At 36.8% G+C, this 57,103-nt stretch carries 60 protein-coding genes, 2 rRNA genes and 1 riboswitch (1 of these 63 cut by a window edge); of the genes, 38 read left to right on the top strand and 24 right to left on the bottom strand.

What is annotated here, in order from left to right; genetic code table 11:
- The 4 genes in view from B5440_RS08470 to B5440_RS08455 are tightly spaced (at most 22 nt apart) and all read right to left on the bottom strand, a layout consistent with a single transcriptional unit that may run on beyond the window.
- Positions 1-325: the 5' portion of a DUF4252 domain-containing protein gene (locus tag B5440_RS08470; RefSeq protein WP_070053099.1), read on the bottom strand. 221 nt of this gene lie to the left of the window's left edge; only the first 325 of its 546 coding nucleotides appear in the window; its start codon is at positions 323-325; its stop codon lies off the left edge, out of view.
- A 22-nt stretch (positions 326-347) separates the two neighbouring features.
- Positions 348-875 carry a DUF4252 domain-containing protein gene (locus B5440_RS08465; RefSeq protein ID WP_070053101.1) on the bottom strand — a complete coding sequence of 176 codons (528 nt, stop codon included), beginning with the start codon at positions 873-875 and terminating at the stop codon, positions 348-350.
- A gap of 3 nt (positions 876-878) precedes the next feature.
- A complete protein-coding gene (locus B5440_RS08460; protein WP_070053102.1) occupies positions 879-1,331 on the bottom strand; it encodes a hypothetical protein in 453 nt (150 codons plus the stop codon).
- Entirely contained in the window at positions 1,312-1,827 is a 516-nt protein-coding gene (locus tag B5440_RS08455; protein WP_070053104.1) for an RNA polymerase sigma factor, read from the bottom strand. The genes B5440_RS08460 and B5440_RS08455 overlap by 20 nt, the downstream gene beginning before the upstream one ends.
- Before the next feature lie 121 nt (positions 1,828-1,948).
- Between B5440_RS08455 and B5440_RS08450 the strand changes: the two genes are divergently transcribed.
- Positions 1,949-3,433 (top strand): S41 family peptidase, encoded by a 1,485-nt coding sequence (locus B5440_RS08450; RefSeq protein ID WP_070053105.1) that lies wholly within the window; start codon positions 1,949-1,951, stop codon positions 3,431-3,433.
- Between the two features lie 88 nt (positions 3,434-3,521).
- Here the strand turns inward: B5440_RS08450 and B5440_RS08445 are convergent, their stop codons facing one another.
- Both B5440_RS08445 and B5440_RS08440 read right to left on the bottom strand, forming a co-directional pair.
- Positions 3,522-4,586, bottom strand: a complete 1,065-nt coding sequence (locus B5440_RS08445) for a YncE family protein (protein WP_070053107.1) — start codon at positions 4,584-4,586, stop codon at positions 3,522-3,524.
- A gap of 72 nt (positions 4,587-4,658) precedes the next feature.
- Positions 4,659-6,500 carry a TonB-dependent receptor plug domain-containing protein gene (locus B5440_RS08440; RefSeq protein WP_070053185.1) on the bottom strand — a complete coding sequence of 614 codons (1,842 nt, stop codon included), beginning with the start codon at positions 6,498-6,500 and terminating at the stop codon, positions 4,659-4,661.
- Positions 6,501-6,533: 33 nt separating this feature from the next.
- A riboswitch (cobalamin riboswitch) is annotated at positions 6,534-6,822 on the bottom strand.
- A 163-nt stretch (positions 6,823-6,985) separates the two neighbouring features.
- On the opposite strand from B5440_RS08440, the gene B5440_RS08435 reads away from it, so the two are divergent.
- The 5 genes from B5440_RS08435 to B5440_RS08415 all read left to right on the top strand — a co-directional run bounded on the left by B5440_RS08435 (position 6,986) and on the right by B5440_RS08415 (position 10,658).
- Entirely contained in the window at positions 6,986-8,152 is a 1,167-nt protein-coding gene (locus B5440_RS08435) for an ABC transporter substrate-binding protein (RefSeq protein WP_070053108.1), read from the top strand.
- A 27-nt stretch (positions 8,153-8,179) separates the two neighbouring features.
- Positions 8,180-8,416 (top strand): hypothetical protein, encoded by a 237-nt coding sequence (locus tag B5440_RS08430; protein ID WP_394330407.1) that lies wholly within the window; start codon positions 8,180-8,182, stop codon positions 8,414-8,416.
- Positions 8,406-8,753: a type II toxin-antitoxin system PemK/MazF family toxin gene (locus tag B5440_RS08425; RefSeq protein WP_070053112.1), complete on the top strand. Its 348-nt coding sequence runs from the start codon at positions 8,406-8,408 to the stop codon at positions 8,751-8,753. Before B5440_RS08430 ends, B5440_RS08425 begins: the two co-directional genes overlap by 11 nt.
- 76 nt (positions 8,754-8,829) lie before the next feature.
- Positions 8,830-9,861, top strand: coding sequence for an iron ABC transporter permease (locus tag B5440_RS08420; RefSeq protein ID WP_070053114.1), 1,032 nt, complete (start codon positions 8,830-8,832; stop codon positions 9,859-9,861).
- A gap of 2 nt (positions 9,862-9,863) precedes the next feature.
- Complete coding sequence (locus B5440_RS08415; RefSeq protein ID WP_070053116.1) at positions 9,864-10,658, top strand: ABC transporter ATP-binding protein; 795 nt, start codon at positions 9,864-9,866, stop codon at positions 10,656-10,658.
- On the opposite strand, the gene B5440_RS08410 is transcribed toward B5440_RS08415, so the two are convergent.
- A complete protein-coding gene (locus B5440_RS08410; protein WP_070053118.1) occupies positions 10,655-12,010 on the bottom strand; it encodes a hypothetical protein in 1,356 nt (451 codons plus the stop codon). The two genes, B5440_RS08415 and B5440_RS08410, sit on opposite strands and share 4 nt — an antisense overlap.
- Positions 12,011-12,122: 112 nt before the next feature.
- Here B5440_RS08410 and B5440_RS08405 point away from each other — a divergent pair, with 112 nt between their 5' ends.
- The 6 genes from B5440_RS08405 (at position 12,123) to B5440_RS08380 (ending at position 17,642) form a co-directional block, all read left to right on the top strand.
- Positions 12,123-13,094: an endo alpha-1,4 polygalactosaminidase gene (locus B5440_RS08405; protein ID WP_070053120.1), complete on the top strand. Its 972-nt coding sequence runs from the start codon at positions 12,123-12,125 to the stop codon at positions 13,092-13,094.
- Positions 13,095-13,187: 93 nt separating this feature from the next.
- Positions 13,188-14,594, top strand: a complete 1,407-nt coding sequence (rmuC, locus tag B5440_RS08400) for a DNA recombination protein RmuC (RefSeq protein WP_070053122.1) — start codon at positions 13,188-13,190, stop codon at positions 14,592-14,594.
- A 1-nt stretch (position 14,595) separates the two neighbouring features.
- A complete protein-coding gene (locus tag B5440_RS08395) occupies positions 14,596-15,738 on the top strand; it encodes a serine hydrolase domain-containing protein (protein WP_070053187.1) in 1,143 nt (380 codons plus the stop codon).
- Between the two features lie 6 nt (positions 15,739-15,744).
- Positions 15,745-16,113: a 6-phosphogluconate dehydrogenase gene (locus tag B5440_RS08390; RefSeq protein ID WP_070053124.1), complete on the top strand. Its 369-nt coding sequence runs from the start codon at positions 15,745-15,747 to the stop codon at positions 16,111-16,113.
- A gap of 3 nt (positions 16,114-16,116) precedes the next feature.
- On the top strand, positions 16,117-16,659 hold the full coding sequence (locus tag B5440_RS08385; protein ID WP_070053129.1) for an acyl-CoA thioesterase: 543 nt from the start codon (positions 16,117-16,119) through the stop codon (positions 16,657-16,659).
- An 8-nt stretch (positions 16,660-16,667) separates the two neighbouring features.
- Positions 16,668-17,642 (top strand): bile acid:sodium symporter family protein, encoded by a 975-nt coding sequence (locus tag B5440_RS08380; protein WP_070053131.1) that lies wholly within the window; start codon positions 16,668-16,670, stop codon positions 17,640-17,642.
- Positions 17,643-17,795: 153 nt separating this feature from the next.
- On the opposite strand, the gene B5440_RS08375 is transcribed toward B5440_RS08380, so the two are convergent.
- From B5440_RS08375 to rpmH, 3 genes are all read right to left on the bottom strand, one after another.
- Positions 17,796-18,188, bottom strand: coding sequence for a DUF423 domain-containing protein (locus B5440_RS08375; RefSeq protein WP_070053132.1), 393 nt, complete (start codon positions 18,186-18,188; stop codon positions 17,796-17,798).
- A 237-nt stretch (positions 18,189-18,425) separates the two neighbouring features.
- Entirely contained in the window at positions 18,426-21,278 is a 2,853-nt protein-coding gene (gene carB, locus B5440_RS08370) for a carbamoyl-phosphate synthase large subunit (RefSeq protein ID WP_070053133.1), read from the bottom strand.
- A 109-nt stretch (positions 21,279-21,387) separates the two neighbouring features.
- Positions 21,388-21,546: a 50S ribosomal protein L34 gene (rpmH, locus tag B5440_RS08365; RefSeq protein ID WP_075327124.1), complete on the bottom strand. Its 159-nt coding sequence runs from the start codon at positions 21,544-21,546 to the stop codon at positions 21,388-21,390.
- Positions 21,547-21,700: 154 nt separating this feature from the next.
- Between rpmH and B5440_RS08360 the strand changes: the two genes are divergently transcribed.
- Positions 21,701-22,216, top strand: coding sequence for a hypothetical protein (locus tag B5440_RS08360; protein WP_057481108.1), 516 nt, complete (start codon positions 21,701-21,703; stop codon positions 22,214-22,216).
- A gap of 139 nt (positions 22,217-22,355) precedes the next feature.
- Positions 22,356-23,069, top strand: coding sequence for a TlpA family protein disulfide reductase (locus B5440_RS08355; RefSeq protein ID WP_070053134.1), 714 nt, complete (start codon positions 22,356-22,358; stop codon positions 23,067-23,069).
- Between the two features lie 69 nt (positions 23,070-23,138).
- On the opposite strand, the gene cls is transcribed toward B5440_RS08355, so the two are convergent.
- From cls to B5440_RS08340, 3 genes are read right to left on the bottom strand one after another with little or no spacing between them, the layout of a single operon-like run.
- Entirely contained in the window at positions 23,139-24,602 is a 1,464-nt protein-coding gene (gene cls / locus B5440_RS08350; protein WP_070053135.1) for a cardiolipin synthase, read from the bottom strand.
- Positions 24,603-25,562 carry a lytic transglycosylase domain-containing protein gene (locus B5440_RS08345; RefSeq protein ID WP_070053136.1) on the bottom strand — a complete coding sequence of 320 codons (960 nt, stop codon included), beginning with the start codon at positions 25,560-25,562 and terminating at the stop codon, positions 24,603-24,605. It abuts the gene before it with no gap.
- A 10-nt stretch (positions 25,563-25,572) separates the two neighbouring features.
- Positions 25,573-26,268 (bottom strand): alpha/beta fold hydrolase, encoded by a 696-nt coding sequence (locus tag B5440_RS08340; protein ID WP_070053138.1) that lies wholly within the window; start codon positions 26,266-26,268, stop codon positions 25,573-25,575.
- A gap of 279 nt (positions 26,269-26,547) precedes the next feature.
- On the opposite strand from B5440_RS08340, the gene B5440_RS08335 reads away from it, so the two are divergent.
- Positions 26,548-26,850 carry an N-acetyltransferase gene (locus B5440_RS08335; protein ID WP_070053139.1) on the top strand — a complete coding sequence of 101 codons (303 nt, stop codon included), beginning with the start codon at positions 26,548-26,550 and terminating at the stop codon, positions 26,848-26,850.
- On the opposite strand, the gene mtaB is transcribed toward B5440_RS08335, so the two are convergent.
- The 3 genes from mtaB to B5440_RS08320 form a co-directional block, all read right to left on the bottom strand.
- Positions 26,847-28,178 (bottom strand): tRNA (N(6)-L-threonylcarbamoyladenosine(37)-C(2))-methylthiotransferase MtaB, encoded by a 1,332-nt coding sequence (gene mtaB / locus B5440_RS08330; protein WP_070053141.1) that lies wholly within the window; start codon positions 28,176-28,178, stop codon positions 26,847-26,849. The genes B5440_RS08335 and mtaB overlap by 4 nt on opposite strands.
- A 289-nt stretch (positions 28,179-28,467) precedes the next feature.
- Positions 28,468-28,794: an OsmC family protein gene (locus tag B5440_RS08325; protein WP_232755975.1), complete on the bottom strand. Its 327-nt coding sequence runs from the start codon at positions 28,792-28,794 to the stop codon at positions 28,468-28,470.
- 222 nt (positions 28,795-29,016) lie between these two features.
- Positions 29,017-30,165, bottom strand: a complete 1,149-nt coding sequence (locus tag B5440_RS08320; RefSeq protein ID WP_070053143.1) for a cysteine desulfurase family protein — start codon at positions 30,163-30,165, stop codon at positions 29,017-29,019.
- Positions 30,166-30,262: 97 nt separating this feature from the next.
- On the opposite strand from B5440_RS08320, the gene B5440_RS08315 reads away from it, so the two are divergent.
- A complete protein-coding gene (locus B5440_RS08315; protein WP_070053144.1) occupies positions 30,263-31,309 on the top strand; it encodes a hypothetical protein in 1,047 nt (348 codons plus the stop codon).
- Here the strand turns inward: B5440_RS08315 and B5440_RS08310 are convergent.
- The gene (locus B5440_RS08310; RefSeq protein ID WP_070053146.1) at positions 31,306-31,851 is read right to left on the bottom strand and encodes a Smr/MutS family protein; all 546 of its coding nucleotides are present in this window, start codon (positions 31,849-31,851) and stop codon (positions 31,306-31,308) included. The genes B5440_RS08315 and B5440_RS08310 overlap by 4 nt on opposite strands.
- A complete protein-coding gene (locus B5440_RS08305; protein ID WP_070053148.1) occupies positions 31,851-32,048 on the bottom strand; it encodes a hypothetical protein in 198 nt (65 codons plus the stop codon). The genes B5440_RS08310 and B5440_RS08305 overlap by 1 nt, the downstream gene beginning before the upstream one ends.
- 76 nt (positions 32,049-32,124) lie before the next feature.
- Between B5440_RS08305 and B5440_RS08300 the strand changes: the two genes are divergently transcribed.
- Genes B5440_RS08300 through B5440_RS08290 form a run of 3 tightly spaced genes read left to right on the top strand, consistent with a single transcriptional unit; the run spans position 32,125 to position 34,509 of the window.
- Positions 32,125-33,870 carry a T9SS type A sorting domain-containing protein gene (locus B5440_RS08300; protein WP_141728106.1) on the top strand — a complete coding sequence of 582 codons (1,746 nt, stop codon included), beginning with the start codon at positions 32,125-32,127 and terminating at the stop codon, positions 33,868-33,870.
- A 2-nt stretch (positions 33,871-33,872) separates the two neighbouring features.
- Positions 33,873-34,166, top strand: coding sequence for a DUF2752 domain-containing protein (locus B5440_RS08295; protein ID WP_070053151.1), 294 nt, complete (start codon positions 33,873-33,875; stop codon positions 34,164-34,166).
- 10 nt (positions 34,167-34,176) lie between these two features.
- Complete coding sequence (locus tag B5440_RS08290; RefSeq protein WP_070053152.1) at positions 34,177-34,509, top strand: CCC motif membrane protein; 333 nt, start codon at positions 34,177-34,179, stop codon at positions 34,507-34,509.
- A gap of 245 nt (positions 34,510-34,754) precedes the next feature.
- On the opposite strand, the gene rocD is transcribed toward B5440_RS08290, so the two are convergent.
- Positions 34,755-36,035 carry an ornithine--oxo-acid transaminase gene (gene rocD, locus B5440_RS08285; RefSeq protein WP_070053154.1) on the bottom strand — a complete coding sequence of 427 codons (1,281 nt, stop codon included), beginning with the start codon at positions 36,033-36,035 and terminating at the stop codon, positions 34,755-34,757.
- Between the two features lie 185 nt (positions 36,036-36,220).
- Between rocD and rlmD the strand changes: the two genes are divergently transcribed.
- The 5 genes from rlmD to B5440_RS08260 all read left to right on the top strand — a co-directional run bounded on the left by rlmD (position 36,221) and on the right by B5440_RS08260 (position 39,582).
- Positions 36,221-37,630 (top strand): 23S rRNA (uracil(1939)-C(5))-methyltransferase RlmD, encoded by a 1,410-nt coding sequence (rlmD, locus tag B5440_RS08280; protein WP_070053189.1) that lies wholly within the window; start codon positions 36,221-36,223, stop codon positions 37,628-37,630.
- Positions 37,631-38,167, top strand: a complete 537-nt coding sequence (locus B5440_RS08275; protein WP_070053155.1) for a DUF6452 family protein — start codon at positions 37,631-37,633, stop codon at positions 38,165-38,167. It abuts the gene before it with no gap.
- The gene (locus B5440_RS08270; RefSeq protein WP_070053157.1) at positions 38,133-38,837 is read left to right on the top strand and encodes a DUF6048 family protein; all 705 of its coding nucleotides are present in this window, start codon (positions 38,133-38,135) and stop codon (positions 38,835-38,837) included. Before B5440_RS08275 ends, B5440_RS08270 begins: the two co-directional genes overlap by 35 nt.
- A 74-nt stretch (positions 38,838-38,911) precedes the next feature.
- A complete protein-coding gene (locus tag B5440_RS08265) occupies positions 38,912-39,160 on the top strand; it encodes a DUF6364 family protein (protein ID WP_070053159.1) in 249 nt (82 codons plus the stop codon).
- A complete protein-coding gene (locus tag B5440_RS08260; protein ID WP_070053160.1) occupies positions 39,157-39,582 on the top strand; it encodes a type II toxin-antitoxin system VapC family toxin in 426 nt (141 codons plus the stop codon). The genes B5440_RS08265 and B5440_RS08260 overlap by 4 nt, the downstream gene beginning before the upstream one ends.
- 53 nt (positions 39,583-39,635) lie before the next feature.
- Here B5440_RS08260 and B5440_RS08255 read toward each other — a convergent pair whose 3' ends face one another.
- A complete protein-coding gene (locus B5440_RS08255; protein WP_070053162.1) occupies positions 39,636-40,793 on the bottom strand; it encodes a THUMP domain-containing class I SAM-dependent RNA methyltransferase in 1,158 nt (385 codons plus the stop codon).
- Positions 40,794-40,919: 126 nt separating this feature from the next.
- Here B5440_RS08255 and B5440_RS08250 point away from each other — a divergent pair, with 126 nt between their 5' ends.
- From B5440_RS08250 to B5440_RS08185, 14 genes are all read left to right on the top strand, one after another.
- Positions 40,920-41,588, top strand: coding sequence for a ZIP family metal transporter (locus tag B5440_RS08250; RefSeq protein WP_070053163.1), 669 nt, complete (start codon positions 40,920-40,922; stop codon positions 41,586-41,588).
- Position 41,589: 1 nt separating this feature from the next.
- Positions 41,590-42,015 carry a DUF4268 domain-containing protein gene (locus B5440_RS08245; protein ID WP_070053165.1) on the top strand — a complete coding sequence of 142 codons (426 nt, stop codon included), beginning with the start codon at positions 41,590-41,592 and terminating at the stop codon, positions 42,013-42,015.
- Between the two features lie 72 nt (positions 42,016-42,087).
- Complete coding sequence (locus B5440_RS15815) at positions 42,088-43,089, top strand: tyrosine-type recombinase/integrase (protein ID WP_070053166.1); 1,002 nt, start codon at positions 42,088-42,090, stop codon at positions 43,087-43,089.
- Between the two features lie 91 nt (positions 43,090-43,180).
- Positions 43,181-43,768, top strand: a complete 588-nt coding sequence (locus tag B5440_RS08235) for an OsmC family protein (RefSeq protein ID WP_079711105.1) — start codon at positions 43,181-43,183, stop codon at positions 43,766-43,768.
- Positions 43,769-43,876: 108 nt separating this feature from the next.
- Positions 43,877-45,009 (top strand): IS3 family transposase gene (locus B5440_RS08230; RefSeq protein ID WP_100970624.1). Its coding sequence is split into 2 segments (ribosomal slippage): positions 43,877-44,138 and positions 44,138-45,009, totalling 1,134 coding nucleotides; the frame shifts between segments, so codons are not numbered across the junction.
- Positions 45,010-45,334: 325 nt separating this feature from the next.
- The gene (locus B5440_RS08225; RefSeq protein WP_070053170.1) at positions 45,335-47,179 is read left to right on the top strand and encodes a PLP-dependent aminotransferase family protein; all 1,845 of its coding nucleotides are present in this window, start codon (positions 45,335-45,337) and stop codon (positions 47,177-47,179) included.
- Between the two features lie 224 nt (positions 47,180-47,403).
- The gene (locus tag B5440_RS08220) at positions 47,404-47,616 is read left to right on the top strand and encodes a YgaP family membrane protein (protein ID WP_070053171.1); all 213 of its coding nucleotides are present in this window, start codon (positions 47,404-47,406) and stop codon (positions 47,614-47,616) included.
- Positions 47,613-48,602, top strand: coding sequence for a 2-hydroxyacid dehydrogenase (locus tag B5440_RS08215; protein WP_070053173.1), 990 nt, complete (start codon positions 47,613-47,615; stop codon positions 48,600-48,602). Before B5440_RS08220 ends, B5440_RS08215 begins: the two co-directional genes overlap by 4 nt.
- A 278-nt stretch (positions 48,603-48,880) precedes the next feature.
- Positions 48,881-49,309, top strand: a complete 429-nt coding sequence (locus B5440_RS08210) for a DoxX family protein (RefSeq protein WP_070053174.1) — start codon at positions 48,881-48,883, stop codon at positions 49,307-49,309.
- Between the two features lies 1 nt (position 49,310).
- Positions 49,311-49,769 carry a MarR family winged helix-turn-helix transcriptional regulator gene (locus B5440_RS08205; protein ID WP_070053176.1) on the top strand — a complete coding sequence of 153 codons (459 nt, stop codon included), beginning with the start codon at positions 49,311-49,313 and terminating at the stop codon, positions 49,767-49,769.
- A gap of 47 nt (positions 49,770-49,816) precedes the next feature.
- Positions 49,817-50,800 (top strand): NADP-dependent oxidoreductase, encoded by a 984-nt coding sequence (locus B5440_RS08200; protein ID WP_070053177.1) that lies wholly within the window; start codon positions 49,817-49,819, stop codon positions 50,798-50,800.
- A 45-nt stretch (positions 50,801-50,845) separates the two neighbouring features.
- The gene (locus B5440_RS08195) at positions 50,846-51,475 is read left to right on the top strand and encodes an SDR family oxidoreductase (RefSeq protein WP_070053178.1); all 630 of its coding nucleotides are present in this window, start codon (positions 50,846-50,848) and stop codon (positions 51,473-51,475) included.
- 43 nt (positions 51,476-51,518) lie between these two features.
- The gene (locus tag B5440_RS08190) at positions 51,519-52,196 is read left to right on the top strand and encodes a type 1 glutamine amidotransferase domain-containing protein (protein ID WP_070053192.1); all 678 of its coding nucleotides are present in this window, start codon (positions 51,519-51,521) and stop codon (positions 52,194-52,196) included.
- A gap of 366 nt (positions 52,197-52,562) precedes the next feature.
- Entirely contained in the window at positions 52,563-53,009 is a 447-nt protein-coding gene (locus tag B5440_RS08185) for a hypothetical protein (protein WP_141728107.1), read from the top strand.
- A gap of 4 nt (positions 53,010-53,013) precedes the next feature.
- Here the strand turns inward: B5440_RS08185 and B5440_RS08180 are convergent, their stop codons facing one another.
- The 4 genes from B5440_RS08180 to B5440_RS08165 form a co-directional block, all read right to left on the bottom strand.
- On the bottom strand, positions 53,014-54,216 hold the full coding sequence (locus B5440_RS08180; RefSeq protein WP_070053182.1) for an acetate/propionate family kinase: 1,203 nt from the start codon (positions 54,214-54,216) through the stop codon (positions 53,014-53,016).
- Between the two features lie 6 nt (positions 54,217-54,222).
- Positions 54,223-56,316 carry a phosphate acetyltransferase gene (gene pta, locus B5440_RS08175; RefSeq protein WP_070053183.1) on the bottom strand — a complete coding sequence of 698 codons (2,094 nt, stop codon included), beginning with the start codon at positions 56,314-56,316 and terminating at the stop codon, positions 54,223-54,225.
- 427 nt (positions 56,317-56,743) lie between these two features.
- Positions 56,744-56,852, bottom strand: a 5S ribosomal RNA gene (rrf, locus tag B5440_RS08170).
- 162 nt (positions 56,853-57,014) lie between these two features.
- Positions 57,015-57,103, bottom strand: a 23S ribosomal RNA gene (locus B5440_RS08165); the annotation flags it as partial.

The raw sequence follows: 57,103 nt of genomic DNA, 5'->3' as shown, positions 1-57,103 counted from the left end.
GATTATTTGAACCGTATTTCATTAAAAGTTGGTACTTTTCATCTTTTAGAATATTGGCTAATTTGGTCTTTTCAGCTTCATACTCCTCTTTATTCTCTTTAACGGGTAGCGCCAAAAGGTTTATTTTCTTCACGCTTTTTAATGTGGCTCTTTGATTCTCATCCACCTCTTCAACATTGGTGAACATACTTGTTGGTACATCTACTGCAATGAATTTATTATCCTGTTGATTTTCTACATAGTACTCCTGTAAACTTGGTTCACTGGCGCAAGAAACAAACGCAGTAGCGGCCAATGCTAATCCTAATATTTTTATCGATTTCATGATTATTGATTCTAAAGTTATTCTAAGATTTATTTTCTACGTTTTTAAGCTCTTCAGCACCAGGAATTTTTAAGTCTGAAGTTAAACGGGATAGCTGGGAAAGATCTATTTCACCCGTAATACTTAAGATTACCGAAATGGGCTCTCCTTCTTTTTCGCCTTCCATAAACATAAAGAGCTCGCTTACGTAATTATCTCTTTTTCCACTCTTCGAATAAAAGCGAATATTTTTTCCATCTTCTTTTACCCGCATTAACTGGTCTAAATTATTAGAATTCAAATAAGATTCTACGTCCTTTTGCATCTCACTTCTTACTGATGCGGTAGTACTGGTAAACATTTTAATCTCATCAAGGTTTTCAATAAGCTTAAGGTACTCTCTTGCTTCTGGATTATCGTCACTTAGGTCTACCTTAGCAAGCATTTTAAACATCTTGCTGGTCATTACCATAGCATCAACATCTTTCATGTCTTCATACTTGGCAAAGGACTGGGCCTGGCTTATCATTGGCAACAAACCAATAAATACTATAATTGCTATCTTTCTCATGGGTTATTCGGTTTTTATAAATTTATTTTTGGTGTTATTAAATTCTTTTAAGTAAATAAGATCTTCTTTTCCCTCGTTCATTAATTCGGAAACCATTTTTAACGCTTCCATACTTTTTTGTAATGCTACTTCCTTATCCTGAATATTGCCAAGATCGCTATCACTCATTTCCAAGGGTTTATTTTGAAAAAAGAAAAGCCCAACTACTAAGATCACACTTGCTGCAATAGCAGTCCAGAGATATCTATTATCCTGCTTATTAGAAGGCAATAAAATTTCCTTTTCGTAGCTTTTCTTGCTCTCAATTTCAGAGAAACCAAAGATAATTTGATAAGGTTTTAGGCTATCAGGCACTTCATTTCTCTTAAAGTACTCCCGGAGCTTTTTTTCTTCAGCCAGGGATGTTTCCCCAGCTTCATATTTTTCCAGTAAATCTTTAATTTTTTGCAATTCCATAATTATGCTTTTTTGTTAAGCTCTCTCGTATTTTTTTTCTCGCTCTAGATAAGGCTACCCTTACCGCAGTACTTTTCATGTTGGTAATTTTCATAATTTCTTCAAATTCCAACTGCTCAATATCACGAAGCTGAAAAACGATTTTTTGCTGTTCTGGTAATTCAGATACAATTCCATTTATCCACTTCAGTTCATCTTTCAGCTCCAATCCTCTGTCAGGAGAAATCGAGTTATTTTCATAATTTTGATGAACAATTCTTAAATTACTATTCTTTTTCGCTTTTAATTCATCCAAACAGTAATTTTTTGTTACCGTCATTGCAAAAGCTTCGAGATTGGTATAATCCTTGAGCTTATGCTTCTGATTCCACAATTTTAGGATCACATCCTGGGTAGCATCTTCTGCCGCTTCTTTTGAAACAAGCAGTCGTAACGCAAGCCGGTACATTTTATCTTTTACCGGGTTTATTTTATCCAGGAAGCCCTGTTGTTTCATTTATGCTTGGTTTAATAGCCTTCTTACCTTTTAAACGATTAGCGGTAATATTTGTTACAAAAGGATTTTGAATTTAATTTATTGTGGGTATTTTTAGCAATCTAAAACAAACTTAACATTTATGAAGATTAATAAACTAGTTTTACTTTTATTCTTATTTACAGGGATTTTAAGCTCCTGTTCTAAAGACGATGACGACGAACGTTTCCCCGTAGTAGAAGGTGGAGACAAACCAGGGGAAACCCCTAATTTAGAAATTGAGAATTATTTATATGATGCTATGAGCATCTATTATGTATATGAAGCAGATGTTCCTGAACTAGGAGAAAACTATTTTGATTCTGAATCAGATAAAGATGAGTGGTTAGCTAGCTTCGACTCTCCCGAAGATCTTTTTAGAAACGGACTTAAAGTTCCTGCACCTAAAGATCGCTTTAGTTTTATTGTAGACGATTATACTGTTTTAGAAAATAGCCAAAGCGGAATTAGTACTACTACCGGAATGGATTATGGTTTGGTAAGATTCGGCGATAATGGTGTTCTAGCCTACGTACGCTATGTAATTCCCGGAAGCTCTGCCGACGAAGCAGGTGTAACACGCGGTGTACTTTTTACCGATATTGACGGAGAATCAATGACCCTGGATAATTACCAATCTCTTTTAGGAAGAGATGGCTATGAGATCACCGTAGCTGAAATTAATGATAATACCATTAGTAATACCGATGAAACTATTGCCTTAACAAGGGAACAACTTACCGAGAACCCAGTATTAGTGGCTAAAACCCTGGATGTTGATGGAATAAATGTAGGATACATTATGTACAACAGTTTTACTGCTGATTTTGATGATGAATTAAACGCTGCATTTGGAGAATTAAAAGCTGAAGGTGTAGACGAGTTAGTTCTAGACCTTAGGTATAACGGCGGTGGTTCTGTAGAAAGTGCGGTAGACCTTTCCAGTATGATTACCGGCCAGTTTAACGGTGAAATTTTCTCTAAACAAAGCTGGAACGATCTTTTACAAAGTCAGTTCTCAGAAGAAGAATTGGTTGACAGGTTTAATGATAAAATTAGAACCGAAGAGATGATTAATAGTCTTGGTCTTAGCAAAGTTTATATTATAGGTACAGGTTCTACGGCATCTGCCAGTGAATTGGTGATGAACGGTCTTGCGCCTTATATAGAGGTTGTGCACGTAGGTACTTCTACTGTTGGTAAATTCCAGGCGGCGGCACCTTTGTATGATTCGCCTAACTTTACAAGACAAAACCGTAATCCTAATCATAAATATGTAATTCAGCCATTGATCTACGAATCTAAAAATGCAGATGAAGACGCATATTACGAGGAAGGATTGATTCCTGATATTGAAGCTGAAGAAGATATTGTAAACTTAATAGAACTGGGCACACCTGAAGAAACCTTACTGGCTGCTGCTCTTGCTGATATTACCGGTAATAGAATGGCAATTCCTGCTATATCTTACGATTCAAGATTCACTAAAATTGGTGAGAGTGGTGATAATGATATTGATTACCAGAGAATGTATGTAGACGAAATTCCTGAACAAATCAAGCAAAAAGCTGCTGAATTGAAGAAATAGTTTCAGTAACTTAGAATACAAAAGCCCCGTTTCAAAAAAGAAACGGGGCTTTTTTTATGCAAATGCAATTTAACAGAAAAACAATCTTTTAGTCGTTAAAGTAGAATCCGTTTGGTGCCACACCTACTTCTATATTTTCCAGTAATTCGCCACTTAGGCTATAAATTTCAACAAAACTATTGGAAGAAAAATTTCCACCATCGGCAATATAAATTCTATCATCTTCAACTTCGAAACCATACATTATCCCAAAATCAGAGTTAGAAGTATATGAAAATAAAGCTTCTTCAGGAGCCGCTTCCGCATTTTCCCCCATCATAAACACTAAATTTCCTATTGTATAATAAATCAATCCGTCTTCAAGAACAAGATTAGCTGCGCTTCCTGCATCCGTATTGATTTCTATTTCATCCAACACGGCGCCAGAGTTCAGATCTATTTTTTCGAGTTTGGAAGCACTTAAAGCATAAAGGGCTCCGTTTTCAATTTCAATAGAATTCAGGGTTTCTTCGGTTTCAATAGTATTAACTATTTCATTAGAACCGGCATCAATCACTGAAACCGTATTTCCGGCACCAAATACAGCATTCTGTACATAAATATTTCCGTCTTCTTCTACAATATGCTCGGCAGGAGCATTTAATGCTATGGTTTCTTCAACCTGTAAAGTTTCTAAATCTATTACGGCAACATAATCATCAAATTCGGTAGCATCAGCATCTTCAAAACCGGCCAAATTTGTTACATAAGCTTTTCCGTTTTCAACTGTTCCATATCGGGGAACATTAAGACCGCTATCTACTTTACCAACCAGCTCAAAAGTGTACCTGTCAACCACCGTAATCAGGTTTGAGCCATTAGAAATAATATAGACTAGATCATCTTCAAAAAAGATAGATTGCATATACTGCCCCAAATCATCCCCGGCGTTAGCTGCCTTGTAAATTTCCTGTTCTACATTTTCAAGATCATTATTGATAAAAGTAACTGAGCCGCCACCTGAATTTCCTTCATTTAGAACAAAAAAGCCATCGGTGTATGTTCCTTCCGGTTGCTGTTCTGACGGTTCAACTACATCATCATCACTGCTACACGAATTCAAAAATAAGCCACCTAAAATGGCAATGGTTAATAGTTTACTGATTCTCTTCATTGGTTAGAATTTTAGCAAGGAGCGGAGCAAATTGTCTTATTTTATGAATATTTGCTTCCAGCATCATGCTGGTTAAAAATTAAGGTTTAGGTATATATTAAAATTTCTGCCGGGCATCCATCGGTCTTCCACACCTTGATATTCTTCATCAAAAATGTTTAAGATTCGGGTTCCCAGTTTGTAAGTATTATTTTTCCCGAAATCATAAGAGAGTCCAAGGTTTGAAACCAAATAGGAGTCTATATTATAGCGGGAATTATTATCAGACCTGGTAAAAACCTCGCCATTATATAAAAGCTGATAATCCAGGTTTAAGTTTTTAAATGAATAGGTAAATGCACCGGTTGTTTTATGAAAAGGCACATAGATAAGCTGGTAACCGGTATTCATATTTTCTGAAACCGTATAGGCGTAAGTACCCGAAGTGCTAATTTGATGATCCTTAGAAAGCTGCTTTTGCCAGCCGGCCAATATCTCTAACCCGTACGTTTCCACTCTTTCTTCGTTCCTGGGACGCCATACGTTACTCTCTGAAGGCAACCAGCGAATCATATCATCAATCTGAATATAATACCCGGTAAGACTAAAAGTGAGATTTTGATATTTAAAATGATTTCCCAGTTCTACCTGGTTAGAAGTTTCAGGGGTTAAATCAAGATTTCCAGCGCCTGCCCAATAAAGATCATTATAGGTAGGGATTCTGAAGTTTCGGGAAACATTCATTTTGAAGCTATAGAAATCTGTAAATTCATAATTCATTCCTGCAGAAAACAATAACGGACTTTCATAATTATTGGTTGCTTCTTTCCTGATGCCTAATTCATATTGAAATTTCTGAAACGGCTTGTGTTTCATTAAAAGAGCTGCGGAAAAAATGTTTCGGGTATTTTCTTCAATTCCAGACCCCTCACCATCGGTATAAGTGTTGGTTAAAACGGTATTAAATTCCAGTGTTTTGGAGACTGAATATTTTAGATCATATTTACCGATTAGCGTTTTTGCCTCGCCAAATGAATAATTTTCTGAAGCTATATTGTCATAATAACGATAGTTTTCATCTAAATGTGCAAGTCTTGCCACCGAGATAAAATCTCCAAATTCACTTACCCACTCCAGTAAATTCCGGGTATTTAAATCGCGGTACTTTGTACGGGTTTCTGAAGGTCTAATCAGGGAAAAATGCCTTTCCCCATCAAAAACCTCGCTGTAAAACTTCAGTGTGTTTTTACTATTTAAACGGTAAGCCAGCCCTATGTTAAGGTTGTTATTATAGAATTCTCCATTTTCATTAATTCTGCCTTCAACCGGCCATTCGTAATCATTGTCAGAAGAATTTCGCGCTAGCGCCACACTCAAACTCCATTTCTTTCCGGAAGTCTTTATTTTATAACGAGCATCCAGCGTATTGAAACTACCATATTGCAAAAAAATATTCTGCTTAGTTTTTCCGCTAAAATCAAGATTGGTGTTTAGATGCACCGTGCCACCAATAGCACCGGTTCCGTAAACTACACTTCCTCCTCCACCGCGCACACTAATATTATCATATCCGGCAGCGTTTAGCGTATTAAAATCGGTTTGGCCGTTAAATTGAGAGTTGATATTGATCCCATTCCATAAAACCGCAGTTTGTGACGCCGTGGTGCCACGAAAAGATGGAGAAGAAACCATCCCCAACCCGTTTTCCTTGAAATAGATATTGGTATTAAAATTTAGTGCTGAAGTAAGTAGCGCTCCGTTTTTCTTTAAAACCGAATCGTTTAAAACAGTAACCTGCTGGCCGGTAGAGAAATCTTTCAGTTTGGTATCGGTCAGGAATACTTCGTTCAAAACGTTTATCGTATCGTTTTGAGCAAGTGTTGGCAAGCCACAAAGCAGGCCAAGAAATAAAATATAAAACTGCGTTTTTTTCATCTGCCCCTGACTTTTATCCCGAAAGTCTAAGAATTTATTAGTTATATTTTGGCAGGTCTCCTGGCTCGCGTCTCGTTGTTTACCTTCCCGTTCAAAAAAGAACAGTGGTTTTTGAAGTGATAACAACAAGCGTCCTATTACAGACTAAGCTTACAGTTGCGGGAACAGCTCAGGCTTAACAAAAATTAGAAGGAAGAAGTTTGAAATAAGAATAAAATATTCTTGCTTCGTATTTTGTACTTCTAACCTCGTACTTTTTTCCTGATTCCCTTTTAATCGGCGTGATAAAATTCACATCCGAACCAAAAATTTCAATGCGAAATTAAACATTTATCTGAATTGCGACTATAAAATTCCAATTAATCTTACTTTTGAAAACTCCTGTATAGAAGATATTTTTAAAAATTTTATCAAGCTGAACTTGCTTCAGAGGTTGAAAAATAAGATGAAACTATATTAAGTAAATTTCATTTAAAATAATAAGAATGAAAATAAAGATTGTAAAATCCCTAAGTTTCTGCATCATTTTTCTATTGCTTAATTCTTGTAAAAACAATCAAAAGGAGCAAAATACAAGTCACGAACAATCTGGAAATTCAGTTGAATTAAGCTATGCTAATAACTTTAGCATTGAAGATTTTGGGGATTTCTACCTCTTAACAATCGAAACTCCCTGGCCTAATGCTGAGAAAGCCTTCACTTATCTTCTCGCGAAAGAAAATGCTGAAATTCCCGATGATTTGAAGTTCGATCAAAAAATACAAATCCCGGTGGAAAAAATGGTGGTGACTTCCACTACTCATATTCCGGCTCTGGAAGCTTTAAACGAAGAAAACAGCCTGATTGGATTCCCCGGACTCGATTATATTTCTTCGGAAAAAACCCGGAAATTGATCAATTCCGGAAAAATTAAAGAGCTTGGTAAAAATGAAAATATCAATACCGAAGTACTGATAGATTTGGAACCAGATGTTGTGGTTGGTTTTGCCATAAATGGCAATAACAAAACCTTTGAAACCATTCAAAAAACAGGAACTCCAGTAATGTATAACGGTGACTGGACAGAGAAAACTCCCCTAGGTAAAGCCGAATGGATCAAATTCTTCGGCGTTTTTTACGATAAATTAGAGGAAGCTGAAGCTATTTTCAATGAAATTGAAACCTCTTATAACGAAGCAAAAGAATTAGCAGAGTCTGCTGAAAAGACTCCAAAGGTTTTAAGCGGCGCGATGTATAAAGACCAATGGTATTTACCTTACGGAAATTCCTGGCAGGCACAATTTATAAAGGATGCAAATGCAAATTACGTTTATGCAGAAACTGAAGGTAACGGAAGTATGGCCCTTTCTTTTGAAAGTGTACTGGCAAAAGCACAGGACGCTGAATTTTGGATAAGTGCAGGACAATTCACTTCTTATACGCAACTTTTGGAAGAATCCAACCACTATCAAAAATTTGAAGCCGTACAGCATAAAAAGGTATATAGTGTAAGTTTAACCAAAGGCGAAACCGGTGGTGTTCTTTATTTCGAGTTAGGCCCACAACGCCCGGATTTGGTACTTAAGGATCTCATTTCCATTTTCCATCCTAACTTGCTTCCAGATTATGAAAAGAGGTTTTTTAAGGCTTTAGAAGAACAGAAAAGAGAATAAAATTATTTATCTTTAAAAGCTAAGGTATTGAAAATGAAAACTATTTCTATAAATATAAAAGAATCTGTGTTTGAAGAAACTGAAAAATTATCTTCAGAACTGAAGAAATCTACAGAAAATTATATAAACGAGGCTATCGAATATTATAATATTCATCAAAACAGAAAACTTTTAGCGCAAAAACTTAAGGATGAATCATATTTGGTTAAGAAGGAATCGATGAATGTATTGAAGGATTTCGAGGAGATAGATTATGAAAATTAATCAATTTGAAATTTGGATAGCAGATTTAAATCCACGGGTTGGCACCGAAGCTGGCAAAAAAAGACCCGTTATAATAATTCAAACCAATTTATTGAATTCTTCTAATCATCCCTCCACTTTAATTTGTCCGCTTACAACAAATGTTCAAAAAGATGTTGATATTCTTCGTGTTCACTTGCCAAAGGGCACAGCAAAACTCACTAAAGATTGTGATATTATGGTAGATCAGTTAAGAGCAATAGATAATAAAAGATTAGTCAAAAAAATTGGTAAGGTTTCGTCCCAGACTTCTGAAAAATTAAAAGAAAACCTTCTCATAATTATGGATATTAGCTAATATTCCATTATCATTCTTCTTTAATTTTATCTCCTCATTTTATTTCAGATATTTACACCGAAATAAATAATCGGCCTTGTTGCAGTCCCAGAAATACGTTGTCCCGCTTTTGCTCCTTTTTCTAGGAGTAATTGTTCTTGGGTTCTTAAATATAAGTTTGGGTTCGGTAAATATTCCATTTAAAGATGTTTTTGCTTCAATTTTCAACCTGGAAGTTTCTAAAGAAACCTGGCGGTATATAATTGTTGAATATCGATTACCAAAGGCAATCACCGCAATAATAACCGGCTCCGGACTTGCCATTAGCGGATTATTAATGCAAACCCTTTTTCGAAATCCGTTGGCAGGACCTTATGTTTTGGGCTTAAGCAGCGGTGCCAGTTTGGGCGTTGCCATTGTAATAATGGGAGCTTCTGTTTTTGGAGGTGCTTTTGCCGGAATTTTATTATCTAAATGGAGCCTCGTTGTCGCCTCCAGCCTGGGAAGCTTATTGGTGCTTCTTGCGGTAATGCTAGCTTCAATAAGACTTAGAGATACCATGGCTATTTTAATAATCGGACTGATGTTTGCCAGCTTAACTGCAGCAGTAGTCAGTGTTCTTTCCTACTTTAGTCCCGCAGCGCAATTACAACAATATATTTTCTGGTCTTTTGGGAGTTTAGGCGATCTTTCCTGGAATGAAGTTGGCATACTGGCAATGTTTTGGTTAGTGGGATTGGTCCTGGCTATTTCCTGCATAAAAAATCTTGACACCCTACTTCTTGGTGAACAATATGCCAAAAGCCTTGGCGTGAGCATACCAAGAAACCGACTTATAATTATTATTGCTACCAGCTTACTTGCCGGGAGTATTACCGCTTTTGCCGGCCCAATTGCTTTTGTAGGTTTAGCGGTTCCGCATTTAATAAGGCAGGTAATCCCGGTAAATAATCATAGAATTTTGGTTCCGGCCGTTATTTTGGGAGGATCGGCACTAATGCTTATTTGCGATATTGCGGCTCAATTACCGGGACAGGAATATACTTTACCCATAAATGCCATAACTTCGTTAATTGGAGCACCTGTAGTAATTTGGCTATTGGTTCGTAAACGTAAATTTTTATTCTGAAAGTGGATCAACCCGAACAACATAGCATCCTGAAGACGATTAATCTGGATATTGGTTACAGTACTAAAACTGAAAAAACCATTATCGCTGAAGCTATTGATATTGAAGTAAACCAGGGAGAACTGGTTGCGGTTATAGGTGTAAATGGTGTTGGAAAATCTACGTTTTTACGCACCTTAAGCGGAGTTCAGGATGCGCTAAAGGGAAAAGTCCTGGTTAAAAATGAACAAATTCAGCAAATTGATTCTTTAGAACTAGCTTCTCTAGTGAGTCTTGTACTTACCGAACAACCCATTTCTAAAAATTTAAGTGTTTTTGAACTGGTTGCTCTTGGTCGGCAACCTTATACCAACTGGATTGGCCGCCTAAGCAAAAACGATCTACGACAAATTAAAAAATCCCTGCAAAATGTTGGGATTGAAGATTTGCAAAACAAGAAATGCTACGAGTTAAGCGATGGGCAATTACAAAAAGTATTGATAGCTCGTGCCATTGCTCAAAACACGCCTTTGGTTATCTTAGACGAACCTACCACGCACTTAGATCTGTACCATAAAGCTTATGTGCTTAAATTGCTAAAAAAGCTTACCCGAAAAACTAATAAAGCCATTGTTTTCGCTTCTCACGAAATAAATCTTGCCATTCAACTTTGCGATAAGATTATTCTCATGCAGAATAAAAAAGTTACCACGGGTTCTCCAAAAGAACTCCTGGAATCCGGAGCATTCTCTACTGTTTTTCCTGAAGGTTTAATCATTTTCGATAAAGCTTCAGCTTCTTTTAAAATAAATCCCTAGTTATCTTTTAGAAAATATTTTAGACCGAAGGTAAAATTGTTGGAATAGAAATTTTTCAGCGTGTAAAATTCAGCCTGGGCATTAAAATGAAGGTATTTTGAAACCGGCCATACCACGTTCCCGCGATAGCGCTGAAACTCATCAGAAAAAGTATCCAGAAAATATCCGGCATCCAGATTAATCTTCCAAAAGTTCTGTTTATTCTTATATTCATAAGCAACACCCATTCCACCATACAAGCGCTCATCTAAGGTCCAGTAAGGATAACCGTCGGGTCTGCTGGAATTTCCGAGCATTCCAGAAAATTCAGAATAAGGTCTGAATTTCGATCTTTTATTCAGCTTAATATCCATAGAAATACTGGTTAAAGCCTGTACATCTTGCACATCGTCACTATAATGATTTCCTTCCAGGTAGAAAACAGCCTGAAATTTTTCTTTAAACTGAAGTTCTTCGTAAATATTTAATTGGATTTGATAAATATCCAGGGCGTAAGCGGGCCCTGTAATAGCCGGTTTCCTGGAAATTTGAAATGAACTATACAAACTATCTTTTGCTATAGAAGCTGAAGCCTGCAAATGAAGGTAAGCCTTCCCGGCTTCCTTAAACTCCAGCCGAGTGCCAAAACCATAATTAAGCTTTTCTATTCTTTCACGCGATTTAAACCTGTAAATTAAGCCGTATAAATGTTCATCTATATTATTTTCAAATTCCTCCTGAAAAGGAATTGCGTAAGCTTTATACTGGCTCAAACCAAATTGATGCTGATGCAGTTTCTTATCCCGAAGTCCATAAGTAGCTTCTGTCCCAAAAGAAGTAGGATCTAACCTATCACTAATAATATTGCTTCCTATTCTAAGAAAATCACCCTCTGTAATTCTGAGATCTTGCTTTATTTGCGCAGCAATTTCTGGGTAAAAAAGCGATGGATATTCGTTTAACAATAGCCGTTTTTGTTCAGAACTTAAATAAATAACGTCTTTGTTAAGCTGTGTTCTTAATCTCTCTTTATTGGTTGAATTAGGTAATTTAGAGGCTATTTTCCAGGCGGTAACAATATCTCCGCGGCCCATATAGTATTCGGCCATAAATGACTGGATAGCTTCTTTTTCTTCTGGATTGTTTTTTTCGGAATAATTCGCGTATAAACGTTCTACTTCTTCATAATTTTTTAGCGCATAAAACCACTGCATTCTTTCTACCAAAGGAAAATCTTTTGCGCAGGCAGACCATTCCAGTGCTTTTCTAAAACTTCCCTGCCCGGCATAGGTATAAGCAATTGTGGGAGCTAAAGGTTTAAGGTCTTCTCTACAGCTATCTATTTCCAGTAATTCCCTTTTGAAAAATTTCAAATGAATTACCAATTAGACTAAAAAAATATAGTCTTTAAGATAAAAATTTATCAAATCAAAAAATTATCATTTTCCAATTTCATATACCTTTGTGTGAAATTTGAATATTTAAATGAATTTACTCCGCATTCCCTGCTTTATTCTTTGCTGCTTATTGTTTTCCTGCCAGGAAAATACCGCCCAGGATATGGAAGACACCATAGATTATCGGAATGAAATGCGGAATTTCGTGATTGAAATAAGTGAAACTGCTAAAGCTGAAAATTCAAATTTCCTGGTTATTCCTCAAAATGGAATCGAACTTATATTCCAGGAAAACGAACTTCCCGCAGTAGATTATTTAGACGCTATAGACGCGGTGGGACAGGAAGATCTCTTTTATGGTTATCCCGAATTCAATAAACCTACACCCACTCCAGATAATATTTATTTGAAAAAACACCTGGATTCGGCAAAAAGCAGTGGTAAAAAAGTACTGGTAACAGATTATTGTAAAACTCCGGAATTCATTGAGCGTTCTTACAGTCTTAATGAAGAGAATAATTATATTTCTTTTGCTGCGCCCAGAAGAGAATTAGATATAATTCCCAGCGCTCCAATTTATAACGAAAACAAAGCAGATATAAATAAGCTTTCAGAGGTTAAAAACTTTCTATACATTCTTAACTACGCTGAATATCCCAGCAAACAGGAACTCATTTCTGAACTTGCTTTTACCAATTACGACCTTATTATTTTAGATCTGTTTTTTAACGAAGAGACTTTTACCGCTGAAGAAATCCAGCAGTTAAAAAAGAAGAAGAACGGCGGTGATCGCCTTGTAATCGCATATATGTCTATTGGGGAAGCGGAGGATTACCGGTATTACTGGGAAGAGACCTGGAACAGCAATCATCCTGGCTGGCTGGTGGAAGAAAACCCACAATGGGCTGGGAATTTTAAAATAGCCTATTGGAACGAAGATTGGAAAAATCTTATTTACAGAAATGAAAACTCTTACCTAAGTAAAATTGTAAATGCTAATTTTGACGGTATTTATCTGGATATTATAGACGCTTTTCAATATTTTGAAGAAAAAAAATAATTCACTGCCCCATTAAATTTTCCACCAAACTAAGCCTGGAATTTTAGAACAATTCCAGCAAATAAGTATCTTTGAGGAAACTGCTATTTCTCAATGAACGATTATTTACTCATCGCTTTAATTTTTGCGGCTCTTATTATAGGACTCTATTTCGGAAAACTTATTTCAAGTTTAAAAAGCAAAAATACCGAAGCTATTTTACAGGAAAAAAATAATCAACTATCACTACAGGTAGAAGATCTTAAGTCTCAACTAAACAATAATTTAAATAATTTTAAATCTGAAGTATTAGATTTAAAAAATAGCGCACAACTTCAAACTGAAAAACTAGAAAAGGAACGGGAAGAAATACGCCGGGAAAAAGATTTTTTAAGCAACGAACTCACTAAGAGAAATGCCGAATTTGAAAATCTAGAACTTAGAAATAAAGAACAAAAAGCCGAGGTTGAACAACTTCAGGAAAAATTTGAAAAAGAATTTGAAAACCTGGCCAATAAGATCCTGGAGCAAAAATCTGAAAAATTCACACTTCAGAATAAAGAGAATATTCAGAATATATTAAATCCATTACAGGAGAAGATTCTGCATTTTGAAAAACGTATTGAAGAAGGAAATAAAGAAAGCATAGACCGCCACGCGATGTTGCGTCAGCAAATAATTGGTTTAAAGGAACTCAATGAGCAAATGAGCAAAGAAGCCACGAACCTTACCAAAGCACTTAAAGGCGATACCAAAACCCAGGGAAATTGGGGAGAAATGATACTGGAACGGGTGCTGGAACGCAGCGGCCTTCAGAAAGGTAGTGAATATAGCGTTCAGCAAAGTTTTACCAATGCCGACGGAAACCGGGTTTTGCCCGATGTGGTAATTAATCTCCCGGGCGACAAAAAGATGATCGTAGATTCTAAAGTCTCGCTAAACGCCTACGAACGCTATAGTAATGAAACCGAAGAAGTTGAAAGAAAACAACATTTAAAAAATCATCTTACCGCTATTCGCAATCGAGTGAACGAACTGGGTGGTAAAAACTACCACCAGTTATACCAGATGGAAAGCCCAGATTTTGTCTTGCTTTTTATACCAATTGAAGCCGCTTTTGCGGTAGCTTCCAATGAATACCCGGGCTTATATTCTGAAGCTTTTGACAAGAATATTATTATTGTTACGCCTACTACTCTACTCGCAGTTTTAAAAACCATAGACAGCATGTGGCAAAACGAGAAACAAAAACAGAATGCCATTGCTATTGCAACCCAGGCCGGTGCTTTATACGATTCTTTTACTGCCTTAACTGAAGAACTTACAAAAATTGGTAGGCAGCTGGGAACCGTTCAAAATTCTTACGAGGGCGCCATGAAAAAGCTTACCGGCAAAGGAAATCTACTTAGACGGGTAGAAAAACTCAAAAAGCTAGGCGCTAAAGCCAGCAAACAAATTGATCCTAAAATGTTATCAGCGATAGATGAGGATCCAATTGAAGAAGATAAAACCCTTAATTAATATGCAAGTAGTTAAAAGATCAATTTTCAAGCTTTTATTAATCAGCTTTTTTACGCTGAACATTTCTGCGCAGGAAATCTATTTCCCGGCAAGTGGAGCCTGGCAGGAAAAAGAAGCGGCTGCTTATAATTTAGATTTCACTGATGCTGTTGAGTTCGCTAAAGCAAACGAATATTCAGAATCAAAAGATCTAAGACAGGCTATTCTAAAAGGATTTCAACACGAACCTTATCACGAAATTTTAGGACCTACCAAAAGACGCGGTGGCCCGGCGGGAATGATCTTAAAAGACGGCTACCTCGTCGCAAAATGGGGAGATATCAAACGGGTAGATATGACATTTAGCGTCACCAAAAGTTTTCTTTCTACTACTGCTCTGCTTGCTTTAGACAAAAACCTGATCGCCGATTTTGAAGATCCTGTGATCAATTACGTATGGGACGATACTTTTGAAGGTGAACATAATTCCAAAATTACCTGGAAACATTTACTACAACAAAACTCCGATTGGAGCGGAGAACTTTGGGGTTCTTACGATTGGGCCGATAGACCACCAAAAGAAGGTGGAATAGATGACTGGCGAAATCGAAACCTTAATGAACCCGGAACGCATTTTAAATACAACGATGTTCGGGTGAATGTGCTTGCTTATTCTTTATTAAACGTATTTAGAAAACCTCTTCCCAGCGTTTTAAAAGAAGAAATTATGGATCCTATTAATGCATCCTCAACCTGGCGGTGGTTTGGCTACGAAAATTCCTGGACTACCATAGACGGTTTCAAAATACAATCGGTAAGCGGTGGCGGGCATTCCGGCGGCGGAATGTTTATCAATACCGAAGATATGGCACGTTTTGGTTTGCTATTTATGAATAACGGAAACTGGGATGGCAAACAATTAATTTCAGAAAAACTTATTGAAGAAGCAGTACAGCCTTCTATTCCAAATGAGAACTACGGTTATATGTGGTGGCTTAATGCCGATGGACCACGTCAATGGGAGAAGGTAGATAAAGACATTTTTTATGCGGCAGGTTTCGGCGGAAATTTTATTATTGTAGACCGTAAGGAAAAACTGGTTATTATTACTCGTTGGCTTGAACCTTCTAAAGTAGAAGAATTTGTTCAAAAAATTTATAATTAAATAAATATGAAAAAAACGCTTTTTGGCATTTTGGGAGTAATAGTATTACTCTTTATCGCCTGGTTTGCCTTTATCTATTTTGTGCCTTATAGTGAAGGTACTAGAAGTGGTGAACTTATAAAATTCAGTAAAAAAGGGGTTATTTCAAAAACCTGGGAAGGCGAAATTAGCCAGGGAATTAGCGGCGCTCAAATCTTTCAATTTTCAGTTTTAGATAATAACCAGGAAGCCATTGAAGCCCTGCAGGAAAACGAAGGCAATTACGTAAGGTTGAAATATATGGAACGCTACGCCACCTTTTTCTTTTGGGGCGATACCAAATATTTTATAACCGAAGTAGAAGAAGCTCAATCCCCTCACTTTAGAGATAGATAAACTATGACTCATTTTAAACATGTAAAAGATTCCCAGGTAGACATTTCAGAATTAATGCTGCCTTCTCATTCAAATTTCAACGGAAAAATTCACGGAGGTTATGTGCTGTCTCTTATGGACCGCATTGCTTTTGCCTGCGCATCTAAGCATTCTGGCGCCTATTGTGTAACCGCTAGTGTGGATACCGTAGATTTCCTGAAACCCATAGAAATTGGCGAATTAGTAACTATGAAGGCTTCGGTAAATTACGTGGGTAATAGTTCTATGGTAATTGGGATTCGTGTTGAAGCCGAAAATATTAGGACCGGCGAGATAAAACATTGTAATTCGTCTTATTTCACCATGGTTGCCAAAGATGAAGATGGAAAGTCTTTACAGGTGCCCGGGCTTATTCTCACCAACGATCACGATATACGGCGTTTTGCGAAAAGTATAAAACGAAATAAGATGAAGCTGAACCGGAAAAAAGAATTCCATGAAACCGATTTTTCTTCAGAAGAATATGTGCATTTACTGGAAAATTATAAGGTTAAAATCGAAAAATAAACTAGCCATTGAAGTTTAACGGGTTTATAGCGGCAATCTTTTTAGCGATAATAATCGCCTATTTATTTCCTGAAGGAATTGTGCTCTTGCCGCTCAAGACCATCACCGATATTGGGATTGGTTTTATTTTTTTCTTCTACGGATTAAAATTATCTCCCGCAGAATTTAAATTGGGCTTTTTAAATTACAAGGTTCATATTGTGATCCAATTGGCCACGTTCGTGGTATTTCCTTTACTAACCTTGCTTTGTTTACCGCTTTTTGAGAATGGAACAGGTTCAGATCTATGGATCGCTTTATTTTTCCTCGGAACCCTTCCTTCCACGGTCTCGTCTTCAATAGTTATGGTATCCCTGGCTAAAGGTAATCTACCAACCGCAATTTTTAACGCTAGCCTTTCGGGACTCATCGGGATAGTTGCAACACCAATTTGGTTGAGTTTCTTTCTTAGTGGAAGCGCTGATTTTGAATTTTTAGATGTACTTATAAAATTATGCTGGCAGATAATTATCCCGTTAATTCTTGGGTTAATCCTGCAGAAATTTCTTGGTGATTTCGCCCGGAAACACAGCAAAAAATTGGGCTTGCTAGACAAAACAACAATTATACTAATTGTTTACTCCAGCTTCAGTAACTCGTTCTCTTCCAATATATTTAGCAGTGTAGAAACTCAGGATTTATTGAAATTAACCGCCATAGTTGTTTTGCTATTCTTTGTGGTATATTTTGGACTTGGTTTACTCTGTAATTTTTTAGGTTTCAGTTTAAAAGATAAAATAACCGCTCAATTTTGCGGCACTAAAAAATCGCTGGTTCACGGTTCTGTAATGGTAAAAGTGATCTTCGGAAATTCAGCAAATACAGGACTTTTACTTTTACCTATTATGATCTACCATTCTTTGCAATTGTTATTAATCGCTTTTTATGCGGAAAAATATAGAAAACGGGTTTCCAAAGCGGAAACTTTAGAAAATATTGCTTAGATGTAAGTTTTTATGTTGATTCTTGTTAGATGCTGAAACAAGTTCAGCATGACGATTTACTCAATAATGGAGATATCATTAAATTAGACCTCCGAATAAATTTCGGAGCAAGCTCTGAATCAAGTTCAGGGTGACGTTCATATTTTAAAATATTTAAAGATAGCTTGCAATTTCAGCGATACTTATTGTGAAAAAGATCCAGCCGAGAATTAAAAGAAGACCACCTAGCGGGGTGATAGGTCCAAGAATTTTTATCTTTTTTCCTGCTGAAGCACTTAGCGTCAAACCATAAATACTAAAGGAGAACAGGAATATTCCAATCATAAAAAACCAGGCAATAAGCTGCTGGGAAACACCAATGAACGGAAAAACAATTCCGGAAATTATAAGCATAATCGCGTGGTACATTTGGTATTTCACTCCTGTTTCAAAACTTTTTAGTTGATCTTCAGAAAAACGCTTCTTTAAAGCGTGGGCTCCAAAAGCACCAAAAACTAAGGCCAAGGTGCCGTAAATCCCACCAATTATTAGTACAATTTCTTTCATTAGTTATAATTAAAATCCTGAGAGGTTATTTATTTAAGTTAGAAAAACCTACAAAGTTTAAACACCTTGTAGGTTTCTTGATTTATTGTGTTGACTAAAAAGACCTGGCTTCGTCAAGCTGAACTTGTTTCAGCTTCTAGCATGTTTGAACTATCAACATCTTAGATTCTGAAACAAGTTCAGAATGACGATTTATAAAATCTTTTCAGATAGCCTATATTCTTTATATGCTAATTCTTATTTACTCAAATACATTTTTCTTCTACTGTACAGGTCGTAGAATTCATCGTCACGCAAGCTGTCAATAAAAAGAATACTTTCTCCTGTACTTTTCATTTCGGGTCCAAGTTGCTTATTCACCTTATGAAACTTATTGAAAGAAAATACCGGTTGTTTTATTGCATAACCTTCTAACTGGGGATTAAATTTGAAATCCTTGATTTTCTTTTCACCAAGCATCACTTTGGTCGCATAGTTCACATAAGGTTCTTTATAAGCCTTCGCGATAAATGGAACTGTTCTGGATGCTCTTGGATTGGCCTCAATGATATACACCATATCATCCTTTATCGCAAACTGAATATTGATCAAACCAACCGTGTTAAGCGCTAAAGCGATCTTACGGGTATGGTCTTTAATTTGCTCCATCACAAGATCTCCAAGGTTAAAAGGAGGTAGCAAGGCATTAGAATCTCCAGAGTGGATTCCGCAAGGTTCAATATGCTCCATTATTCCTATAATGTGAACATCTTCCCCGTCGCAAATTGCATCTGCTTCAGCCTCTATAGCGCCATCTAAATAATGGTCAAGCAATAGTTTATTATTCGGAATTTTCCTTAGAAGATCTACCACTGTTTCTTCAAGCTCATCTTTATTGATCACGATTTTCATTCCCTGGCCACCCAATACATAAGAAGGTCTTACCAGGATTGGAAAATCAAGTTCATCGGCTAGTGTCAGGGCTTCATCTGCAGTTTCGGCAGTTCCAAATTCAGGGTAAGGAATATCATTATCCTGAAGCAGTTTTGAGAAGCTTCCGCGATCTTCAGCAAGATCTAAAGCTTCATAACTGGTTCCCATAATTTTGATTCCGTAGCGGTCTAATTTTTCTGCAAGTTTTAAAGCAGTTTGACCTCCCAGCTGCACAATTACCCCTTCAGGTTTTTCGTGACGGATAATATCATAAATATGTTCCCAGAAAACAGGTTCAAAGTAAAGCTTATCGGCTACATCAAAATCGGTAGAAACCGTTTCAGGGTTACAGTTGATCATAATGGTTTCATAACCGCATTCTGAAGCGGCTAAAACACCGTGAACACAGCTATAATCAAACTCAATTCCCTGGCCTATCCTGTTTGGACCAGAACCAAGCACTACAATCTTTTTCCTGTCACTCACCTTGCTTTCGTTATCTACATAACGTTTGCCATCTGGAGTTTCAATTTCTGCTTCAAAAGTTGAGTAATAATAAGGCGTTTCCGCTTTAAATTCAGCTGCACAAGTGTCCACCAGTTTATACACCCGGTTTATACCTAAATCAACACGCTTATTGTAAACCTCACTTTCTAAACAGTCCAGCATATGGGCTATTTGCCTATCGGCAAAACCTTTTTGTTTTGCTTCGAGTAACAAGTCTTTAGGTAATGACTCTTTATCAAATTTAGAGATCTCTACATCTAAAGCGTAAAGCTCTTCGTATTGGCGCAAGAACCACATATCTATTTTAGTGATCTCGTGAATACGACTAAGCGGGATTCCCGCCTGAATGGCATCATAAATCACAAAAACTCGATCCCAGCTTGGGTAAGTAAGTTTTTCTATAATTTCGTCGTACTTGGTATAGCTTTTTCCGTCAGCTCCAAGTCCGTTTCTTTTAATCTCAAGTGATTGTGTGGCTTTATGAAGTGCTTCCTGGAAAGAACGCCCAATTCCCATCACTTCTCCTACAGACTTCATCTGCAAGCCTAAAGTGCGATCTGCGCCTTCAAATTTATCGAAATTCCAACGCGGAATTTTTACGATCACATAATCCAAAGAAGGTTCAAATAAAGCTGAAGTAGATTTAGTGATCTGGTTTTCCAGTTCATCTAAGTTATAACCAATTGCCAGTTTTGTTGCAATTTTCGCAATTGGATATCCTGTTGCTTTAGAAGCCAAAGCCGAAGACCTGGAAACCCTAGGGTTAATCTCTATCGCAATAATATCTTCTTTTTCATCTGGACTTACCGCAAACTGCACATTACATCCACCGGCAAAATCACCAATACTACGCATCATTTTTATGGCCATATCACGCATACGCTGGTACGTAGTATCACTTAAAGTCATTGCCGGTGCTACAGTGATTGAGTCCCCGGTATGGATTCCCATAGGATCCATATTTTCTATAGAACAAATAATTACCACATTATCGTTCTTATCTCTAAGCAGTTCTAATTCATATTCCTTCCAACCTAAAAGAGCTTTATCTATTAACACCTCGTGAATTGGTGAAGCTTCTAATCCATAAGTAAGCATTTCATCAAACTCCTCGGGGCCGTGTACAAAAGAAGCTCCACTTCCACCCAAAGTAAAAGAGGCTCTAATTACTAAAGGAAAACCAAATTCCTGTGCAACCTCTTTCCCCTGAAGATAAGAAGTTACAGTTTTCGCAGGTGCAACGGGAATTCCAATTCTTCCCATAAGCTGTTTAAACTTCTCGCGATCTTCGGTAATATTGATCGCATCTATATCTACTCCAATTAATTTGATTCCAAAATCTTCCCAAATTCCTTTTTCATCGGCTTCAATACAGAGGTTTAGCGCTGTTTGTCCTCCCATTGTAGGTAAAACAGCATCTATATTGGGATGCTTTTTAAGGATTTCAATAATAGACTTGGTGGTTAAAGGCTTTAGATAAACGTGATCTGCCATAGACGGATCTGTCATTATCGTTGCCGGATTGGAATTAAGCAGGATAGTTTCTATCCCATCTTCGCGTAACGAACGTAAGGATTGAGTTCCGGCATAATCAAATTCGCAGGCCTGACCAATAATAATAGGCCCGGAGCCAATAATCAGGATACTTTTAAGGTTGTTGTTTTTAGGCATTTTTCTTGGATTGTAGCATATTAAACATAAAAGTAAGGAAGCGTTTGGATATAAAAAAAGGCGTTACTAAGAAAGTAACACCTTTAAATATTTTAAAACCTAATTCTCATTAGTGCTTATGTCTGTTTTCAGAAGAGACTGATATTTTCTTTCTGCCTTTAGCCCTTCTTCTAGCGAGGACTTTTCTTCCGTTTGCACTAGCCATTCTTTCTCGAAAACCGTGCTTGTTTTTTCTTTTTCTCTTGGATGGTTGAAACGTTCTTTTCATTTTAAATATCTTTAAATCTTCTGAATAATCGTTTTTATAGCTCTCTGTAAAACTGCGTGCAAATATACAAAGCTTTTTAACTATTACAAGAGGTAATTTAAATTATTTTTAATTGTTTTTCTTACCTTTGCCGCTTCCAAAATAAATGCATTATATGTTTAATAAGAATATCAAGTTAGTTTTAGCGGGAGCAGTTTTAGGCCTTGCCATTTGGCAGTTTATAGAAGGAAATATTGGCAATGGCATTATGTTCATTCTACTTTCCTTAATTTTTGTGTTCCTGTATTTTAAAAACGAAATGATATTACTTGCTTTCTTGCGACTAAGAAAACAAGATTTCCCGGGTGCAAAGAAATGGTTGGATAAAATAAAAAATCCGGAAACTGCGCTTACCCAAAAGCAGCAGGGTTACTACTGGTATTTACATGGGTTAATGGTTTCTCAAACCAATATTACGCAGGCTGAAAAATTCTTTAAACGTGCTATTAAATTAGGTCTTGCAATGGATCAGGATTTGGCAATGGCAAAACTAAACCTTGCCGGCATCGCGATGACCAAACGCCGAAAAAGAGAAGCCACCAATTTACTTGCCGAAGCTAAAAAGCTGGATAAGCACGGGATGCTAAAGGACCAGATAAAGATGATGAAGCAACAAATGAAGAAAATTTAATTTTAAGATAATTTTAGTTAAATTCTGCTTTCGTTGATAATTCAAAAACTTTTAGCCGAAATATTGACCCCTTAACGATAAAATTTCAATGCTCCTTTCTTCTAAACTATCTTTGTTTTGATATAACGAAACAAAGTGCATGAAGAGATTTTTACTCCTCTTTTTTATAATTTTTGGCTTAAATATTCAAGCCCAAACAGAGAAAAGCGACAAGCTTTTTTTCTCTGATGCACTTGTTATGCACCTACCTAAGTATAATAAAGAAGCGAAAGCAGCCTACAGGCACCGGGAATTTGAAAAAGCTGAAAATCTATTTGATACACTGGTAGAAACTAAACTGAAAGGAACATATATAGATAACTTTAAATTCTTAAATCTTAGAGGAAAAGAAGTTGCGCTATATGATTTTAAAAAACCCGTCTATTTACTAACATACGCTTCGTGGTGCATTCCCGGAAAAGGAGAAATACCTGCACTCAACGAGCTGGCAGAAAAATACCAGGACAGAATAGATTTTGTAATGCTATTCTGGGATAAGAGAGAAACCGCTAAAGAACTATCAAAAAAGTTTAATTCTCATATCGAGGTGTTGTATGTAGATGAAACTACCAACAAACATTCGTATGTGGTAGAAAACATGAAACATTCATTAGGACTGCCGACCTGCTATTTAATTGCGGGTAACAAACAGATTATGAATATTAAAAGGAGTGTATTTCATCCTTATAATATCTCTAAGGAAAAGTCTTTCCAGCTTAATTATGAAGCGATCAATTCAGCGATCACCAATAATCTAATCGGGAATTCACAAGATAAGATCCCTGTCCAATTCAACGGTATCTCCCCGGAATAATTCTTTTTACTAATTCTATAGATTAAATTACAAAAAATCATCTTGGGGTAGATATAAAAAAAGATAACTCTATAGTAGCGGTGCCCAAAGTCTGGCAAGGGCTTCCCTTATTTTTTCTAAGGCGGGTCGCTGCATCCAATCTACTAAAATTAGCTCTGTAGTTTCCTTCAGGTCTTTTTTATAAACTTCAGTCATTTCTTTAGCCACCTCTTCGTCATAGAGAAAAGCATTAATTTCGAAGTTAATATCAAAGCTACGATTATCCAGATTACAGGAACCAATACTGGTTAAAACCCCATCTACCACCATAGTTTTGGCGTGAACCATTCCTTTATGATAATGAAAAACCTGCACTCCAGATTCCAGTAATTGTTCGATATAAGAATTAGTAGCATAACGCGCGATCACAGAATCTCCTATTTCGGGGATAATTATTTTTACCTCCACTCCTATTCTACTCGCCATACAAAGTGCGGTAAGAATTTGGTTGTTAGGGATAAAATAAGGCGTGGTGATATAAATATATTCATCAGCGGTATTGATGGCTATTAGAATAGCTTCCATAATATTCTGCCAATCGGTATCGGGACCGCTGGCGGCTATTTGCACCGCAGTTCTTTCTGGAATATCTATTTTCGGAAAAAGATTATCTTCTACCTTAAGTTCTTTTCCACTAATAAAATTAAAATTTAATAGAAATTGGGCCTGTAAGGATTTTACAGCGTGCCCCATAATTCTTAAATGTGTATCTCTCCAGAAAAGTTTTTCTTTGGGGTTTTCTTCAAAATTCACATATTCATCGCAGATATTAATTCCGCCTACAAACCCTATATTACCATCTATAATTGCCATTTTTCGATGATTTCGGTAATTTAATTTACGGGTTAGGTTTGGAAACCAAACGGGCATGAACGGATAAATCTCAATGCCACAGGACTTCATTTTCTTCACCGCCTTAGAAGAAAGCCTACTAGCTACAAAATCATAACTTACCCTTACTTTCACCCCTTCTTCGGCCTTTTCGCAAAGCAATAAAATGAGTCGGTTGCCTATTCTGCCACTATTAAAAATATAATATTCAATATGAATATGGTGTTTGGCATTTTTAATATCTTCAAATAAGGCTGAGAACTTATTTTCACCGTTTATAAGGACTGTGACTTTATTTTTAAAGGTAACCGGCTTTTTTTGGTTATTCTGAAGTAAACTAACCAGTTTTATTTTTCCCGCTATAAAATCCTGTTTTTTGTCAATAAGATCTTGCTCTTTCAGCATTAATTTATCTTCCCAATGCTGAATTATCTTTTGATCATAGAGCTTCTTTCTATTAAATAACTTGCTTTTTCTAAACTCCTGGGCAAAAAAGTAATAGATCAAAAGTCCTACTACGGGCAGAACAAATAGGGCGAAAATCAGGGAAATACTTTTCACCGGCTCCCTAAAGTGCATTAATTCGTAACCGGCCGTTATAAAAACGATTAGAAAATTGGCAGATAACAAGATCCACCAAATATTATCCAGGAAGTAATCCATTTATTTCACAGCAGTATAAGTATCTTCTTCAGGAATCTTGATTTCATATTCTCTTCGCGAAGCATTGTTTAAATGCGCTTCCCTTAACCAGGGATTATGAATTTTTAAAATCTTGTAGTTGATATCAAAATGTTTCGCAAAATCGGCAAAATCATTTACTACCGTATCTACTTTAACGGTTTTAGTGGGGATGTTTTTATAAAGATGTTTGTCTTCAAAATTGAATCCGTACTGATGTGGGTTGCTTAAGATCTCTTTTAATGCCAAAATTCTGAACATATACCTACCTGTTTCTTCTCCAAGCAGTAATTCATAATAATCATCAACTTTTTGGCGTTCCAACTGTCTTTCAACTCCTCTATTCCCCGCATTATACGCGGCAGCCGCCATTGTCCAGCTACCAAATTTTTCTTTAGATTTTTTAAGATAATCGGCGGCTACACGGGTAGACTTTTCAATATGGTAACGTTCGTCTACATTATCATTAATTTCCAGTCCATAATCTTTCCCGGTACCTTCCATAATTTGCCAGAACCCCCTGGCACCGGCAGGAGAAACCGCCTGGGTTAAACCGCTTTCAATTACAGCCAGGTATTTAAAATCATCTGGCACGCCTTCTTCCTTCAAAATAGGTTCAATGATTGGAAAGTATTTATTTGCGCGTTTAATTAAAAGCAGCGCATTAGATTGCCAATAAGTATTTACCAACAATTCCCTATCCATTCTTTCGTAAATATCCGGATCGTCTAAAGGCACCTCTTCCCCGGCAAAATTTACGTTTTCAGGCATTGGCAGCGCATAAATATTATAATCTTTTACCGGCCGGTCTTTTTTGGCAGTTTCAGCAGTTTCAGATGCTTTCTCTTCACTACCATCAGGCGACTGTTGGGTGGCCTGGATACTAAGGAACACGATAGTAAATAGTCCCACTATTACTAAAGCAGATTTTAAAATTTTCATAGCAATTAATTTATTTTTTATTTTCTTCTTCTATTTTTCCTGAAAGTATTAATTGGGGCAGGTACTTATTAAACCAACGATAGCGATTTAAAATCATTATATGGGTACCGTTTTTTACTGTAATACAATCTGAAATATATTTAATCGGGAAGATCTCGTCTTTATCCCCGTGGATGTGAATAATCCCTTCCCGGGCTTTGGCACAATTCCATAAAACCATATTTTTTATGGCCCAATCCAGATAACGCTGATTTCTAACTGAAAGATACTGCCGGTAAAGTTTCGCCCTTTTTTTTATAAAATCTCCTACCGCAATTTTTTCAAAATGATCTACATAATCTAACAAACTTGTAGGTATAAGTTTAAATAAACCTGTACTGGCGGCGTATCGCATACGCCTTGGCAATTCTTCTCTACATTTTACGCTAGAAATAATGATAAGCCTTTTTAGGTCAAGACTCTTTGCCATTTCCTGCACAATAACCCCGCCAAAAGATACTCCAATCAAGACTACATTTTCGTGCTTTACATATTTATTCATACGCAGAGCATAACTTTTTAGGCTTTCATCTCTTTGGGGAATAATCCATTCTAAAAAATGCATTTTAAAATGATCTTCCGGAAGTTTTATATTTTCGAAAATGGATGAATTTGCAGCCATTCCCGGCATAAAATAAACATGAATCAACTCCTTCTCTTCAGTCATTTTAACAAGTATATAACACTACAAACTGGCCTAAAGCCGTAAATTTACTTATCAAAATTACTGCTATTTATTTGGCTTTCACAATTGAAAGATTAAAAATAATGGACAAATTTTTAAAGCCTTTAATTTTACCTATTACTGCTAATATTTCAGTTACGAAGGCTTTATTTAACTACCTTTACAATAACCATCCAAAAAAAAATTTACTAGCTAAACTATATCGCTATTGGCGATAAAAATATGCTGTCTTAAAGGTTTATAACAGAAAAAAGAGAAATGATGAATGCTGAAGAGATTATAATTACCGATAATGAGTTCTTAAGACAATTTGAAACCACAATTAAGGAGCAACTTGCCACAATAGAATACTCACAACAGGAACGAAAAATATTCCTTACCAAGGTTTTTATGCCTGAATCGCTAAAGGAAGAAGGTTACATGGATATTTTTATTGAAGCGGTTTTAGAAGAAATTAAAGATCGAAATACCCGCGTGATGCCTACCAGTCCAGACGTTGCAAAATTCATGCGCAAGAACAGAAGAAAATATAAGGACCTTTTACCGGTAGGAATAAATATTTAAACCGCTACTTTTTCTGAAGCAAATTCAAACCTAACCATTCCATCTTCGTCAATTGAAGTCAGTTCTATTTGATGAAGTGTATTTACCAATGCAGGATCCCAGGGTGCTTTCACCTTTACATAGTTTTCTGTAAAGCCGTGAATGTATCCTTCTTTATTTTCCCCTTCAAAAAGTACGGTACAGGTATTTCCTAGCTGACTTTCGTAAAACGCCCTTCTCTTTTTAGCTGAAAGTCCACGCAACATTTTGCTACGCTTTTTTCTAACTTTAGTAGGAACCACACCTTCCATTTCTGCTGCAGGAGTATTATCGCGCTCAGAATAAGTGAAAACGTGCAGGTAAGAAATATCTAATTCATTTAAATAATTATAGGTTTCCAGGAAGCGTTCTTCGGTTTCCCCGGGAAAGCCAACAATAACATCAACACCAATGCATGCATTGGGCATTACTCGTTTAATTTGCGCCACTCTATCGGTATAAAGCGAACTCATATAACGACGCTTCATCAATTTAAGCAAAGCGTCACTTCCACTTTGCAATGGAATATGAAAATGAGGCACAAATGTATTACTATCGGCTACAAAATCTATGGTTTCGTTTTTCAGTAGATTAGGTTCAATAGAAGAGATTCTTAGACGTTCAATACCGTTTACCTCATCTAAAGCTTTCACCAGATCAAGAAAAGTATGTTCGTGCTTTTTATTACCGAATTCTCCTTTTCCGTAATCTCCAATATTTACTCCGGTAAGTACAATTTCCTTAATTCCCTTTGCTGAAATTTCAGCGGCATTAGTCAAAACATTTTCCAGTTTATCGCTTCGTGAAATTCCACGAGCCAAAGGTATTGTGCAATAAGTACATTTATAATCACACCCATCCTGCACTTTTAAAAATGCGCGGGTTCTGTCTCCTATAGAATAAGCGCCTACATAAAAGTCGGCTTCATCAATTTCGCAGGAATGAACTTCCCCCATATCATTTTTAGAAAGATCGTTAAGATAATCGGTGATTTTAAATTTTTCAGTCGCTCCAAGCACTAAATCTACTCCATCTACATCGGCAAGTTCCTCTGGTTTCAATTGCGCATAGCAACCCACGGCAATCACAAACGCATCTTCGTTCACTTTTTGCGCTTGTTTTACGATGGTTTTAAAGCGTTTATCGGCATTCTCGGTAACCGAACAGGTATTGATCACATAGATATCAGCTTCTTCATTGAATTCCACACGCTTAAAACCTTCATCTTTAAAAGATCTTGCAATGGTAGAAGTTTCTGAAAAATTGAGCTTGCAACCCAAGGTATAAAATGCGACCTTCTTTGTATTCATACACCTGCCTGTTTCTGTAGAAGTTAAACGATTTTTAGGGCTGCAAAGATACCAACAATTATTGTTTTAGGAAAACATTGTTTTGATTTCGGTTATCAGTTATCGGTTTGTGGTTAAGTCGTTATTGCGAAGAGGCGATAGCCGACATGGCAACCTGTACTTGAATATTGCATTCAAACGTCATTCCGGATATAAATAAACTAGATCCTGAAACAAGTTCAGGATGACATGGTGAACAGACACTTCTAATAAAAGACTGCTTCTCCCGATTATCATGACGATAATATCACTATACTCCTACAGAAGCAATTACAATCTCAGATTCCAGAGTAATTTTCGTTTTTATAGAATTGGAGATCAAACAGGCTTTTTCGCTCTTTTCTATGATGCGTTTTGCTCTTTCAGCATTATTTTCGTCGGTGATTTCCAAAACCGGTTTCAGTATAATTTCTGTCATTTGAAATTTACCTTCAACTTTATCCAATTTCCCTATTGCCGTAGATTTAAAACTGATAAACTCCAGTTTAGAATTTTCAGCAATAGCCAGGAAGGTGGTCATCAAACAACTTTCTACCGCAGCAACCAGAAAATGTTCCGGAGACCAAATGTTGGGCATTCCTTTAGGAAAATCTGGCGGAGTGGCGGTTTCAATGGTGTCGGTTAATTAGGGAGAGGAAACTTCTCCTTTTCGGTCTTCTTTCCAGGTTAGGTCTACCTGGTATTCGTGATTATCTGCCATTACTTTATAATTTTAATCCCAAAACCGGGCAATTAATGCTGCAAAGTAACAGCGATTAAAGTCTATAAAGTATGACTCAGGTCAGCTTCACAAAAGACTTTAAGATTCAATAAACTCTTTAAGTGTTTTTACCACGTAGTCCAGCTCTTCTTTGGTATTAAATCGCGAAAATGAAAACCGTACCGATGGTTTTTTGAGGTCTTCTTCCTCTAAAAATGCATTTAACACGTGAGAACCTTTATCACTACCGCTTTGGCAGGCGCTTCCCTTAGAACAGGCAATACCTTTTAGATCTAATTGAAATAAAAGCATTAGCGCTTTATCCTGGGGCACCGGCAAACATACATTTACCAGCGTATAGGTACTTTTTTCAAGATCGGAACAATCTCCGTTGAATTTCACCCCTGGAATTTCAGCTTTTAATTTTGAAATAAAATGAGCTTTTAGATCACTTATATAGGCTTTTTCTTCGGCTAAATTATCTAAAGATAGTTTTAAAGCTTCTTCCAGGCCTACAATATTATGAACCCCTTCTGTGCCGGCACGATGGCCACGCTCCTGCTCTCCTCCAAAAATAAGTGGTTTTAATCCGCTGTTTTTTCTAATAAAAGCAAATCCCACACCTTTTGGGCCGTGAAATTTATGAGCGCTCACCGCGGTAAAATCTACCGGGATTTCACTAAAATCAAGATCATAATGCCCTACCGATTGTACACAATCTGAATGAAAAATGGCGCCGTTTTCTTTGCAAAGTTGCCCTACTTTTTTAATATCCAGTTTATTCCCAATCTCGTTATTTACGTGCATCAGGCTTACCAGCGTCTTTTTATCTGAAGTTTTCAGTAATTCTTCTAAATGATCATCTTTCACATTTCCGCAGGAATCCAGATCAACATAAACTACCTCTACATCAAAACAATCCTGAAGCTGCTCTACGGTATACAAAACTGCGTGGTGCTCTATTTTTGAAGTTATTATGCGCTTTACCCCAAGATCGCGAACGGCAGAATTTAAAGCCAGGTTATCGGCTTCGGTCCCGCCAGAAGTAAACACTATTTCTGAAGCTTTTACATTCAAATAACCGGCTACGGTTTTACGCGCCTGCTCAATTAAAGATTTAGCAGATCTTCCAAAAGAATGGGTAGAAGAAGGATTTCCATAAACCTCTTTCATCACAGAGGTCATTCGGTTAATTACTTCGTCACGCATTTGCGTGGTTGCGGCAGAATCTAGGTATACATTTTTCATCGCCGCAAAATTAAACGAAATAAAATTATTTAAAAGAACCTGCCCTAAGAATTCTTAATTCCGCTATTTTTGTTTCAGTTTGAATATACGTACACCTATGAAAAAGATCTTTGCAGCCCTATTATTTTCTTTTGCGCTTTACTCCTGTGACGATGGCGATATTACCGTAACCAGTTTTGACCTGGAAGACAGCGATCTAAGCTTATGCGAAATTGACGGCAAAAAAGTACTTTGGGTAGTTAATAATGAAGATGTATACGAATCCATGTCTCTGGAATTAGATGATAACAGACTAAACGATACACTTACGCAAAGAATTCTAACCTTAGATGTAAATGATGAACCTATAGAAATTAATCTTTCGGGAGAAGGTAACAGGTTGGTGTATAGAATCTACGACGGGGAAATAAACGGAAGAGATTATTTTTGCCAGGGAGTACCGCCAGGATCTCCACGGGTACTAGAAGAATATGTTTCTGCCGGGGGAACTGTGACGATAACTACCAGTTTCAACGATCTTGCTTTGGATGCAGATGCCGACGGCGATGGCTTACTTAATGCTGAGGAAGGCTATGATCCCGATGGAGGAAATCACCTGGACACCGATGGCGATGGCATTCCTGATTATTTAGATATTGATGACGATAATGATAATGTTCCGACAGAAAGTGAAATAACTGCGAACCCGGGAGAACCAACCACAGAAGAAGGCTTTTTGAATACCGATGGTGAAGATAATCTTCCCGATTATCTAGACCCTGACGATGATAACGATGGTGTTTTAACCCGGCACGAGGTAAGACAATCTGAAGTAGAAGCAGGAAATATAGACCCACGATCTTTGATAATTGCCGATGATGGTGTTGCGAATTACCGAAAAAAAGAACTTAGCGAAATTAGTTTTGAACACGAGCTTCAACTAGACCACTCTATTAACAGAGATTATAGGTCTAATATAGTAATCGAAGATTTTAACCTAATTCGCCAGGATGGCAGCGGGGAAGATATTCGTTTTGACTCTTATAATTTAGGAAGACTTGTTGTAAATAATATTCCTTTTGAACTACTAACAAACCGGCAACAAGAATTACTGGATGCAGAAGAGGAAAATGAGGAAGAAAACGAAGAAACTACTACTAACTAAGCATTTTGAAAAATATAAACTTCTGTAGCTCCCAGACCGTATTTTTGGTAATCGGCGTCATAGAATTTTAGGTTGTCGTAGCGACCCAGGAAAAAATCGAGTTCTGCTTTTAGAACACCCTCGCCTACCCCGTGAATAAAAACAATTTTCTGTATTCGTTTGCTAATTGCAAACTCCAATTTCCTTTTAGCGGTTTCCATTTGTAGGTTAAGTATATCATAATTACTCATCCCACGAGAAGACCTGGTTAGTTTTTCTATATGCAGGTCTACCTCCATTGGCGGCAGGTTTCTTTCTTTCGGCTTTATTCGCTGTGACTTTGGTTTTGGAGGCAGCTTTTTTTCCGCTAAAACCTTGTCAAAATCCACGTCTTCAGATAAAGCTTCAATAGGTCTTTCTATTTTCACCAATTCCTCTTCGGTAAACTCCATTTCAAAACCATCGGTAGTTTCAATATAGACTTTTCCGGCTCCGGCTTTTATTACATAGCCTTCCAGCACATCATCTAAAACTGCGACCTTATCACCTTTTTTCAGCTCCATTATTCTTTATTTTCTTCTTCTTTATGATCATCTTTTGTCTCTACCCAAAAATTGGTTGCACGATAAAGCCCCAACATAATTGTAATTAAACCAATGATCTTAAAGTAAGCGTGAGCACCTTCAGCAGCAATGGCATAGATTAGAAGTCCGCCGCCAAACACTATCAAAATTGTATTTATAACTTGAGAATTGTTCATTTTTTTACCTGTTATCCCTTATTTTAAAGCTGTTAAAAATAACGGTTCTTGTATTTACAGCAAAGTTACAGGAATTATGAGGCAAATTTACTTCTTAGCTTTTATTTTATCTTTTTACCACGGAAATGCGCAACTGCATATTTCTCCTTCCATAACCGGGGATTCTTATATCTATCTTAGTGACCGGTTTCTATATGTTGAAGACGATATTTCGCTAAAAAAGAATAATTCTCCTGATACCGAAGCCAGTATTTACCTGCGAAAGGAATCACAATTATTGCAGGGTGAAAAAAGCACTAATAAAAATTCGGGGAATGGTTGGCTCTCCGTTTTCCAGGAAGGCACCTCTAATGCTTTTGATTATAACTACTGGGCGCTGCCGATTACAGATAATATAAGCGCTAATCAATTTGGAGCGGTAATTTTCCAACCCAAAACACAAACTCGAAGTAAATCGGTTCTCGTTACAAACGATTTAGAAGGCAGGGCAAATCCTTTAAAAATTTCCAGTCGCTGGATTTACAAATACTCGGGAAGTGAGTACACTGACTGGCAGCACGTGGGAGTTAATTTTGATGTAGCACCAGGGCAAGGATTTACCATGAAAGGTGTGAACGGCAGCGACCACACGATTATAAATGGAGTAGAAAACAACCCCGGAAACAGGCAACGCTATGATTTTAGAGGTTTACCAAATGACGGAGAAATAAAAGTGCTTATTAAAAATGAAAAAAGTGTTTTAATAGGTAACCCCTATCCTTCTGCCCTTCATTTAAAAAGTTTTCTATTCGAAAATCCGGCAAGTACGGGAATCGCTTACTTCTGGGACTCCAGAGATAACGGTGATTCACATTATTTAAAAGATTACGAAGGTGGTTATGGTTCTTATTCTCCCGGAGCGAACGCTTATGCCCCGGCAGTTTTTAAAACCTATGATGGCGGCGGAGAGGAAACAGGAAATTCAGGAGCAAATGGTGCACAAATAGCCCGTGAGTATAGTCCTATTGGGCAGGCCTTTATGCTAACCGGAAAGAGTGATGGTTACATCCATTTTAAAAATTCTCAAAGACGATTTCAGAAAGAAAACTCGCAAACTTCAGAATTTAAAAATCAGCAAAAAAGCGAGATTCCATTATTAAAACTTAATGTAGGTTTTAACGATTTATATACGCGCCCACTTTTGTTAGCCTTCCGGGAAGATTCTTCTAAAGAAGAAGATTGGGCTATGGATGCAAAAATTTACGGAGTGCTGGAAAATGATGCAGGTTGGAATATTGCAGAAGCTTTCTATAACATCCAGGTTAGACCTTTCAGAAAAAATGATAAAATCCCGCTATTTATAAATTTAGCTGAAGCTTCAAAATTAACTTTCAGTCTGGACGATTTCAGAGATTTTGAGAGCGAGAATATCTTTCTTTTTGATTCCGAATTAGAAACCTATAATCAATTAAATCTGGATGATTTTTCTATAGACCTGGAAAAAGGAAATTATAGTAATCGATTTTTTATTAGCTTTATGCGGGAAAAGGAAGACAATATCCTATCCGAAACCACTGAAGAGGAATTGGATTTTTTATTTCCTGACGCGCTCATTGTTCAAAACAATCTAAAAGCGCAATTGGAGATACAGATGGTGCAATCTGATTTAAAACAAATATTATTATACGACCTTAACGGACAAATGATTTATAATAAAAGAATAGCCATTGGAAGTACCAAACATAATTTACCAACTTCGGGATTACAAGATGCGATCTATATCGTAAAAATTATTTCTTCTGAAAACCTTGAATTCACCAGTAAAATTAGCATCAAAAATTAGTTATGGAAGAATTTATGTTGCCTTGTCTTAACAAAAGCCTTACCGGGGTAGATTGTTTTGGTTGCGGAGGGCAACGTGCGTTATTACTGGTTTTTAAAGCAGAATTCAGCCAGGCTTTTTATATGTTTCCGGGAATCTATCCCATCTTAATTTTACTTGCTTTTCTAATTCTAAACCTATTTGTGAAATTCAGGTATGATTTTCAGATAAAAATTGCACTTATAATTTTTAGCGGTGCGGTAATGCTCATAAGCTATTTAATAAAAATGAACACTTATTTACAACTAACCCAATAAACCAAACTTTATGGAAAGACAACAATTACCAAATTCAACCTTAATTTTAATTTTCGGGATCCTCTCTATTATTGGATGCTGCTGTTACGGAGTACTCGGAATTATTTTCGGGATCATTGCACTGGTAATGGCAAAGCGAGCCACAGAGATCTATAATGCAGAACCAGAATTATACACCGGTTACCAAAATGTAAAAACCGGTAAAATTCTTGCCATTATAGGCCTGGTTTTAAGTGCCATTAGTTTAATAAGTTCTATTGTTATGCTTATTATGTACGGCGGATTTGAAGGAATCTACGAAATGCAGGAAGAAATTCTAAGAGAGATTGAACAAAATCAATAAAAATTGATTCTGAAAAAATAAAAAAAGCCTTTTAAACGTCATCCTGTCCCGAAGCTTCGGGATGGTTTCAGAGCCTGCTCCGAAATTTATTCGGAGATCTATAAAGATAATTACTGATCTTATGTTAGAAGCTGAAACAAGTTCAGCTTGACAAAATTAGGAGCTTTCAAATAACCTGTTTTTCAAAACAAAAAAAGCCAGCTATTTCTAGCTGGCTTTTTCGTGAATATATTTTAAGAATAGAATTACTTTTCAAATTGCTTTAAAGTAGAAGTAATAATATCTACACAATCTCTAAGTTGTTCTTCGTTCATCACCAGTGGTGGCGCAAAACGAATTATATTTCCGTGGGTTGGTTTTGCTAAAAGTCCGTTTTCCTTTAGCGCCATACAAATATCCCAGGCTGTAGAGCTATCTTCTGAATCGTTAATTACGATTGCATTTAATAATCCGCGGCCTCTTACCAATTCTACAATATTAGAATCTTTTATAAAGTCGTCCATCAATCTTCTAAAAAGATTTCCGAGTTTACGCGCATTTAAGGCTAGTTTTTCATCTTTAACCACATCTAATGCAGCTACAGCAGTTGCAGCGGCTACAGGATTTCCTCCAAAAGTAGACCCGTGTTGTCCCGGCTGAATTACATTCATCACCTCATCATCTGCCAATACCGCAGAAACAGGATAATTTCCTCCAGAAAGTGCTTTCCCTAAGATCAAAATATCTGGTCTTGTATAAGTTTCCTGGCGCTCGCAATGGCCTTCGCAAGTACAATTACCACAAACGGCTAATAAAGCTCCGGTTCTGGCGATCCCAGTCTGGATCTCATCGGCCATAAAAAGCACATTATGCTTATTACAAATCTCTTTAGCTCTTTTCATATAATCGTTAGCAGGCGTATAAACTCCTGCTTCCCCTTGAATAGGTTCTACTAAAAAGCCGGCTATATTATCATTTTCTGTAATTGCTTTTTCTAAAGCATCTGGATCATCATAAGCTACTTTTATAAATCCTGGCGTATAAGGACCAAAATTCTTACGAGCTCCTTCATCGTTAGAGAAAGAAATTATCGTGGTTGTTCTTCCGTGGAAGTTATTTTCACAAACAATAATTTGAGCGTCTGTTTCTTTAACTCCTTTCTTTTCGTAAGCCCATTTTCTGGCGATCTTTATGGCAGTTTCCACAGCTTCTGCCCCAGTATTCATTGGCAAAAGTTTATCGAACTTAAAATAATCGGTGGCATATTTTTCGTAAGCACCAAGAACGTCGTTATGGAAAGCCCTTGAGGTAAGTGCTAATTTTGAGGCTTGCTCATACATAGCATTTACAATTTTAGGATGACAATGTCCCTGATTTACCGCGGAATAAGCAGAAAGGAAATCGTAATATTTCTTTCCTTCTACGTCCCAAACATGAACTCCTTCCCCTTTGCTTAATACAGCGGGAAGAGGATGGTAATTATGAGCTCCATGTTTATCTTCCAGGTTAATGGCTTCTTCTGAGGATTTAATTTCTGCTAATGGCATTGATTTAATTTTTTAACTGTTAACTTTCATAAATTCCTTCTTTTGCTCCCAGCCAATATCTAAAGAGTCTGAGCCGCAAGGGAGAGAAATCATCCAAAATTCAAGTTTTCGCAAATTACTAAATGTTTGCCGAAATTTTAAGCAACTCAGGGAATAAATCTTCACAATTATCCTATTTTTGCGCTATGGGAAGAAGGAATAAAAACAAGGTATTTGACGCCGTTGAAGTTACTGATGCCGGTGGAAAAGGAAAAGGTATTGGTAAATCTCCAGATGGTCGTGTAATTTTTATAGACAATGTAGTGCCCGGTGATATTGCCGATATTAAAACCACGAAAAAGAGAAAATCTTATTACCAGGGAACTGCTGTAAATTTTCATCAATTTTCCGATAAACGTGTAGAACCTGTTTGCCAGCATTTTGGAACTTGTGGAGGCTGTAAATGGCAAAATATGGGTTACGAATATCAACTGGAGTACAAACAGAATGAAGTTCTAAACAATCTTATTCGGGTAGGAAAGGTTGAATTACCTGAAGTGACCCCAATTTTAGGCAGTAAGGAAATCTATTTCTACCGCAATAAAATGGAATTCTCATTTAGCGACAGCCGCTGGCTCACTCCGGAAGAGATAAACAGCGGGAAAGATTTTGATGATAAAAATGCCCTTGGATTTCACATTCCGGGGATGTGGGATAAAATTCTGGATATCAAAAAATGTCACCTACAGGAAGATCCCAGCAATGCAATAAGAAATTTTGTAAAAGAATACGCTACAGATAACGACCTCAGTTTTTTTAATGCCCGTAAACAGGAAGGTTTATTAAGAACTTTAATGATTAGAACTTCCTCTACCGGGGAGTTAATGGTTTTAATTCAGTTTTTTCACGAAGACAAAGAAAAGCGAGAGTTATTACTTGATGCGGTAGCAGAAATGTTTCCGGAGATCACTTCGTTGCAATACGTGATCAATGAAAAAGGAAATGACACCATTTACGACCAGGAAGTAATTTGCTATAAAGGCCGCGACCATATCTTTGAGCAAATGGAAGGACTTCAGTTTAAAATAAACGCCAAGTCTTTTTACCAAACCAATTCTGCACAGGCTTACGAATTATATAAAATAACCAGGGTTTTCGCCGATCTTAAAGGAGACGAAATTGTTTACGATCTATACACAGGAACAGGAACCATAGCCCAGTTTGTTGCCAAAAAAGCGAAAAAAGTAATTGGGGTTGAAGTTGTGCCTGAAGCTATTATAGACGCCAAAGAGAACGCTGAGCGCAACCAGGTTGAAAACACCGAATTCTTTGTAGGCGATATGAAAAAAGTTTTTTCTGAATCATTTATCAATACTCACGGGCAGCCAGACGTTATTATAACCGATCCGCCTCGAGACGGTATGCATAAAGATGTGATTGCCCAAATAATTGGTATATTGCCGCAGCGCATTGTTTACGTGAGTTGCAACTCGGCTACACAAGCTCGCGATCTCTCTTTATTAGACGAATATTATAAAGTGACTAAAGTGCAACCGGTAGATATGTTTCCACAAACGCACCACGTAGAAAATGTTGTTTGTTTAGAAAGAAAATAGATGAAGACAAAATATCTTAAAAAACTCTTTTTTATCGGTGGGCTACTCATGCTTTTCCTTGGCTGCCAGAGAGATGATATTTGCCCTGCGGCAACGCAAACCACTCCTTTGCTGGTTGTGCGATTTTATGATGCCGAAGAACGAGATAACCCGGCCAGCCCAACCAATTTAAGTATTAGATCTACGGTAAATGATGAAATTAAAACATTGTATCAACGAATAAGTTTTGATAGCATTGTGATCCCACTAAGAACAGATCAAGATGCAACTTCCTATACCTTCACTATATTTGATCGCGATCCTGAAGATGAAGAGGACGAAGAAGACGAAGAATTCACCCCAGATACCGATACTTTAACCTTTACTTACGGCACCGAAGAGATTTACGTAAACCGTGCCTGTGCTTATAAAGTAATATACAATAGTTTAAAGTTAACCATTGAAGGCGGTGAAGATGGGCAATGGATTGATTCTTATATTATTGAAGAACCCAATATTGAAGATGAAACACAAGCACATATCAACATATTTTTTTAGTCTTGCCTTTCTATTTTTGGCTAGCCCTTTATTAAGCCAGGAAACAATTGTACAGGATAGCCTGGCCAAGCGGGAAAAATTTGGTTTACGGATAGGAACAGATCTTAGTAAACTAGCAAGAACCGCTTTTGAGGATGATTATTCAGGATTTGAAATCCTGGGAGATTACAGGGTTTATAAAAATTATTATGCGGCTGCAGAACTTGGTAATGAAAGTATGGGTTACGAAGAAGATAATATTAGCCTAACTTCTCGCGGAAGCTACATAAAGCTCGGTGCCGATTATAATGCGTATGAAAACTGGACGGGAATGCAGAACCTTATTTTTGTAGGAGCGCGTTATGGTTTTGCTACTTTTACCCAGGAAGTTGATGAATACCGAATCTACACTACTAACTCTTACTTTGAACCCGATGTTAGAACCGATAATATTGAATATTCGGGCTTAACGGCTAGCTGGGTAGAATTAATTGCCGGGATTAAAGTTGAAGTACTGAATAATCTATACCTCTCGGTGAATGTTCAGCTTAAGCGCAGGTTGTTTCAATCTGCTCCAGATAATTTTGATAACCTGACTATTCCCGGTTTTAACCGAACTTACGACGATAGTAATATTGGGGTGGGCTATGGCTACACCATTAGTTACCTGATTCCTTTCTATAAGAAATAGAGAATTCTGCAAATAAAGCTTTATCGTTTATACGGATAAATTTATTAAATTTACACGTATAAGAATATAGAGCTATGAATACCAAACTCACTTTAAAGCTCGATCAAGAAGTAATTGAAAGAGCTAAAAAATATGCTTCAAATCAAAAACTCAGTTTGTCTAAACTTGTAGAAGCCTATTTACAATCGCTAACAAGCAAGAAAGATACCGACGAATTAGAAATCTCTCCTTTTGTGAGAAGCATATCAACCGGTAAAAAGATAGCGCCCGACCTCGATTATAAAGAAGAATACTCAGACCATTTATTGGAGAAATATAAATGAATAAAAGAATATTTATAGATACCAATATTATTCTTGATCTATTAGGAGAAAGATATCCGTTTTATAAAGCTGCAGCAAAACTTGCAAGCCTTGCTGATAAAGGAATTGTTTCATTAATAGTTTCTCCTATTTCCTTTGCAACCGTAAATTACTTCCTATCCAAATTCGAATCTCCAAAAATTGCAAAAGAAAAGCTTAGAAAGCTCAAAATTTTATGCGAAATTTCTATAATTGATGAGCAAATAATCGAAAAAGGACTAAACTCAAATTTTAAAGATTTTGAAGATTCTCTTCAGTATTTTAGTGCATTAGCTTCAGAATGTGAAATTATAATTACAAGAAATACGAAAGATTTTCAAAAATCTTCCCTACCGGTAATGACCGCTACCCAATTTCTAAAAAGTTTCTCTATTAATCCGTAAGCAATAAAATTTGTTGGTCACCCCAATTTATTCATTGCTTACAGATCAAAATTTTAATCCTGAAACTTCGCCTTTTTTGATCCCTGGTAGATCTGGTATTTTAATAACTTAGATTCCAGGGCACCGTTGTAAAGTTTTATTTTTCGGGAAGGTCTTAGGCCTACGTGTTTTATAGCTTCAAGATTAGAGGTTATAAACCAGGCATCAGTCCCCGGATAAGATTGCTTTAGCGTGTCTCCTATCTCTTTATAGAATTTCGGCATATCAATTTCTAATCGCTCTCCATAAGGCGGATTAAATAACATATGTAAATGCCGCTCTCCTTCTTTTTCAGAAGCAAAGAAATTCTGTCTTTCTACTTTTATAAATTCAGAAAGATTAGCATTTTCAATATTATCTATGGCTTTATGCACTGCCGATGGCGAGGTATCATAACCTTTGATCTTAAAATGAAATTCCCGCATTTTCTTCAGCACAGATGCTTCTATTTTTGCAAATAGATCTTCATCCCAATCTTTCCAGCGTTCAAAAGCAAATTCTTTTCGGTTTAAATTCGGTGGAATATTGCAGGCAATCATCGCGGCTTCAATTAGAATAGTCCCACTACCGCACATGGGATCCATAAAATCACACTGCCCGTCCCAGCCTGAAAGCAACAGCATACCAGCAGCCAACACCTCGTTTATAGGCGCAATATTAGTCGCGGTTTTATACCCACGTTTGTGTAGCGACTGCCCAGAGGAATCGAAGGAAACATTACAAAAGTTCTTTTCAATATGAATATTAAGTCGCAAGGTTGGAAAATCAAGATCTACATCTGGTCTTTTACCAAACTTATCCCTAAACCTGTCTACAATAGCATCTTTGGTTTTAAGGGAAATATACTTGGAATGCGTAAAGGTATCTGAATGCACCGTGGCATCAATGGCCAGGGTATCGTTAACATCCATAAAATTCTCCCAGGGCAAATCGTAGATTTGTTTGTAAAGATCGTCTTCAGAAAATATTTTAAAACTCTGGTAAGGTTTCAGGATCTTAATGGCGGTTCTTAAGCAAAGATTGGCTTTATACATAAAGCCGGTATCTCCAACAAAACTTACATTCCTGGTTCCTTCTTTTACATCCATCGCGCCAAGTGCCATGAGTTCTTTAGCCAAAACTGGCTCAAAACCATACATGGTCTTAGCGATCATTTTAAAATTATTTTCCATATCGGTTTTTTACAGTCCACAAAAATAGGGTAATTTTGCTGAATAAAGGTATTGCCGGCTTTGGATACTGAAATATTCTAAAAGCTTTTACGACTCAGGTTTTCTAATAATATTTTGCAGTAATTAATGATCTATATTTTACCCCTTCTTTCTGTGCTTGCCGGCTATCTTATCGCTACTTTTTTAAAACCCTCCTCCTCTACCGGCTTTAAATTGCTGCTTAGTTTTAGTGGAGCTTATCTTTTGGCGGTTACGATCTTTGAATTGTTACCCGAAGTTTACTTAAATGGCACTAATGAGGTTGGGATTTTTATCATGCTTGGATTACTGCTACAAATTATTCTTGAATTTGTATCAAAAGGTGTGGAACACGGCCACCTACACCAGCAGGAAGGAATGGATAGATTCCCCATCTTATTACTAATAAGTTTAAGTGTACACGCTTTCCTGGAAGGTTTCCCTATGGATGAAGGCGATCATATTTTACACGGGGTTGTAATACATAAAATTCCGGTAGCGACCATACTTTCGGTTTTTCTAATTCATTCTAATTTGAGTAAAATTAAAGTTGGCGTATTCCTGGCAATTTTCGCTTTAATGACCCCACTAGGAAGTTTTTTTAAATCACAATTCAGCTTACTCCAGGAGATCTCAATTTACATTAATGCCTTAGTGATTGGTATTTTTTTGCACGTTTCTACCACTATTCTATTTGAAGCCTCAAAAAACCATAAATTCAATATTTCTAAACTGGCGGTAATTGTGGGCGGAATTTTACTGGCTTATTTAATTTGATATGTTTAGCAAAGCTGAAAGCAAGAAATTAAGACAACAGTTCTGGACCAGCTTCGGTATCGTTTTCCGCAGAAAATGGGTTTTGTATGATACCGGCATAAAAGAACTTCAGCTTAAATTCACTTTTAACCGAAAATTCGCCCAGGTTTCTATAGATGTCTTAGACGAAGACCCGCTGATTAGAGCCTATTATTTTGAAAAGTTGCTTTCCCTAAAAAACATCCTGATCTCTGAATATTTACCTGAAGCAGTTTATGAAGAAGAATATGAACTTCCCGAAGGAAAAACCATCTCACGAATCTATGTTCAGCTTGATGGTGTAAATATTCATAACCGGCAACACTGGCCTGAGGTGATGAAATTCCTTAATGATGCTATGGAGCAGATGGAAGCTTTCTTTATAGAATATAAAAACCTTTTTAGGTAAGTTTTTCTCTTATACCGCATTTTCAGGGTTTTAACCAACTAATTTAGTCGCTTATTTGTTTAAAATAGGCTTATGAGAACTATTAGACTTTTTGCGTTTCAGCACCGTGACGAATTACAAATTGGAATCACTTATAAATTTGATTTTAAACTCAATGATTTCATTAAAAATATGGAAGGGATGCGCTGGTCCCGCACCTATTCGTGTTTCTATTTGGCATATTCGGTCAACAACAAAAAGCGCATTTATACTGTTCTAAAAAAGATAGGCTGCATTATAGATTATTCGGCTTTAAAAGATCTTAAAACAGAGACGGTAGAAACTCCGGAGGGAGAGCATTCGAATTTGAATCCGCAGCAATTGGAGATCCTGGAAGAATTTCAGAATTACTTAAATGGGCAACGCTTTAGTAAAAGCACCTTAAAAACTTATACAACTTTTGTACAGCGATTTATAGCATTTCAAAGAGATAAATTAAATAATATCACCAATCGTAGAATTGAGATTTTTATTGAGCAGGAAATTGCCGGGAAGAATTACGCCATTAGTACGCACCGGCAATGTGTAAGCGCTTTAAAACATTTTGCAGCATTACACCGTTTCCCCGAACTAAAAGCCGAACAAATTTCCAGTCCCAGGAAATATAAATATTTACCCGTAGTACTTTCTAAAGAAGAAGTGATAGATCTTTTAAGAGCCACACAAAATTTAAAGCACAGAGCGATTTTTGCTTTGTTGTATTCCTCTGGCCTTAGGGTTGGGCGGGCCTTACAATTCTTCCAGTATCAGGGCGGCTTTACATCATGCATGCAAGCTGGTAAATATCAAAAAAAAGTAACGCCGCATACATTGCGACATTCTTATGCCACCAATATGTTAGAAAACGATATAGATCTAAGGCATATACAGAGTTTGCTGGGTCATTCGAAACCAGAAACTACGATGATCTATACTCATGTAACTCAAAAGGAATTAATGAAGATTACGAGTCCTTTGGATGTTAGCTTAAAAGCATTATCAAATTCTGATAAAAAGGATGGAAACATGCGTTTATCCCGAAATGTTTTTGACTAAAAAGGTAGATTGTGCCAGATATAACACGTTAGTACCAATTAGAACAACCACAGAAACTAACAGAAATAATAAACGTTTAAATTGAACTTTTATGGAAAAAGATGATTTAAAATTTACAGCTAAGCATTTAGCTAACAAGCTTAAACTGCGAAATGTAAACTCTGAAGTCGTAAAAAGACATAATGAACTAAAGAAAGTCTATGATAATGACCCACAGATGGCGTCAATTGTAGATTCAGCAGTAGTTAAAGGTGAAAATCTGGATGACCCTTTTCATTCAAAAGTTCTAATGAATGATGAATTAAATTTACCACTAAAAACTGGTCTTCATAGAGCTGTAGGTGGTGATCACGATTACTCAACTCCCGGAGACATTTTATGTGCCGCACTGGCTGTTTGTTTGGAAAGTACTTTAAGAATGATCGCAGATAGATTGGAAATTCAACTGGAGCATACAAAAGTGTCAGCTGAAGCCCACCTTGATGTACGCGGAACATTAAAATTTGATAAATCCGTTCCTGTTGGATTTCAAAAATTGAATTTGGAGGTAGAAATAGGTTCAAACAATGCAGGAGAAAAGGTTTTAAATACTCTATTTAGTGCAGCAGTAAAAAGTTGTGTAGTTTATCAAACGTTAAAACCTGGAATTCCTATAACAAAAACATTGAAAATAATATGAACCAATCTTAAACTGGTACTAATTCGATTAAACTAACATAACTGTAAGCTACCCTTAATAACGAACTGTTTAAAAGTATAATATATTTTATAACTTTAAACAGTAATTATGAAGAAGAGTAGATATTCACCACAGCAAATCGCAAAGATTTTAAAGGAGTTTGATAACGGAAAAACGGCCGCGGAGATCAGCCGTGAATATGGCATTAGTACAGCTGCATTCTATAAATGGCTGGAACGCTATGGCGGGATGAACGGCAAAGAGCTTAAGCGCCTGAAAGACCTCGAGGAGGAAAACCGAAGGCTAAAGCAGATGTATGCCAATCTATCCCTGGATCATCAAATGGCCAAAGAAATCATCGAAAAAAAGCTTTAAAGCCCTGCCGTAAAAGAACCATAGCCAAAGAACTTACGCGTTACGGTATTAACAGGGCGTGCCGTGTTTTAAATATGAGCAAAAGCGTTTTTTATTACCGGCCAATTCCAAAGAACGATACTGCTATCGAAGCGGCTTTACAACAAAAAGCTAAAGAACATAGCGAAGAAGGCTTCTGGATGGCTTACGATCGTCTAAGGAGTGAAGGCAAGCCATGGAACCATAAACGGGTGTACAGGGTCTATAAAAAACTAGGTTTAAGTTTGAGACGAAAGGTAAAAAAGCGTTTACCTGCCCGGGTTAAAGAACCTCTAGAGGCTCCCATAGCTCCCAATCGTAGCTGGAGTATTGATTTTGTGACCGAAGTCCTAGAAAATAAAAGACGCTTCCGCGGCTTAACCGTTATCGATGATTACAACCGAGAAGCATTGCATATAGAAATTGATTTTTCACTGCCTAGCAAACGTGTAGTCTGGGTATTGAACCATCTAATTAACCGCAGGGGAAAACCCCAAAAAATAAGAATGGATAATGGACCTGAATTTGTTGCTAAGATCGCTTCAGAATGGAGCCAGATGCAAGAGATCGACTTTCAGTATATTCAACCCGGAAAACCAACCCAGAATGCTTTTATAGAACGATTCAATGGAACCTATAGAAGAGGCGTTCTCAATAAGTACCTCTTTGAAGATCTAAATCAGGTAAGGGAACAAACCGAGACCTGGATGGAAGATTACAACAATGTAAGACCACATAATGCACTGGGAAAAATGTCCCCCGTAGCATACGCAAAAACTCATTCTCCTGGCGGTACCGCCAGGAGAATGAAAAATGATATTTTTAGACAATCAAGCAGTTCTAATTAGGGGCAGCTTACAGTAAGAAAAATTAATTATGGAAATAATTTCGATGCAGGAATGAGATTATTTACTGATAATAACAATTTGAATGAGATCGTAATTAGAGGAACAAGCTCAGTATCAGATGGTTTTACACCAAGCGATATAATATACACAGATAATATTTTAGTTATTTGGAACTTGAACTAATGTTAGCCCATAGCGAATAACTTAAATGGTCAACAAGATCTGTATATGTAAGATGTTGTGATACACGATGCAAAACATCTTGTTAAGCCATTTTATTTCCCCCTAATAAATCTTTATTTTCGAGCTCTTTAAAAGAAAGACGATGAAAGAAAATAAACTGCTCAATTATATTGAAGAGGTATTAAAAAATATGCCAACAGACTGGCTGAAGCTAACTACCCATAGACTGGATATTTATAATGAAAGTTTAGCGAAAACTCAGTTCCTGAAACAATTTGAAGCCTTGTATAAGGCCGGTAATTCGAAAAAAACGGCGCTTAATGAATTACCCACAGCTTTCGACTATATTCGGTTAGGTCATCCTTTATCCTCGGTTCTGGAATGGGGAATTGCTCATTTAAATGGCCTAAAAACAGATAACGTGATAAGTTTTTCTTCACGAACGATCCCGGTTTTAGCCATACTAAGAAAGAACTTATTCGATAATAAGAATACCCGAATTGTTTATACCGGGGAATTACCCGATTTTTTCGATTTCGAAACAATCCGCCGTGTTTATAGATACAATTTCGAATTAAAACAAGTTGAAAGCGCAGAAGATATTTCTGACTTTAACGGAAGTACCATTTTCATTTCTCAAAATGATAAAATGGGTCGCGTGGATCTTAATCCGGAAATTGACTTTTTAATAAGTCTGCACCCACCTTTGGGAAGTCTTTTATTGGTAAATGGCGATGAAAATGAAGCTTATATTTCTGAAATCCAGCACGTACGTAGAAGAGAGACCATTGCCATGACACCAGACGATTCGTTTTCTGCGCTGCAACAGCTCATTGGGAAATCTCCTTCAACTGAAAGGAAGAGCAATGTAGAAACCAACAAAGCAAGCGTAGTAGATTCGATTCACGAGATCACCGCTACAAAATCTAATGTGCAGCTTGGTTCTTGCGGACTTTCCATTCAATACGCTATTATGATGGGCCTCATTGACGATGCCCTGGAAAAGCACCCGGGAAAAGACATTAAAATTATTGTCCCCCCAAACTGTTATGGTGGAACAAACGACCAGGCAAGACGGGTTGCTGCCTGCGTTAAAAATGTTGAAGTTCTGGATTTACACGTAGATGGTGATGACGATATGGTTAAAAGTACAGATCAGGTTCTGGCGCAGGTTGCTAAAGAAGGCGCTGTTCCATATATTATTGCTGAAATTCCTACAAACCCCAGGGTTGAAGTTCCAGACCTGGAAGAGTTAAAAATTGTTTTAAGCAAAACCCGAAAAACTGCAACAGATGAAGTTGCCATCGACCCTGTGTTTATTCTGGACCAAACATTTTGTCCAAATGTTCAGTTTTTAAGTAAAGATGGCATCCTCTCCTCTATCAGGACTATCTCATACGTTAGTGGATCAAAATTTCCGAGTGGCGGAAAATGTACAGCCGGCTATTGTGTTGCCAACGAAAAAGCTGAAGAATTAATGCCAACCATAGAAAAACACCTTCAACTATGTGATAACGAAGCCACAGATCTTCAAGTTGAAATATTAGCTGAACAGCTGCCTTCAATGAATCAAAGGATTAAAGATGCTTACAAAAACACGCGTGAATTTGTAAACTTTATCGAAAAGAAATTACCTGAAGCTAAAATTAATTTCGTTTCAGAAGATCTGGCTGAACAAGGCTTTACACCTTCTGTTTTTTCACTGGATCTTCCTACCAAAGGTAATAGCGATGAAGAAAAAGAAACATACAAAAGAGCCCTGAATCAAAAGCTCATCAATATGATGATTAGTGAAATTCCTAATGAGAGTAAGTATTGCGTGAGTTATGGACAATTAAAAGGATGTTACTGGACCATACCTGCAACTTCTACACAGGGAACCACAAAAGAAGATGATAAAGATTATATTGCCCGGGTATCTGTATCTCCAAATCTGGAATTGGAACATCATAAAAAGGTTTTTTCAGACTTTGTTGAACAAATTTAATCTTGACGGAGGTGTCTTACACCTCCGTTATTTTTTTCAACGGAATCCTTTTATTTCTTGATTCCTGCTAATTATAGCCCAAAAATTACTTCACTGATAATTGAACAAGCTCCCTGACAAACTTTAGGTTCTTATCATTTACCGATTAACCTGACGATAGTCAGTTTATAGCGATTGTAGATAGTTTAACTTTGATTTTATACTGACGCTTTAATATTTATACAATGAAAAAAAATATGGGTTCAGCAGATAAAATTATTAGAATAATAATAGCTGCAATTATCGGGTTACTGTATTTTACAGGAACAATTTCAGGCACATTAGGCATGGTACTTTTAGTACTTGCCGGTATATTCGTTTTAACAAGTTTCATTAGTTTTTGTCCGCTTTATGCTCCCTTTGGAGTAAGTACCTGTTCTATAAAAGAAAAGAAATGAAAATTGCCGTATTTAGTACAAAATCTTACGATCAGGAATACTTTGAAAATTATTCCATAGGTAACCGCTATAATTTTTCATTTTTTGAAACTGCTCTAAATAAAGATACAGCGAGTCTAACCAATGGCTTTGACGCCGTATGTATTTTTGTGAACGATAGCGTTGATAAGAATACAATAGAAATTCTTTCAAAAAACGGAGTTAGACTAATCGCTTTAAGATGTGCCGGTTTTAATAATGTAGATATTGAAGCCGCTAAAAGCAACAATATAAAAGTTGTACGAGTTCCTGCTTATTCCCCCGAGGCTGTTGCAGAACACGCACTAGCATTGATCTTAACCTTAAATAGAAAAACCCATAAAGCCTACAACAGGGTTCGGGAAGGAAATTTTTCATTAAAAAATCTTATAGGATTTAATTTATATGGTAAAACCATTGGAGTTATTGGTACAGGCCAAATAGGCGCAACCTTTTGTCGTATAATAAAAGGTTTTGGATGTAAGATTATTGCCTTTGATGTTTCAAAGTCTGATGAACTCATTCAGCAGGGAGTAGAATACTTATCCTTAGACGAAGTGTTTCAACAGTCAGATATTTTGTCCTTGCATTGCCCGCTAAATCCTAGCACCAAACATATAGTGAATGAAAAGTCAATAGCATTGATGAAAGACGGAGTTATGATCATAAATACCAGCAGGGGTGCACTAATCAATACCGCTGATGTGGTAAATGGTCTAACCAGCAAGAAAATAGGATATTTAGGAATTGATGTTTATGAGCAGGAAGAAAAACTGTTTTTTGAAGATCTCTCTGAAAGTATAATTGAAGATGATCTTATTCTGAAGTTAATCAGCTTTCCAAATGTATTGATAACTTCACACCAGGCATATTTTACTAAAGAAGCAATGGATGAAATAACCACAACTACTCTTCAAAACATTGAAGCTTTTGATAAGCACCTGGAATTGAAAAATGAAGTAGTATAGACGGTTATAAAAAAGCTCAATCACAGATATGACTGAGCTTTATTTTTTATTATTCCTTAAATTCTCCTTTCACAAATATAATTTTTTGTAATCTGCATTGCTCCTGCCAATGTTATGTCTCTTAATTTAAAGCAAGCTCCTTATTCCGGAGAAGTAGAAAAAATAGATGCTCCTTATCTGTAATAAGCGAATTCTATGAGAAATAGGGATTAGAAGTTGTAAAGTTACTTAAATTTGTATCGTGCACGATTTAATTTTGCACGTTAAAAATAAAAGCAATGAAAGGAAAAGTTGAAACAACACTAACGCAAAACATTTTTAGAATCTTACTAGCTCTGTTTATGACTTATGCTGGCTTTAGCCATTTAACCTTTAACAGAATAGAATTCCAGGCTCAGGTGCCAGATTGGCTTCCGTTAAGCAAAGATTTAGTAGTTATTTTATCTGGGATTGTTGAAATGGCTTTAGGCCTCGCGCTACTGTTTTGGAAAAAGCAACGTGCTACCATTGGTTGGGCGTTAGCGATTTTCTTTGTACTTGTTTTTCCCGGTAACGTTGCACAGTATTTAGACGGAAAAGATGCTTTTGGCGCTTTAGATTCAGATAGAGCAAGATTAATACGGCTTTTCTTTCAACCGGTTCTTATAGCCTGGGCACTTTGGTCTTCCGGCGCGTGGAGAGCCTGGAGAAACTCAAAAAATAAATAGTATGGATGATGAGCAACTAAAATTGAACAATCAGATCTGTTTTCCTATTTATTCGGTTTCAAGACTAATTACAAAAGCTTATAAACCCTTTTTGGAAAAAATGGGTTTAACTTATCCGCAGTATTTAGTTTTACTGGTATTATGGGAAAATGATAATATTTCGATGAGTAAAATTGGGGAAAAATTATTGCTAAACACCAATACCCTATCTCCACTCGTAAAGCGTATGGAGAAAATGGAGTTGTTGCAGCGCAAACGCTCTGATAAAGATGAAAGAAGTGTATTTATTCAACTTACTCCAAAAGGAAAAGAGCTAAAAAATACTGCAGTCCCAATTCCGGAGAAACTGCTAAATACTTTAATGACGGAAGATGTAACCCTTACAGAAATAATGCTTTTAAAAGATACGCTGAATAAATGGTCTGATATTCTCTCAGAAAAGCAAAATGACGAACAATAAATATTAACTTACTGATAAATAAATTCTTGAAATAAAAAGCAACTGATATGAAAGCACTACAAATAGTAAAATATGGAGAAATTAAAGAAAGTTTATCTATTAATGAAATCGAAAAACCATCGGTACAATCAAATGATATTTTAGTTGAAGTTAAAGCTGCTTCTATAAACCCTATTGATTATAAAATGGCACAAGGTCATTTAAAAGAAATGGTGCCGTTGAATCTACCGGTAACCATAGGCTTTGATGTTAGTGGCGTGGTTGTAGAAAAAGGCAATGATGTTACTAATTTTGAGATAGGAGACGAAATTTACGCCAGGGTGCCCCATGAACAAATGGGTACCGTAGCAGAATTTGTAACCGTAAACAGCGACAAGGTTGCTAAAAAACCCGAAAATATTTCTTTTGAAGAAGCTTCAGGACTGCCACTTACTGGACTTACTGCGATCCAGGCTTTAGAAAAAGCGGAGATAAAAGAAGACGACAGGATTCTTATTCACGCCGGATCAGGTGGTGTTGGTAGTTTTGCCATTCAGTACGCCAAAGCAAAAGGAGCTATCGTTTATACAACCACCAGTACAAAAAATGTAGATTGGGTGAAAGCCCTTGGAGCAGATCGGGTGATAGATTATAAAGAGGAAGATTACAAAGAAGTTGCGAATAATCTGGATATTGTTTTTGACACTTTGGGTGATGATTATACGTTTGATGCCTTCGAAATAATTAAAGAAGGTGGAGTCGTAACTTCAATCGCAGGTCCGCCAAGCGAAGAATCTGCCAAAATAATGGGAATCAAAGATTATAAGTTACCCGAACAATTATCAAAACTAATTAAAGAGAAATCGGCAGTTTATAAGCACACCTGGATGCAGCCTAATGCAGCCCAGTTGAATGAGATCAAAACCATGGTTGAAGAAGGAGATATTAAACCAATAGTAGATCTTATTTATTCTTTTGAAGATGGAGTTGATGCCTATGAATACCTGGCAACCGGAAGAGCAGAAGGAAAAGTAATTATTAGCTTATCCTAAGCTTCTTAAAATTAATCAAGATTATAAATAAAAAAGAAAATAGTTATGAAAAAGAAGAATGTTTTAGTTGCCGGCGCTAACGGTAGCACTGGAAGAATTATTATCGATTTATTAAAAGAATCAGAAAAGTACCAACCTATTGCGATGGTGAGAAAGCAGGAGCAAAAAGAGCATTTTGAAAAAGAAAATGTAGCAACTGTACTTGGTGACCTGGAAGAAGATTTAAATGAAGCTGTAAAAGGTGCCGATAAGGTTATTTTTGCAGCAGGTTCAGGTGGAAAAAAGGTTGTTGAAGTAGACCAGGAAGGTGCAAAAAGATTTACAGACGCAGCCAAAAATGCAGGAGCTGAAAAATTTGTGATGCTTAGTTCTATGGGTGCAGACAATCCCAGCATTAGTGAAGAACTAAAAGACTACCTAAAGGCGAAAGGAAATGCTGACGAGTACTTACGTAAAAGTGGTTTAGAGTATACCATAGTAAGACCTGGTGCCCTTACCAATGAAGAAGGTTCAGGTAAAATTCAACTAAATGAAAAATTAGAAGAACAGGAAAGTATTTCTCGGGCCAACGTTGCTCGCACTCTAGTAGAAGTATTGGACAACGACGTTAAGCAGAACCAGGTTTTTGAAATTCTGGACGGTGAGACTCCAATAGAAAAAGCAGTGCGTAGTTAAGAAATTTTCAAATACTTAAATGAATAAAGAAAAAATGAAAGATATGAAAGTACTATTTGTATTAACCTCTCACGACAAATTGGGAGACACAGGAGAAAAAACAGGATTTTGGATTGAAGAGTTCGCAGCACCTTATTACAACTTATTGGATAAGGGAGTTGAGCTAACTGTTGCCACCCCCAAAGGTGGAAAAGCACCAATCGATCCAAACAGTGAAGGAGAAGATGCTCAAACCGAAGATACCAAACGCTTTTACAAAGACCAGGCAGCGCAAAAAGTGATTAACAACACGGTAAAATTAGAAACACTTAATGCTGAAGAATTTGACGCTGTATTCTATCCAGGTGGCCACGGTCCGCTTTGGGATCTTGCAGAAGATAAAACATCAATAGCTTTAATAGAGGCATTTAATAAGCAGGATAAACCAATAGGTTTTGTTTGTCATGCACCAGCAGCTCTTAAAAACGTAAAAAATGAAAATGGTGAGCCCTTAGTAAAAGGGAAAAAAGTAACCGGTTTTACAAATACTGAAGAAGAAGCGGTGCAGTTAACCGAGGTAGTTCCATTTCTTGTAGAAGATATGCTAAAAGAAAATGGAGGTATTTATTCTAAGTCAGGTGACTGGGAAGTTCATGTGCTTAAGGACGGGAATTTGATTACCGGCCAAAACCCTGCTTCTTCAAATAAAGCATCCGAAATATTATATGAGTCGCTTAAATAATAGAAGCGAACCAAATTTAAAGCCTGTAACTCGAAAAGTTACAGGCTTTTTTTATGGTTATATTTTATTACAATCTTACAAACTATCCCATGCATAAGATACATAAAGAAGGAACGTAATTTTAATATCGAGACAGACCAGTAAGCATTTAAATCTCAATTATTGAGTAAATTAATTAAACTAGAATCCATTCTATAATATCAAATAAAAACCCTGGTACCTGGTAGCATTATATAAGCTTCCGTATTAAGAATTTTTTAGTAATTGTTTATCCTTATTTAACAGCCAGTTCTTCTTATTTCTTGTAATTTCCATATGAATATTTCCCTACTTCTTAAAATATTCGTTGAAATTTGAAAGCTGAAAATGATGTTGAGAAAACCTTCAGAAGTAGATTATCTGGAAAATTATTATATCGTCAATTATACTGCTGCGATATATTACAAACATGCTATTCTAACCACCAAGAAACCTTACTTAAAGCGTCTTTTTAAATCTTTATACAATCATAAAAAAGCGCTTAAAACTGATTTGGATACCCATATTTTAGAAGCGCGAGATCAGGAATATCTGGATGAACTTTTAGTAAAATGTAAGAACGAAGTGCTAAGAATGCAAAGGAAAATAAGTTCTGCTGCTAATTTAAAATCAGGAAGGATATGTACCGAAATGGAAAATCATTTCGGTAAACAATTAAAGCACACCCTTAGCTTATTAACCGATGGAAAATTGAGAAACACGCTCTTAGCCCATAAACATTCCTCCGAATCTTTACGAAACCAATTAACCACGGTAAGTAAATACCTAATCTAAAAAACTATACTTTCTCGGCCTGAGTCTCTAATTTATAAGCTTGTTTTGCAATTTCCAGTTCTTCATTTGTAGGAATAACCAAAATTTTCACCTTAGCATCATCAGCATTTATAGTTCTCAATTCCTTTGAACGTTCCTTATTCTTTTCCTCGTGAAGTTTAATTCCTAAGAAATCCATATCACTACACACTAAACTCCTAATTACATCACTATTTTCCCCAATTCCGGCGGTAAACACCAGGGCATCCACACCATTCATTGCAGCTGCATAAGCACCAATGTATTTTTTAATTCGGTAGGCATTCATATCCAATGCTAATTGGCATTGTTTATTTCCTTTCGCTGCATTTTCTTCAATATCTCTAAGATCACTAAAGCCGGTAAGTCCATACATCCCACTTTCCTTGTGCAAAATATCACTTACTTCTTGTGGAGAATAGCCTAATTGATCTATTAGATAAAAAATAACCGACTGGTCTATGTCACCGCTTCTGGTTCCCATAATTAGTCCGTTAACCGGAGCAAAACCTAAAGAATGATCTATGCTCTTTCCCTCTTTAACAGCAGTTATACTACAGCCATTTCCTAAATGAATACTTATAATTTTTGAATTTTCATGCTTCAAATAATCAACAGCCTTTTCTGTGACGTATTTATGACTGGTGCCGTGAAATCCATAAAGCTGAATATGCTCTTTTTCAAAAAAGTCATTAGGAATAGCGTATTGCGCAGCTTTTCTGGGAATAGTTCTATGAAAAGCGGTATCAAAAACAGCAACCTGTTTGGCATTCGGAAATAACTCTTCAGCAACCTCAATTCCCTTTAAATTAGCAGGGTTATGCAAAGGCGCCAGGGAGAAAAAATCTTTTATTTTCGCTTTTACCGCGGGATTTACTTCTATTGTTTTAGAAAAATTATCGCCACCATGCACAACTCTGTGTCCAATAGCAGCTATTTCCTCGGCATTCTTAATAACCCCTTTTTCAGGGCTCATTAAAAGATCGGTAATGGCCTTTAAAGCTATAGCATGATCTTTTGCTGAAATTTCTTCAGAAATTGACGCCTTATCTGTTTTAAAATGAAGTTTAGCTCCCTCCAGGCCAATACGTTCTACAAGTCCTGAAGCCAGCACCACTTCTTCTGGCATCTGGATTAATTGAAATTTTAAAGATGAACTTCCTGAATTTATAATTAAAATATTCTTCATATTGAATTATATTCCTTGTGCCTGAATGGCGGTTAAAATAACTGTATTATATATATCGGCAACGGTACATCCGCGGCTTAAATCGTTTACCGGCTTGTTTAAGCCCTGAAGCATAGGCCCAATGGCAAGTGCTCCAGTTTCTCTTTGCACGGCTTTATAGGTGTTGTTTCCGGTATTTAAATCGGGGAATATTAAAACATTAGCCTGTCCCGCTACTTCAGATTCCGGTAGTTTACTTTTTCCAATGCTAATATCTACTGCAGCGTCATACTGAATTGGACCTTCTATTTTGAGATCCGGTCTTCGCTTTCTAACAATTTCAGTAGCTTCTCGTACTCTATCCACATCGGCTCCCTTCCCTGAAGATCCTGATGAATAGGATAACATAGCAATTTTTGGTTCAATACCAAAGGCCGAAGCACTTTCAGCTGAAGAAATAGTGATCTCGGCTAATTCTTCGGCTGTAGGATTAGGATTAATCGCACAGTCTCCAAATACTGAAACTCTATCCTCTAAACACATAAAAAATACTGACGAAACTACAGAAACATTTGGCTTGGTTTTAATAAACTGTAGCGCCGGTAATATGGTATGTTGCGTTGTATGTGCGGCTCCAGATACCATCCCATCAGCATGACCTTTATGTATCATCATCGTTCCGTAATAAGACACATCACTCATGCGGTCCTTGGCCATATCCATATTCACACCTTTATGCTTTCTCAATTCGTAAAAAGTTTCGGCATAATCCTGGAAATTCGGTGAATTAATAGGATCTATAATATTCACTTTTGAAAAATCAAGATCTAAAGCAATTTTGGCAACCGTTTTATGTATAGCATCCACATCTCCCAGCAAAGTGAGTTCTACCAGGTCCATATCTATAAGACGTTTGGCTGCGGTAAGAATACGCTCGTCAGTTCCTTCAGGTAGTACAATATGCTTTTTACTTTGCCGGGCTCGTTTAACCAGACTGTATTGAAACATTCTTGGAGTAATTCCCTGCGGTTTATAGTTAATCAATTTTTCAACCAAAGGATCAAAAGAAACATAACGTTCAAAAATACTTATGGTAGTTTGTATTTTCTGAATACTATCAGCATAAATATTAGATTTAATGGCACCTACCTTATTGGTAACGCCAAAAGTTCCTTCCTGAACGGAAATCATAGGAACTATATCAGATAAACCTTCAATTAATTTTAAAATTGATTCTTCGGGGGTAAGTCCACCCGTTAGAATAATACCTGAAATTCTTGGGTAATTACTGGAAATATTAGCCTGAAGAGCGCCAAGAATAATATCTGCCCTATCGCCCGGTGTAATTACAAGGCTTTCGTTTTTTAAAGTGGTAAGATAATTGCGTAACTGCATAGCTCCAACCCCAAAATTTCCTGTTTGGTTATCAAGAAAATCGTGGCCAAATAAAACCTTACCATTTAATACTTTTACGATCTCTTTTAAGGTAGGATTGTTCAGCGTATTAACTAACGGAATTGCGAATACACCAACATCTTCGGGCAGAAAAGCTCGCATATTCTTTTTAGCAGGTTCCAGGTTATCTTGCTGAATTTTATTACTCACCATTGCCATTACCTGCACTTCTTTATCTTTAAAAGCACGGTAAGCCATTTGCTGGTTTCCTAAAAGTTCCTCCCAGTTTTTAAACTGCCCACTAACAACTATTATAACCGGGATGCCCAGGTTTTTAGCTATTAATACATTAACATCAAATTCAAAAACACTGCCCTCGCCAGAAAAATCGCTTCCCTCTACAAGGATAAAGTCGAATTCTTCTTCAAGTTTTTTATACTTAGAAATAATGGTATCTATAATCTCTCCAGATTTTCCTTCATTTCTTTTCTGGATCACTTCGCTTCGGGTAAAGGCATAAGTATCCTCGTAGGGGATTTTTAAATCAAAATAACTTAAAACAGTATCTATATGGTTGTCTCTTTCGCCTTCTATAGCGTCGTTAATAATAGGCCTGAAGTATCCTACTTTTACCATCTTACCAAGTAGGGTTCTCATTAGTCCCAATGAGATCATAGATTTACCACTGTGGGATTCCAGCGTGGCGATATAAATTCCTTTATTCATAGTATATAAATTATAGGGCAAAAATAAAGTTATTAAAAGAAAACCACTTTTAAGTTTTTCCTAAAAGATATTAAACCTGATATGAATCATCTTTTAAATAAAGGCATAAAAAGCAAGCCATATCTAGCTATATATTATATTGAAATTTGTAATGAAAAGGAAAATTGAAGATAACTATTGGTTAAAGAAGAACTTTCTCTGAAGTATAAAATAGAGTATCCTTGATTTTCTGGTATAAAAAAACCCTTCATCAAATGAATGATGAAGGGTTTCAAAGAAAGGCGGTGACATATTAAATGACCACCTTTGAATACAAGTGCTTGCACGCAGTATGAAAAGCTGTGGGAATTAATCCCGCTACGCAGCGGGACCTCACAAGATTATGCAAAAAAAAGACCCTTACAACTTAATGTAAGGGTCTTCAAAAGAAAGGCGGTGACATACTCTCCCACAAATAGCAGTACCATCTGCGCTAACGGGCTTAACTTCTCTGTTCGGAATGGGAAGAGGTGAGCCCCGTTGCCATAACCACCTTAAGTCTTTAGTATGCAGTTTACAGTCTATAAGTTCGCAGTATTACTGCTTACTCTTTTACTTACAACTGCCTACTCTAATAAGTTGACATATTTAAGAAACAAAGAATATAGATAAACTTGGGTAAAGCATTCAAGTCCCCACACCTTTGCAGGCGTGGGAATCGCATCAAGCTTTACGGATTATTAGTACCACTCGGCTATGACATTGCTGCCTTTACACCTGTGGCCTATCAACGTGGTCGTCTCCCACG

The sequence above is a fragment of the Salegentibacter salarius genome (assembly GCF_900168265.1).
In the GTDB taxonomy this organism is placed as follows: Bacteria; Bacteroidota; Bacteroidia; order Flavobacteriales; family Flavobacteriaceae; genus Salegentibacter; species Salegentibacter salarius.
This window is presented reverse-complemented; position numbering and strand designations above follow the sequence as displayed.

Excerpts from the sequence above, each read along its gene's own strand:
- B5440_RS08335 (WP_070053139.1), top strand. The coding sequence starts at position 26,548 with ATGAATGCTGAAGAGATTATAATTACCGATAATGAGTTCTTAAGACAA.
- B5440_RS08320 (WP_070053143.1), bottom strand. The coding sequence starts at position 30,165 with ATGAAAAATGTATACCTAGATTCTGCCGCAACCACGCAAATGCGTGAC.
- B5440_RS08375 (WP_070053132.1), bottom strand. The coding sequence starts at position 18,188 with ATGAAAGAAATTGTACTAATAATTGGTGGGATTTACGGCACCTTGGCC.
- B5440_RS08300 (WP_141728106.1), top strand. The coding sequence starts at position 32,125 with ATGAGGCAAATTTACTTCTTAGCTTTTATTTTATCTTTTTACCACGGA.
- B5440_RS08325 (WP_232755975.1), bottom strand. The coding sequence starts at position 28,794 with ATGCCCAACATTTGGTCTCCGGAACATTTTCTGGTTGCTGCGGTAGAA.
- B5440_RS08310 (WP_070053146.1), bottom strand. The coding sequence starts at position 31,851 with ATGGAGCTGAAAAAAGGTGATAAGGTCGCAGTTTTAGATGATGTGCTG.
- B5440_RS08180 (WP_070053182.1), bottom strand. The coding sequence starts at position 54,216 with ATGAAGAATATTTTAATTATAAATTCAGGAAGTTCATCTTTAAAATTT.
- B5440_RS08435 (WP_070053108.1), top strand. The coding sequence starts at position 6,986 with ATGAAAATAAAGATTGTAAAATCCCTAAGTTTCTGCATCATTTTTCTA.
- B5440_RS08215 (WP_070053173.1), top strand. The coding sequence starts at position 47,613 with ATGAAAATTGCCGTATTTAGTACAAAATCTTACGATCAGGAATACTTT.
- B5440_RS08315 (WP_070053144.1), top strand. The coding sequence starts at position 30,263 with ATGAAAAAGATCTTTGCAGCCCTATTATTTTCTTTTGCGCTTTACTCC.
- B5440_RS08425 (WP_070053112.1), top strand. The coding sequence starts at position 8,406 with ATGAAAATTAATCAATTTGAAATTTGGATAGCAGATTTAAATCCACGG.
- B5440_RS15815 (WP_070053166.1), top strand. The coding sequence starts at position 42,088 with ATGAGAACTATTAGACTTTTTGCGTTTCAGCACCGTGACGAATTACAA.
- rmuC (WP_070053122.1), top strand. The coding sequence starts at position 13,188 with ATGAACGATTATTTACTCATCGCTTTAATTTTTGCGGCTCTTATTATA.
- B5440_RS08445 (WP_070053107.1), bottom strand. The coding sequence starts at position 4,586 with ATGAAGAGAATCAGTAAACTATTAACCATTGCCATTTTAGGTGGCTTA.
- B5440_RS08450 (WP_070053105.1), top strand. The coding sequence starts at position 1,949 with ATGAAGATTAATAAACTAGTTTTACTTTTATTCTTATTTACAGGGATT.
- B5440_RS08405 (WP_070053120.1), top strand. The coding sequence starts at position 12,123 with ATGAATTTACTCCGCATTCCCTGCTTTATTCTTTGCTGCTTATTGTTT.
- pta (WP_070053183.1), bottom strand. The coding sequence starts at position 56,316 with ATGAATAAAGGAATTTATATCGCCACGCTGGAATCCCACAGTGGTAAA.
- B5440_RS08305 (WP_070053148.1), bottom strand. The coding sequence starts at position 32,048 with ATGAACAATTCTCAAGTTATAAATACAATTTTGATAGTGTTTGGCGGC.
- mtaB (WP_070053141.1), bottom strand. The coding sequence starts at position 28,178 with ATGAATACAAAGAAGGTCGCATTTTATACCTTGGGTTGCAAGCTCAAT.
- B5440_RS08395 (WP_070053187.1), top strand. The coding sequence starts at position 14,596 with ATGCAAGTAGTTAAAAGATCAATTTTCAAGCTTTTATTAATCAGCTTT.
- carB (WP_070053133.1), bottom strand. The coding sequence starts at position 21,278 with ATGCCTAAAAACAACAACCTTAAAAGTATCCTGATTATTGGCTCCGGG.
- B5440_RS08270 (WP_070053157.1), top strand. The coding sequence starts at position 38,133 with ATGAAACACAAGCACATATCAACATATTTTTTTAGTCTTGCCTTTCTA.
- cls (WP_070053135.1), bottom strand. The coding sequence starts at position 24,602 with ATGGATTACTTCCTGGATAATATTTGGTGGATCTTGTTATCTGCCAAT.
- B5440_RS08220 (WP_070053171.1), top strand. The coding sequence starts at position 47,404 with ATGAAAAAAAATATGGGTTCAGCAGATAAAATTATTAGAATAATAATA.
- B5440_RS08455 (WP_070053104.1), bottom strand. The coding sequence starts at position 1,827 with ATGAAACAACAGGGCTTCCTGGATAAAATAAACCCGGTAAAAGATAAA.
- B5440_RS08210 (WP_070053174.1), top strand. The coding sequence starts at position 48,881 with ATGAAAGGAAAAGTTGAAACAACACTAACGCAAAACATTTTTAGAATC.
- B5440_RS08385 (WP_070053129.1), top strand. The coding sequence starts at position 16,117 with ATGACTCATTTTAAACATGTAAAAGATTCCCAGGTAGACATTTCAGAA.
- B5440_RS08255 (WP_070053162.1), bottom strand. The coding sequence starts at position 40,793 with ATGGAAAATAATTTTAAAATGATCGCTAAGACCATGTATGGTTTTGAG.
- rpmH (WP_075327124.1), bottom strand. The coding sequence starts at position 21,546 with ATGAAAAGAACGTTTCAACCATCCAAGAGAAAAAGAAAAAACAAGCAC.
- B5440_RS08275 (WP_070053155.1), top strand. The coding sequence starts at position 37,631 with ATGAAGACAAAATATCTTAAAAAACTCTTTTTTATCGGTGGGCTACTC.
- B5440_RS08440 (WP_070053185.1), bottom strand. The coding sequence starts at position 6,500 with ATGAAAAAAACGCAGTTTTATATTTTATTTCTTGGCCTGCTTTGTGGC.
- B5440_RS08235 (WP_079711105.1), top strand. The coding sequence starts at position 43,181 with ATGGAAAAAGATGATTTAAAATTTACAGCTAAGCATTTAGCTAACAAG.
- rlmD (WP_070053189.1), top strand. The coding sequence starts at position 36,221 with ATGGGAAGAAGGAATAAAAACAAGGTATTTGACGCCGTTGAAGTTACT.
- B5440_RS08465 (WP_070053101.1), bottom strand. The coding sequence starts at position 875 with ATGAGAAAGATAGCAATTATAGTATTTATTGGTTTGTTGCCAATGATA.
- B5440_RS08195 (WP_070053178.1), top strand. The coding sequence starts at position 50,846 with ATGAAAAAGAAGAATGTTTTAGTTGCCGGCGCTAACGGTAGCACTGGA.
- B5440_RS08225 (WP_070053170.1), top strand. The coding sequence starts at position 45,335 with ATGAAAGAAAATAAACTGCTCAATTATATTGAAGAGGTATTAAAAAAT.
- B5440_RS08205 (WP_070053176.1), top strand. The coding sequence starts at position 49,311 with ATGGATGATGAGCAACTAAAATTGAACAATCAGATCTGTTTTCCTATT.
- B5440_RS08185 (WP_141728107.1), top strand. The coding sequence starts at position 52,563 with ATGATGTTGAGAAAACCTTCAGAAGTAGATTATCTGGAAAATTATTAT.
- B5440_RS08260 (WP_070053160.1), top strand. The coding sequence starts at position 39,157 with ATGAATAAAAGAATATTTATAGATACCAATATTATTCTTGATCTATTA.
- rocD (WP_070053154.1), bottom strand. The coding sequence starts at position 36,035 with ATGCCATTAGCAGAAATTAAATCCTCAGAAGAAGCCATTAACCTGGAA.
- B5440_RS08265 (WP_070053159.1), top strand. The coding sequence starts at position 38,912 with ATGAATACCAAACTCACTTTAAAGCTCGATCAAGAAGTAATTGAAAGA.
- B5440_RS08290 (WP_070053152.1), top strand. The coding sequence starts at position 34,177 with ATGGAAAGACAACAATTACCAAATTCAACCTTAATTTTAATTTTCGGG.
- B5440_RS08340 (WP_070053138.1), bottom strand. The coding sequence starts at position 26,268 with ATGACTGAAGAGAAGGAGTTGATTCATGTTTATTTTATGCCGGGAATG.
- B5440_RS08360 (WP_057481108.1), top strand. The coding sequence starts at position 21,701 with ATGTTTAATAAGAATATCAAGTTAGTTTTAGCGGGAGCAGTTTTAGGC.
- B5440_RS08295 (WP_070053151.1), top strand. The coding sequence starts at position 33,873 with ATGGAAGAATTTATGTTGCCTTGTCTTAACAAAAGCCTTACCGGGGTA.
- B5440_RS08460 (WP_070053102.1), bottom strand. The coding sequence starts at position 1,331 with ATGGAATTGCAAAAAATTAAAGATTTACTGGAAAAATATGAAGCTGGG.
- B5440_RS08355 (WP_070053134.1), top strand. The coding sequence starts at position 22,356 with ATGAAGAGATTTTTACTCCTCTTTTTTATAATTTTTGGCTTAAATATT.
- B5440_RS08245 (WP_070053165.1), top strand. The coding sequence starts at position 41,590 with ATGTTTAGCAAAGCTGAAAGCAAGAAATTAAGACAACAGTTCTGGACC.
- B5440_RS08200 (WP_070053177.1), top strand. The coding sequence starts at position 49,817 with ATGAAAGCACTACAAATAGTAAAATATGGAGAAATTAAAGAAAGTTTA.
- B5440_RS08190 (WP_070053192.1), top strand. The coding sequence starts at position 51,519 with ATGAAAGTACTATTTGTATTAACCTCTCACGACAAATTGGGAGACACA.
- B5440_RS08390 (WP_070053124.1), top strand. The coding sequence starts at position 15,745 with ATGAAAAAAACGCTTTTTGGCATTTTGGGAGTAATAGTATTACTCTTT.
- B5440_RS08345 (WP_070053136.1), bottom strand. The coding sequence starts at position 25,562 with ATGAAAATTTTAAAATCTGCTTTAGTAATAGTGGGACTATTTACTATC.
- B5440_RS08250 (WP_070053163.1), top strand. The coding sequence starts at position 40,920 with ATGATCTATATTTTACCCCTTCTTTCTGTGCTTGCCGGCTATCTTATC.